The sequence below is a fragment of the Paracoccus sp. TRP genome, assembly GCF_000185925.1.
Taxonomy (GTDB): Bacteria; Pseudomonadota; Alphaproteobacteria; order Rhodobacterales; family Rhodobacteraceae; genus Paracoccus; species Paracoccus kondratievae.
The window spans coordinates 1-49,776 of sequence record NZ_AEPN01000015.1 but is presented as its reverse complement, the minus strand read 5'-3'; the positions used below and the strand labels follow the sequence as shown (position 1 = coordinate 49,776).

Genomic DNA, 49,776 nt, shown 5'->3' with positions numbered 1-49,776 from the left:
GGGTGGGGAAAAGGCGCGGCTGCTGCTGGGGCGGGTCATGGCGCATCCTTCGAACCTGCTGGTTCTGGACGAACCGACGAACGACCTGGATGTCGAGACGCTGGACCTCTTGCAGGACCTGCTGGGCGAATATGACGGCACGGTTCTGCTTGTCAGCCACGACCGCGATTTTATCGACCGAGTTGCCACGACCACCGTGGCGATGGAGGGAGATGGCCGTGCGGTGATCTATCCCGGCGGCTGGTCGGACTATCGTGCGCAGCGTCCCGAAAGTGAGACGCCCACGCCCCAGCCCAGGAAAACCGCCCCGGCACCTGCAGCCGAAAAGCCCGCAACCAAACCCGCAGCGAAACGCTCGGGGCTGAGCTTTAGCGAAAAAAAGCGGCTAGAGGCCCTGCCAGCCATCATCGAACGGCTTGAGGCCGAGATCGGCAAGCTTGGCGAGTTCCTTGCCCAGCCCGATCTGTTCCAGACCGCGCCTGAGAAATTCGCCAAAGCAAGCGAAGGTCTGGCCGAGCGCCAACAGGCGCTGGCCAAGGCCGAAGAGGAGTGGCTGGCGCTCGCAGAACGCGATCAGGAATAGCCGCCCGGCCCGGAAAATAATGCATAGCCCCTTGCAACCTGCTGCAAGGGGGCCCATGTTAAAAGGGCTAGGTTATTTCTTCCGCATTCCTGTCTCCTTTCCGGCTTCAGACTGTGTTTCGATCTGACTGAGCCGGGTCGCCGCATGTCGCGGGCGACATTAATATTCAGGAGACATCACGATGGCCAATGGCACCGTGAAATGGTTCAACAGCACCAAAGGTTTCGGCTTTATCGCCCCGGCAGATGGCGGCAAGGACGTGTTCCTGCACATCTCGGCGCTCGAACGTGCAAACATCCATCACATCGATGATGGTCAGGCTGTGACCTTCGACATCGAAACCGGCCGCGATGGCCGTCAGTCGGCGCGCAACCTCGCGCTGGCCTGATCGTGGCCTATGGTCCGGCCCGTTTCGGGCCGGACCAATCATAAGGAGGCCCACATGTCAGGCAAGACCGACAGTAAAACCGACAGGTTGAATCGAATCTTTCGCGCTCCGGCACCTTTGACCGCGCTGGATCGTACCACCGCAGAAGCCAAGCTGATCATCGAAGAGCAGACCCAGCGTCGGCAGGAGTTGACCGCCACGCTACGAGCCGCCAGATTAGCCAAGGAAGCCGCTGAAGCCGCCAAAGGCACGCTGGCCTCCAAAGCCCGTAAAAAGAAATAGGCGCTTTGCGCCGATTTCAGAACCGGGTCGCAAGCACACATTTTGCCTAAGCTGGCACCCGTGTGCCCATGCAGTCGCTTTGCCATAATGCCCCGAAGTGTCGGGACAAAAGGGAAAGGACTGCCCGTCATTCAACAAAGAAAAGAGAAAAAGAATGGCCAAGACACAGAGCAGACGCGCGCCGCGCAGAAAGGTCGCGCAAAAACAACGAGACAGACGCCGTCTGGCAATCATGTTCGACAGCAAACAGGGGGTAATCCCGGTCATCGCCGCTGATGATGACGGTGAGGACAAAAGGTCCGCGCAGCTTTAAATCGCGCGTGCAGGGGGCAACCGCCCTTTCCGTTAAGCCGCAGCCGCCCTCCGACTGGGGGCGGCTTTTTGATGGGCAAAACAGCTGTGACGCCCATATCGGCAAAAGTCGTACTCACCAAGTGAACCGATCTTCCTAGCCGCAAACTATCAAATAAGGGCCGCGATCTGCGAGGGTTAATGCGACAGCAGAACAGGCGGGGCCGAAGCGACGAGCGAATGCCTCGCAGATCGCTGTGCTCGGATTGCTACCTCCAGTTCCAAATGAAACAGGCCGCCCCGGACGGAGCGGCCTTTTCCTTGCCGGATCGGCGAGGCGGGTGATTACATCATCCCGTCCATGCCGCCCATGCCGCCCATGGCCGGAGCCGCAGACTTCGGCTCGGGCTTCTCGGCAATCATCGCTTCGGTGGTGATCAGCAGACCAGCGACCGAGGCGGCGTCTTCCAGCGCGGTACGAACGACTTTCGCCGGGTCGATAACGCCGAACTTGAACATGTCGCCATATTCTTCGGTCTGAGCGTTAAAGCCAAAGCTCTTGTCGTTCGAGTCGCGCACTTTGCCGGCAACCACAGCACCGTCGACGCCAGCATTTTCGGCGATCTGGCGCAGCGGCGCTTCCAGGGCGCGGCGGATGATGGTGATACCGGCGTTCTGATCGGCGTTCGCACCGGTCAGACCCTCCAGCGACTTGGCACCCTGAACCAGAGCAACGCCGCCACCGACAACGATGCCTTCCTGAACCGCAGCGCGGGTCGCGTTCAGTGCGTCATCGACGCGGTCCTTACGCTCTTTGACCTCGACCTCGGTCAAGCCGCCGACTTTGATGACAGCAACGCCGCCGGCCAGTTTGGCCACGCGCTCTTGCAGTTTTTCGCGGTCGTAGTCCGAGGTGGTTTCTTCGATCTGCTGACGGATCTGGCTGACGCGGGCTTCGATCTCGCTCTTGTCACCAGCGCCATCAACGATGGTGGTGTTGTCTTTGTTGATCGAGATCTTTTTCGCACGGCCCAGCATGTCGATGGTGACATTCTCAAGCTTCATGCCCAGGTCTTCCGAGATCACCTGACCGCCGGTCAGGATCGCGATGTCCTGCAGCATGGCCTTGCGGCGATCACCAAAGCCCGGAGCCTTGACGGCAGCGATTTTCAGACCGCCGCGCAGCTTGTTGACGACCAGGGTGGCCAGAGCCTCGCCCTCGACGTCTTCGGCCACGATCAGCAGCGGCTTTTGGGTCTGGATGACCGATTCGAGCAGCGGGACCATCGGCTGCAGCGACGAGAGTTTTTTCTCGTGCAGCAGGATGTAGGCGTCTTCCAGCTCTGCAACCATCTTGTCGGCGTTGGTCACGAAATAGGGCGACAGGTAGCCGCGGTCGAACTGCATGCCTTCGACGACGTCAACCTCGGTTTCCATGCCTTTGTTTTCTTCGACGGTGATCACACCCTCGTTGCCAACGCGCTGCATGGCTTCGGCGATTTGCTGGCCGATGGTGGCTTCACCGTTGGCCGAGATGGTGCCGACCTGGGCGACTTCGGACGAATCGTTGACCGGACGGGCAGCGGCTTTGATGGATTCGACGACTTTGGCGGTGGCCAGATCAATACCGCGCTTCAGATCCATCGGGTTCATGCCGGCGGCAACCGCCTTCATGCCTTCACGGACGATGGCCTGGGCCAGAACGGTCGCGGTGGTGGTGCCGTCACCCGCTTCGTCATTGGTGCGCGAAGCGACTTCGCGGACCATTTGCGCGCCCATATTTTCGAACTTGTCAGCCAGTTCGATTTCCTTGGCGACCGAAACACCGTCCTTGGTGATGCGCGGGGCGCCGAAGGATTTGTCGATCACGACATTGCGGCCTTTGGGGCCCAGCGTCACCTTGACGGCATCGGCGAGGATGTTCACGCCTTTCAGCATGCGGTCGCGGGCGTCGGTGTTGAATTTGACTTCTTTCGCAGCCATTTGAGGTGCTCCTTGAATGGGTTAGCGTAAATGGACGATCAGCCGATGATGCCCAGGATGTCGCTTTCCTTCATGATCAGCAGCTCTTCGCCATCGATCGTAACTTCGGTGCCCGACCATTTGCCGAAGAGGACACGATCACCAGCCTTGACCGCAGGGGTGATCAGCTCGCCCGAATCTTTGCGCGCGCCCTCGCCAACGGCGATGACCTCACCTTCGGCCGGTTTCTCTTTTGCGCTGTCGGGGATGATCAGGCCGCCTTTGGTCTTTTCGTCTGACTGGACGCGACGGACCAGAACGCGGTCGTGCAGCGGTTTGAAAGCCATTGTAGAACACTCCGGTGTTTCAGGTTGCAGTGTTGCGGCTGTTGGCACTCGCTTATGGTGAGTGCCAATGCCGCCCATCTAGGCTGGCAATCCAGAGCTGTCAACGGTCTGCCATCGGAAAATTTTACTTGGAAATCCGCTTGACGGAGTTTCCGCCCCGTGGCTACGCCCAAGGAAAAGCAGTTCGGGCGGATAAGATGGTGGAACGGCGTCTCAAGGCCCTTGTCATCGCCGAAGCGGCCAACCCCGAATGGGTTTCGGTGCCGCTGGTCGGCTGGTCTTTGGCCAATGCGCTGCGCCGCGTCGCCGATGTCCATATCGTCACTCAGGTCCGCAACCGAGAGGCCATCCTGCGCGCCGGCCTGATCGAGGGGCGGGATTTTACCGCCATCGACAGCGAGAAACTGGCCGCGCCGATGTGGCGGCTGGCCGAACGGCTAAGCATGGGCAAGGGCGTCGGCTGGACGATAAAGACCGCCATCTCGACCCTTGGCTATGGCTATTTTGAACGGCTGGTCTGGCGCGCTTTTGGCCCACAGATCCGCGCCGGCGCATATGACATCGTGCACCGCGTGACGCCGCTGACGCCGACGGCAAACAGTCTGCTTGCCCCGCGTTGCCGTCAGGCTGGCGTGCCCTTTGTCCTTGGCCCGCTGAACGGCGGCGTGCCATGGCCCAAAGGTTTCGACAGCGAAAGACGACGCGAGAAAGAATGGCTCTCTTACGTTCGGGGTGCTTATCGGGCGTTGCCGGGCAGGGGGGCGATGCTGCGCGATGCCTCGGCGATCATCTGCGGCTCGCTTCACACCCGCAACGAGATTCCTGCACGCCATCACAGCAAAGCAGTCTGGCTGCCCGAAAACGCCATCGACCCGACGCGTTTCAGCCTGACTGCCCCGCAACCGGGTACCCTGCCGCTGCGGGGTTGCTTCATTGGCCGGCTCGTGCCCTACAAGGGCGCGGATATGGCGATCGAGGCAGCATTGCCTCTGCTGCGGGCCGGAAAGCTGGTGCTCGACATCGTTGGCGACGGGCCGCAGGCCGGTGCGCTGCGCGATCTTGTCGCGCGCGAAGGCGCAGGGCAGGCGGTCCGCTTTCACGGCTGGCTGGCGCATGAAGAGGTTCAGGGCGTCGCAGCCCGGGCGCAATTGCTGGTCTTTCCCTCAGTGCGCGAATTCGGGGGCGGCGTCGTCCTTGAGGCGATGGCGCTTGGCGTCGTTCCCGTGGTGGCCGATTACGCCGGGCCGGGTGAGCTTGTCGATGATGCGACCGGCTTGCGCATCCCCATGGGAAGCCGGGCCGAGCTGGTCGCAGAATTACGCCGGCAGTTGCAGGCCATTGCTGCTGATCCTTCGGTCCTGCCCGGCATGGCCGCAAGGGCGCAGGCACGGGTAATGCGCGACTTTACATGGGACGCCAAGGCCGCGCAGGTCGAACGGATCTGGCGCGCTGTTCTGGCCGGAACGCCGCTGCCACAGGAACTGCCACCGCCCGGCCGGACTGGCATCGCATCTGCACCCATGCCATGCTGATCCCCAGACGATACGGGAACCGAACGCATGCGCCTGAAGCCGACCTTGACCGCCCTTTTTGTCGCCGCAACACTGGCCCTGCCGGCAGCGGCACAGGAATGCGTCGGGCAAAACCTCTTTGACCAGTTGCCGCCCGAGCGGATGGCCGAGATGCAGGCGGCGGTCGAGGGGGTACCCTATGCGCATGGTCTGTTCTGGCGCGCGGAAAAAGGTGATCAGCGCATCACCCTGATCGGCACCTATCACTTTCCCGATCCGCGCCACGACCTGATCTTGCGGCACTTCACCCCCGAGATCGGGGCCGCAGCCAAACTGCTGGTCGAGGCCGGTCCCGAGGAAGAGGCCCTGCTGACCAAGGCCCTCTCGTCGGATGTGGCGCTGCTTGTCAACGCCGAAGGGCCGACCCTGCCCGAGCGGCTGAGCGAGGATGAGTGGCAGGCACTGTCCTCGGCGCTGGAAAAGCGGGGCGTACCGCCCGTCAACGCCAGCCGGATGCGGCCCTGGTATGTCGCGGTCATGCTTGGGGTGTCGCCCTGCATGCAACGGATGATGCAAGACGGCGACGGTCTGGACGGGCTGGACCGGCTGCTGATCCGAAAGGCCGAGGCGGCCGATGTCCCGGTGCAGGCGCTGGAACCCTGGAACGCCCTGTTCACCGTGTTCGAGGGCATGACCCCGCGCGAGGAAGAGGACATGATCCGCGCTGGTATGCCCGCCGCCGAACATGCCGACGACTATACCGTGACCATGACCGAGACCTATTTTGCAGAGAACGGCTGGCTGATTCTGGAGTTCTCGCGCTTTAACGCCTATTACAACTCGGGCCTGTCCCGGGCCGAGGTGGACGCCCAGACAGAGATGGCGCAGGACAGGATGTTGAACCAGCGCAACGCCCGCTGGATTGAACCGCTTGAAAAGGCCGCGGCGGCAGCCGCCGAACAGGGCAAGGGCGTCGTCGCCGGTTTCGGCGCCCTGCATCTGCCCGGCGAAAAGGGCGTGCTGCGCCTGCTGGAAAGCCGTGGCTGGAAAATCAGCCCGATCAGGGTGGAGGGGATTGGCGATGGCGGATGAGCTTTGGCGCGAAGAGCGCGAATTCTGGCTGGCGGGCGTGGCCGAGGCGGGGCGCAAGCTTGACACCTCTTGCCTGATGGCATTTCCCCGGACCGGCATCCTTGACCGCACGGCGGCGATTGCCGCGTTGCAGGCCGCGCCGCGCTGGCAGGAGATCACGATGACCGAACGGGCCAGTATCGAGACCGATGATGTCTGCGTGCTTGCCTATCACGCTACCGCCCGCCGCGCGGGGGCAGACACATATCGCGCCTTCTGCACCACCACCTGGATCCAGCGCGCTGGCGACTGGCGCATCCTGCAACACCAGCAAACGCCGGTGTGATGCTGCAGGACCTGCGCCGTCACCGGCGTTTTCTGTTCAGCTTTGCGCTGGGGCTGGCAGCAGGTCTGGGGTTGTACCAGTTACAGATCGTCGACCGGCTGCTGATCTTTTCGGTCCTGTTTTGCACGACTTATCTGGTGCTGACCGGGTTGCTGATGCGTGGCATCGACGCGCGGGCCATGCGCCATCAGGCCGATAGTGATGATGAAGGTATGGTGCTGATCGTTCCGCTGGCAATCGGGACAGTGGCGATCAGCCTGGTCGCGATCCTGATGACCATCCGTGCTCCCCACGCGGGGCTCGCACTGCGTCCGGCACTGGCGCTTGCCTCGGTTCCGCTGGGCTGGCTGATGGTCCATACGGTCATGGGCTTTCACTATGCCCGGCTTTGGTATGGGCGCGGCCCCCACGGGACCGAGGCGCGCGATCTTGGTTTTCCCGGCCTTGCGCCACAGGGCGACGCGGATATCTGGGACTTTCTTTATTACAGCTTTACCCTGGGGATGGCAGCGCAGACCGCGGATGTAACGGCGCTAAGCACCCGAATGCGACGGGTGACGCTGTTTCACTCGGTCTTTTCGTTCTTTTACAATACGGTGCTGCTGGCGCTGGCGGTCAATGCTGCGGTTGTGCCGGGTTGATAGACATTACCGGCCCGCGCCCCTATAACCCCGGCGAATTTTCCGCCCAATTTGCAGGGGACCCCCATGATCAAGGTTTTCGGCCACAAAGCTCCCGACACCGACTCGACCGGCTCGCCCATCATCTGGGCGTGGTATCTGAACGAAGTGCGCAAAACCCCGGCCAAGCCGGTGTTGCAGGGCGAGCCGAACACCGAGGCCGCCTGGATGCTGTCGAAATGGAATCTTGATAAGCCCGAGATCATCCCGGACGTCGCGGCTGGCGATCAATGCGTGATCGTGGACACCAACAACCCCGCCGAACTGCCCGATTCGCTGGCCGAGGCCGATGTGATCGAAATCATCGACCACCACCTGCTGGCCGGCGGCATCCGCACCCGCCTGCCGATCAATATCACCATCCGTCCGCTGGCCTGCACCGCGACTATCATGCATGACCTGATCGGCGACGAGGATCTGGCCCGTGCACCGCGTGCAATCAAAGGCGCGATGCTGACCTGCATCCTGTCGGACACGCTTGAATTCCGCAGCCCGACCACCACGCCGCACGACCGTTTTGTGGCCGAGAAACTGGCCAAGGACCTTGGTATCCCGATCCCCGAATATGCGGCCGAGATGTTTGCAGCCAAGTCGGATGTGTCGGCCTTTACCGACGAGGCGCTGCTGCGCATGGACAGCAAGGAATATGAACTGGGTGGCAGGCAGCTGCGCGTTTCGGTGCTGGAAACCACTGCGCCCCAGGTGCTGCTGGACCGCAAGGCCGCGCTGATGGCCGCCATGCCCAACGTTGCCGCCGCGGATGGTGCGGATGAGGTGCTGCTTTTCGTCGTCGATATCCTGAACGAAGAGGCGACGCTGCTGGTCCCGAACGATTTTGTCAGACGGGTCGCTGAAAAAAGCTTTGGCGCCACCGTGACCGGCGATACCGTCGTGCTGCCCGGCGTCATGTCGCGCAAAAAACAGATCATTCCGGCTCTGGCCGTCTGACCCCAAAAGGCCGTTTTCATGACCCAGATCATCCGCGCGCTCGACGAGATCGCACTGAATTACGATGTCCTGTTCTGCGATCTTTGGGGGTGCCTGCACAACGGCGTTGAGGCCTATCCGGCCGCCGTCGCCGCCTTGCAGGGCTTTCGCGCCAGGGGCGGGCGGGTGGTCCTGATGACCAATGCGCCGCGGCCGCGCAAATACGTGGCCGAGCAGCTGGACGGTATGGGCGTGCCCCGCGATGCATGGGACATGATCGTCACCTCGGGCGATGCGGCACAGGATGCGATGTTTGCCGGCGCTGTCGGCCGCCGCGTCTGGGCCATCTCTCAGCCCAAGGACGAGGGGTTTTTCACCGATATCCCCGAGGAATGGCGCGACGCCCCTCCGATCCAGAGGGTCGAGCTGGACAAGGCCGAAGGCATCGTCTGCTGCGGCCTTTTTGATGATCTGACTGAGGTACCTGACGATTATCGCGCCCGGCTGATGCTGGCGCGCGAACGCGGGCTCAAGCTGCTTTGCGCCAACCCTGATGTGGTGGTCGATCTGGGCGAAAAGCGGCTTTACTGCGCCGGTGCACTGGCCGAGCTTTACGAAGATCTGGGCGGCACCTCGCTGTATTTCGGCAAGCCGCATCCACCGATCTACGACCTTGCTCGGCGCAGGCTCGGACTGGACGACAGGGCCAGGATCCTTGTGATCGGGGACGGAATCGCGACCGATATCTCGGGCGCCGTGGGTGAGGGGCTGGATGCGCTGTTCGTGACCGGCGGCCTTGCTTTTGATCAGTTTGGCCCCGATGTCGAAAACCCCGAGCCTGCGCGGCTGCAGGAATGGCTGGCCCTGCGCGCGCAGGATCCGACCTATAGCATCGGCAGGCTGCGCTGAGCGGGTAATAATCGGTCCTCTTTTTGTGGTCGAGCGTTATTTTCTTGCGCGCCCGGTGCGTTGCTGCTATGCAGCATACAGCCACTCATCGGGAGCATTGAATGATGCTGGACAACCTTCCGCGCGGCACGATCGTCATCGAGGATCTTGAAGTCGGGATGATGCGCTACCTGCAGAAGGTAGTCACCGACGAGGATATCGAGATGTTCGCCCAGATCTCGACCGACCGAAATCCGGTGCATCTGGACGATTCCTATGCCCGGGACACGATCTTTCAGGGCCGCATCGCACACGGGATGCTGACTGCTGGCCTGATCTCGGCCGTGATTGGTGAGCAATTGCCCGGTCATGGCACGGTCTATCTGGGCCAGACGCTTAAGTTCATGGCGCCGGTCCGACCGGGTGATCTGGTCCGCGCCGAGGTGTCGGTTGAGGCAATCGATCACGCAAAGCGCCGCGTGACCCTTGCAACCCGCTGCCTTGTCGGTGATACGGTCGTCCTGAAAGGCGAGGCGGTCGTTCTGGCGCCAAGCCGCAAATTCGACTGAGACAGGGCCGGTCGCCGGCCCGGCGGGGGCCTGATTGCGCATCCATAACGACTGGAAAGCTCTGCCGCTCGATGCCCGCGGGGCGACTGTCGCCATGGGCAATTTCGACGGCGTTCATCTGGGGCATCGCTCGGTTATCGACGCGGCTCGTGCCGCCTGCGATGCGCCCCTGGGCATCATCACCTTTGAGCCGCATCCGCGCGAATTCTTCTTTCCCGACGCCGCGCCATTCCGGCTGATGAACGCGGAATCGCGGGCGAACCGGCTGGCGCGGCTGGGGGTCGAACATCTGTATCAGCTGCCCTTTGACGCCGTTCTGGCCGGTCTGTCGCCCGAGGCTTTTGCGCGTGAGGTACTGGTACAGGGCCTTGGCGTGCGCCATGTCACCGTCGGTGAGGATTTCTGCTTTGGCCGCCAACGTTCGGGCAACGCCCAGACCCTGACACAACTGGGGCAAGAGCTTGGTTTTGGGGTCACCGTGGCGCCGCTGATCGGCAATGGCGAGGTCGAATACAGCTCGACCGAGATCCGCAAGGCGCTGGCCGCCGGCCGCACCCGCGATGCCGAGCGTATGCTTGGCCATTGGCACCGTATCGACGGCGAGGTGCTGCATGGCGACAAGCGCGGCCGTGACCTTGGCTATCCGACCGCCAATATGGCGGTGGACGGGCTGCACCTGCCTGCACTTGGCATTTACGCTGTGCTGGTCGATGTGCTGACCGGGGCTGATCGCGGCAGTTACAAAGGCGTGGCAAGCCTTGGCGTGCGGCCCATGTTTGGTCAAAACCGGCCCAATCTGGAAGTTCATCTTTTTGATTTCGCGGCTGATCTTTATGGTCAGCACCTGTCGGTCGCGCTGGTTGAATATCTGCGCCCCGAGGCAAAGTTTGACAGTCTTGAGGCGCTGATCGCGCAAATGGACCGCGACAGTGCCCAGGCGCGCGAGATCCTGGCGACGCGCTGATGCGCCCGCGGTTCTGGGAGCAGCCCCTTGATTCCCTCGATTCCGAGGAGTGGGAGGCGCTGTGCGACGGGTGCGGCAAATGCTGCCTTAACAAGATCGAATATGAGGACACGGGCGAACTGGCGTTCACTCGCGTCGCCTGCCGGCTGCTGGATGGCGAGACCTGCCGCTGCATGAGCTATCCGAACCGCCATGACTATGTGCCCGATTGCGTGGTCCTGACCCCCAAGAAGCTGGCCGAGATCGCCTGGTGGCTGCCCGCGACCTGTGCCTATCGGCTGCGGGCCGAGGGCAAGCCGCTTTACGACTGGCACTATCTTATCTCGGGCGATCCCGAATCGGTCCATCTTGCCGGGGCATCGGTGCGCGGCTGGACGGTCAGCGAATTGACGGTGACCGAAGACGACTGGGACGAACATATCATCGAGGATCTGGCATGAATTTTGCCTCGGACAATGCGGGCGGCGTCCATCCCCGCATCATGGCGGCGCTGGCTGCTGCAAACGAAGGCCATGTGCCATCCTACGGTCAGGACAGCGTGACGCTGGCGGCTCAGGATCGGCTACGCGGGCTTTTTGACGCCCCCGACGCGGCGGTTCATTTCGTGACCACAGGCACGGCTGCCAATGCGCTGGCGCTGTCGATGCTGTCGCCGGGCTGGGGCAAGATCTTTTGCCATCCCGATGCCCATGTGCAGACCAGCGAAACCGGCGCGCCCGAGTTCTTTACCGCGGGTGCCAAGCTGGTGCCTGTTCCGGGGACGGGCGGCAAGATGACGCCCGAGTCGCTTTCCGAAGCGCTGCATGTTCATGGTCGCGATGCCGTTCATGCCGGAGAGAACGCGGCGCTGACCCTGACCAACGCCACCGAATGGGGAACGGTCTATTCCCCGGCCGAGGTCGAGGCGCTGACCGCCGTCGCCCACGCCAAAGGTCTGGGCGTGCATATGGACGGGGCGCGGTTTGCCAATGCATTGGCCGCGCTTGATGTTTCGCCCGCTGATCTGACCTGGAGGGCAGGGGTCGATATCCTCTCACTCGGTGGTACCAAGAACGGCTGTATGGCAGTCGAGGCGGTGCTGATCTTTGATCCCGCCCGGTCCGAAGAGTTCGAATTTCGCCGCAAACGTGCCGGGGCGCTGATCTCGAAGCACCGTTATCTGGGGGCGCAGATGCTCGCCTGGCTGGAGGGCGATCTGTGGCTGGATCTGGCCCGTCACGCCAATGCCATGGCCAGTGAGCTGGCTCTGGGGCTGGCGCGTCTGCCCGGTGTCAGCATCGACCAGCGCGTCGAAAGCAACGCCGTCTTTGCCACCATTCCGGCAGAGCTGCATGACCGCGCCCGCGCCAGCGGGATTGCATATCACCTGTGGCCGCACACCCAGAGCGCCCTGGCCGATGAGCCGGTCTCGATCCGTCTGGTCTGTGGCTGGGATACGCGCCCCGAGGACGTCAGTGCCGCCCTGCAGGTGCTGGCCTAGGAAAGCGCAGCGCTAAGCAGCGCCAGCGCATGGCGGACCGTGGCGGCGCGTACGGCATCGCGGCCGCGCGGGCCAAATTCGACCGTTTCGGTCCGCACGCCCTGTGCATCGGCGATGCCAAAGCAGACCCGGCCCTCGGGCTTATGCTCGGACCCTCCCGGCCCGGCAATCCCGGTGACGGCGACCGCAACCCCGGCCTGAGAGCGGGCCAGCGCGCCCGCCGCCATCTCGGCCGCGATTTCTTCGCTGACCGCTCCATGGACGGTAAGCGTCTCGGGGCGGATGCCCAGCATCTCGATCTTGGCGGCGTTGGAATAGGTCACAAAGCCCCGATCCACCGCATCCGACGACCCCGGCACATCGGTCAGCCGCCCGGCGATCAGCCCGCCGGTGCAGCTTTCGGCAGTGGCGATCATCACCCCTCGCCGGCGGGCAAGCTCAAGAACATCGGCAGGATCGACAGGGGCAGGGTCGGTCACAACATCGGCTCCAGCACCGCATGATAAATCCCGGCAAGGATGACCGAAACCAGCCCGGCAAACAACCCGGCCCACAGGTCATCCAGCATTACCCCGACGGTGCCGCCACGCCGGTCGGCACGTCCGACCAGCCACGGTTTCCATATGTCAAAAAGGCGAAACAGCAGGAAGGGCACGACAAACCCCGGCCATGCATCAAGGATCGAAACCCCGTGCCGCGCAAGCGGGATCACTGTAAAGCACATCGCCAGCCATTGGCCGGCAACCTCGTCAATCACCACCTCCGACGGGTCGCCGTCGGCGCTTTGCGCAAGGACGGCGGGCAAGGCCCAAAAGCCCAGCAGGGTTGCAAGAGCAAAGCCCGCCGGGATCAGCATCGGGTGGATCAGCTCATAAGCCGCGACGCCCAGCACCACTGCCGCGGCGGAACCCCAGGTGCCGGGCGCGGGGCGCAGATGGCCGATGCCAAAGAAAGTTGCGATCAGATGCTTCATGGCGCGCCCTTGATCAGCGTGGCGGTGGCAATGGCGGCGATGCCTTCCTCGCGCCCGGTAAAGCCCAGCCGCTCCGAGGTGGTGGCCTTGACGCTGACCCGATGGGCCTCGATTCCGATGATCTCGGACAGGCGCAGCATCATCGCCCCGGCGTGAGGGCCGACCTTGGGCCGTTCGCAGATCAGCGTCACGTCGACGTTAGAAATCTCATAGCCCATCTGGCGCGCCAGCATTGCGGCATGGCGCAGAAAGATATGGCTCTCAGCCCCTTTCCATTGCGGGTCCGAGGGCGGGAAATGCCGCCCGATATCGCCTTGGGCCAATGCGCCATAGATCGCGTCGGTCAGCGCATGCATCCCCACATCGGCATCCGAATGGCCAAGCAACGCTTTGTCATGCGGGATTTTCACCCCGCACAGCCAGACGTGATCGCCCCCGGTAAAGGCATGTACGTCGAACCCGTTGCCAAGGCGAATGTCCATTCCGTCCCCCAAGATACGTTCGGCCCGGGCAAAATCCTCGGGCCAGGTGAGTTTCAGATTATCGTCATCGCCCGGCGTCACGGTAACAGGCAGACCGGCGCGGATCGCCAGTTCCACATCATCCGCCGCACCTTCGGGATGGGCGCGATGGGCAGCAAGAATTGCATCAAGCGCGAAACCCTGCGGGGTCTGGGCGCGAAACAACCCCTCGCGGCTGGCGGTGCCGGTGACATGGCCTTTCTCAGCGCGCCACAGCGCATCGGTGACGGGCAGGGCCGGGGCGGCAGCCGGGGCGCCAGATTCAAGCGCAGCGACCACCGCCTTGATCACCGGGGCTGAGACAAGCGGCCGGGCGCCGTCATGGATCAGCACATGGGTCACGCCGCTGCCCTCAAGGCTTTCCAGTGCGGCGCGCACGCTTTCGGATCGGGTGGCACCGCCCGCGACCAGCACCACTGGTCCGGCAAGCTCGGCCACACCGTGCGCCATATCCTCGGGCGCAAGGGTCACGACGATGCGCGAAAAGCCGGAAAAGGCGGCGATGCTGCGCGCGATGACGCTTTGTCCGGCAAGGCGGCGCCATTGCTTGGGCGGACCGTCCCCGGCGCGGGTGCCGCGGCCAGCGGCGGTGATGATGGCGGCATATGTGGCGGGTATCGTCATGTTGGCCAGCTTTAGGTCAGCCGCCCGCGCGAGGCAATCGCCGACCGTCGGGCTTTTCGTTGCGCCTTTTGGGGTGCAGCAAGTGTGGCCCACGCCCAGAGTTCTGCGTATAAGGACGCCAAGCGTGAACCTCTGCCAAGGACAATTGCCGATGACCGATCCCTCGATTGCCGATCTTTCCAAGGATGCTGCCGCCCGGGCCGCCGTGGCACTGGTCGAGCCGGGGATGCGGCTTGGGCTTGGGACCGGCTCGCCCGCCGCAGTCTTTGTGCGCCGGTTGGCCGAACGGGTAAAAGCCGAGGGGTTTTCGCTGCGATGCGCCGCCACCTCGAAAGCGACGGCCGAGCAGGCGACCAGCCTTGGCCTGCAAGTCGAAGAGCTGGATGAGATCGGCTGGCTTGATCTGACCATCGACGGGGCGGATGAGGTTGATCCCGATCTGAACCTGATCAAGGGCGGCGGTGCTGCGCATCTGCGCGAAAAGATCGTCGCCACCGCGTCCAACCGCATGGTGGTGATCGCTGACCAGAACAAGGTTGTCGAGCAACTGGGCCAGTTTCATCTTCCGGTCGAGGTGATTCCCTTTGGCTGGCAGGCGACGCGCACCCTGATCCAGCGTGCGCTTGAACGGCTTTCGCTTTGGCCGCGCCCGATCCTGTTGCGCAAACGCGGTGAAGAACCTTTGCGCACGGATGAGGGCAATCTGATCCTTGACCTCGCGCTTGAGGCCATTCCCGACCCTGAGGCACTGGCGGCCGAACTTTCGGCAATTGCCGGAGTGGTTGAACACGGGCTTTTCCTGAATATCTGCCAACTGGCGATCATCGGCCGGCCTGATGGTTCGGTGGTCACACTGCGGCGTGAGGACAAGGAATGAAATTCGATTACGACCTTTTCGTTATCGGCGGCGGCTCGGGCGGGGTGCGCGCAGCGCGCATCGCGGCGGGCGAATACGGTGCCCGGGTGGGGCTGGCTGAAGAAAGCCGTATGGGCGGTACCTGCGTCATTCGCGGCTGTGTGCCGAAAAAGCTGATGATCTTTGCCTCGCAAGCCGGCGCCGCAGCGACAGAATCGCGCGGCTATGGCTGGCAGGGTGCTGGCGAGGGCAGCTTTGACTGGACCAGCTTTCACGGCAAGCTTGAACGCGAACTGGACCGGCTGGAGGGCGCATATTCCTCGGGCCTGTCGAATGCGGGGGTCGAGGTTCATATGCAGCGCGCAAGGCTGCATGATGCGCATACGGTCGAACTGGCGGACGGTCAGCGCCTGACCGCCAAACATATCCTTATTGCCGTAGGCGGCCGGCCGCAGCGTCCTGATATTCCGGGCAAAGAGCTGGGGCTGATCTCGGACGATCTGTTCACGCTCGATCGGCTTCCGGGTCGGGTGCTGGTGGTGGGGGGCGGTTTTATCGCCTGCGAATTCGCCACCATCCTGCAGGGTCTTGGCAGCGCGACTGTCCTTGCCTATCGCGGCGATGCGGTCCTGCGCGGCTTTGACGATGAGATGCGCCGCCATGTCACCGAACAGCTGCGTACCGTCGGCATCGACGTGCGGCTGAACACCAATCCGGCGCGACTGGATCGCGAAGGTGCGGCCGTCCGCGTCGGTTTCGAGGACGGCAGCAGCGAGGTCTTTGACGCAGTGATGTTTGCGACCGGTCGCGCACCCTATACCAAGGGGCTTGGGCTCGAAGAGGCTGGCGTCCGCCTTGGTCGCAAAGGCGAAATCGTTGTGGACGAGTGGTCGCAAAGCTCGGTCCCCTCGATCTATGCCGTGGGCGATGTGACCGACCGCGTGAATCTGACCCCGGTGGCGATCCGCGAAGGACACAGCTTTGCTGATACGGTCTTTGGTGCGCGTCCCCGCAAGGTCGATCACCGGCTGGTAGCCAGCGCCGTCTATACCCGCCCGCATGAGCTGGCGACCATAGGTGTGACCGAGGAAGAGGCCGCGGCCATCGGCCCCGCTGACATCTATGTCGCTAGCTTCCGGCCAATGCGTTCACTGTTTGCGGGGTCGGATGCGCGGGCGGTGATGAAGCTGATCGTCGATGCCGAAACCGACCGGGTGCTTGGCTGTCACATCTTTGGCCCCGAGGCAGGCGAGATGATCCAGATGGTTGCGGTGCCGATGGGCATGGGCGCGACCAAGGCCGACTTTGACGCAGCCATCGCCGTGCACCCGACACTTGCCGAAGAGCTTGTGACCATGCGCAAACCCTCGCGCCGGGTCGGGGTGGAAAAGACTGACAAACCTGCCGCATCGGCTTGATTTTTCGGCCCAAGGCACCAGTTTCAACCAGACAGACATAGAACGAGGCACGAGACGCATGGCACCACAAGGCCCCTGGGGCGGCGGCGGAGATGACGGCAAGGGCGGCAAAGAGCCGCCGCAAGGGGGCGGTCAGCGCCCCTGGGGCAGCGCAGGGGGCGGCAGGGACAACCGGCCGCAAGGCCCTCAACGCGGCGACCAGATTCCCGAAATCGAAGAGCTGGTGCGCAAGGGTCAGGACCGGCTGCGCGTGCTGATGGGCGGCAAAGGCGGCTCGGGTGGCAATCGCGGCGGCGGACCGCGCCGCCCGCAAGGCCCCCAGTTCCAGATGAGCCGCGGTGCCTGGGGCCTGGCGGCGCTTGCAGTGGTCGCGGTCTGGGTCTTTACCAGCTTTTACACCGTCAAGCCCGAGGAACGCGCAGTCGAGCTGCTGTTCGGCAAGCCGGTCGGCACGGGTGAGCCGGGCCTGAACTTTGCGCCCTGGCCCTTTGTCACCGCCGAGGTCGTGCAGGTCTCGGGTGAGCGGACGACCGAAATCGGCACCGGCCGGGCAGGTCCGATGGATTCGGGGCTGATGCTGACTCGCGACCAGAACATCGTGGATATGGCATATCAGGTGGTCTGGAACATCTCGGACCCCGAGAAATTCCTTTTCAACCTCGCCGACCCCGAAGACACGATCCGCGCCGTCTCGGAATCGGCGATGCGCGACATCGTGGCACGGTCGGAACTGGCGCCGATCCTGAACCGCGACCGGGGTGCCATTGCCGACGACCTGAAACTTGCGGTGCAGAACACGCTGAACGACTATGAGGCGGGGATCAACGTGCTGCGCGTCAACCTTGACCGCGCCGACCCGCCGCGCGAGGTCATCGACAGTTTCCGCGAAGTGCAGGCCGCCCAGCAGGAACGCGACCGGCTTGAGAAAGAGGCCGATGCCTATGCCAACCGCGTGCTTGCAAGCGCCCGGGGTGAGGCTGCCGCCGTGATTGAACGTGCCGAGGCCTATCGCGCCGAGGCAGTGAACACAGCCGAGGGTGAGGCCGCGCGCTTTAACTCGGTCTATGCAGAATATGTGAAGGCGCCTGAAGTTACGCGCCGCCGGATGTATCTGGAAACCATGGAGAAAATCCTTGGCGGCGTGAATAAGGTCATTCTGGATGGCGAAGGCGGGCAGGGCGTCGTGCCCTATCTGCCGCTGGATCAGCTGCGCAGCAGGGCGCCCGGCTCTGCCAATACCAATACCGGCGGAGGGAACCAGTAATGAATCGCGCCATTTCGCTTTTGGCTCTGCCGTTTCTGGTCGTGGTGGCTGTTCTGGTCGTCGCTGCGCTTTATATCGTCGATGTGCGTGAAAAGGCGCTGGTCCTGCGCTTTGGCGAGGTGGTCGAGGTGCGCGAAGAGCCCGGTCTGGGCATCAAGGTGCCTTTCCTCGACAATGTGGTGAAATACGACGCCCGCATCCTTGGCCTGCCGACCCCGCCGATGGAGGTGACGCCTCTTGATGACCGCCGTCTGGTCGTCGACGCCTTTGCACGCTGGCAGATTACCGATGTCGTGCAGTTCCGCCGCGCGGTAGGCGCAGGCGGTATCGAGTTCGCTCAGCGCCGGCTTGAACCGATCGTGACCAATGCCATCCGTCAGGTGCTGGGTTCGGTCCCCTCAACCACTGTTCTGTCTGATGACCGGACCCCGCTGATGAACCGCATCCGCGACCTTGCGCGCGAAGATGCCAAAGATCTGGGCATCCGGGTCATTGACGTGCGTCTGACCCGCACCGATCTGCCCGAGCAGAACCTGACCGCCACCTATGCCCGGATGCGGGCCGAGCGTGAGCGTGAAGCGGCTGATGAGATCGCCCGTGGTGGTGAGGCCGCGCAGCGCGTCCGCGCCGCTGCCGACCGTACCGTGGTCGAGCTGACCTCCGAGGCGCGCAAGCGGGCCGAGGTGATCCGGGGTGAGGCCGATGCCCGTCGTAACGCGATTTATGCCGATGCTTTCGGCCGCGACCCTGAATTCTTTGCCTTCACCCGCTCGATGACCTCTTACGAGCGTGCGCTGAAGGGCGAGAACAGCTCGCTGGTTATCAAACCCGAGGGCGAGTTCTTTGACTATCTGCGTTCGGATGGTGCAGAGAACGCCCGCCCGGTGCCGCTGCCTCCCCCGGCTGCTGCTGCCACCGAGGCGGCGGATGAGGGCGATGTTCAGGGGGCTTTGCAGCCGGGTGAAACCCCTGCGCCGGTCCAGACGAACCGCGACGGCCAGCCCCTTGGGGCCAATGCGGGGGTGACGCTGACGCCCTTGCCGGAAACGCTGGCCAGCCCGCCGCAAGAAGAACCGGTGGTCACGCCCACCGAATGATCCGGGAAGGATCTGAATAGCAAAAGGGCGGGACAAGATGTCCCGCCCTTTTCTCATGCCTGTTTTCCGTTTCACTCGATGCGGGCGGCCTGCCGCTGTTCCTCTTCGGCCAGTTCGCGCTGCCATTCCCGCCAGATTGATACCAGCAGCGCCATCAGCACCGGGCCGACAAACAAACCCACGATACCCATGGTCTTGACCCCGCCGATCAGGCCGAAAAACGTCGGCAGGAAGGGCAGCTTGACCGGTCCTCCGACCAAGACCGGGCGGATGGTCTTATCGACTACGAAAAGCTCGCAAGTGCCCCATAAAAACAGCGCCGCCCCCGCTACGGGCGAGCCGCTGGCAGCAAGATAGGCCGAGACAAGGGTAAAGCACAGCGGTGCGCCACCCGGGATCAGCGCCATAAAGCCGGTGATGACGCCAAATGTCACGGGTGAGGGGACACCAGCCAGCCAATAGGCCAGCCCCAGCACCACACCTTCGCCAATCGCAATCAGGGTCATGCCGGTCACTGTCGAGCTGATGGTTGCAGGCACAACGCGCGACAGCCGCTCCCACCGGTCGGGCAGGATGCGCCGGCCGACCTGGTCGATCTGGGCGACAATCCGATCTCCGTCGCGGTAAAGCACGAACAGCGTAATCAGCATGAAAAGCAGCGTCAGGGCCAGATGAAAGGCCAGCGTTCCGGCTGTCACCGCACCGCGATAGATAGCCCCGATATTCGAGCCGCTGACCAGCTGCACGATCTCGCTGATGCCGCCCGGGCGGCCGACATAGTTCTGCCAGTTCTCGTCCAGCCAGTCTCCGATCTGGGGCAGCTCAACCATCCATGCCGGGGTTGGTGCGCCAGAACTGTTGATCATAATCGCCCAGTTGATCCAGTCGCGCAGCTCCCGAAAGGCATAGATCAGCGCCATGGCGATGGGAATCAGCAGAAAGCAGACCAGTACCAGCACCAGAAGCGTCGCCGCTCCGGTCCGGCCGAGATTGAGCTGAAATGCCGCGCGGTCGCGCAGGGGCCAACTTGCCAGCGCGATGACCGAGGCGGCCAACACAGGCACCAGAAAGCCGTGAAAGAAATAGACCGAAGCCGCCACGATAGCGAGCAGCAGCCAACGCGCAGCCGATATATTGGTCAGCAGGGGGGGGCGGTGCAGGCGCAGCCCGACCTGTTTCTGGCCTTGCCGCAACGCGGCGGTGGGGTTCGGTGCTGTCGCGCTTGTCGGTTTCGGCATTTCGCCTGTCGTCATGGTCCCGATCCTGCCTGCGTGCGGGTAAGCCCGCCATGTCGCAACAGGATAACATCTGGCCCCGGGCTGCAAGTCGGAATGCCACCCCGCCACGCGGGCAAGTCCTTGATCCCGGCTCACGATCCTGTGTGCTGGCCTGCGCGCGGGCGATCCGGACGATGCGTGACAGCCCCTCCCGACCCGGCTAACCTGTCGCGCACCAGGGGGTGTCCCGGCAAGGGGCTGAGAGGCTGCTGGCGCATATACTGCGCGGCGCGGCGACCCTTTGAACCTGATCCGGATCATGCCGGCGAAGGGATGGGAAGGGACCAGCCCGTCATCTGCCCGCCCTTTGCCGGCCCCACTGCGAGGCCGTCCGACTATCCGGTCTTGCCCCCGCCAAAGAGGATGCGATGACCGAAACCTTTTTTGAAACCTTGCGCCAGGAAACCGTTGCCCAATGGGATGCCGCCGTGAATCACCGCTTTGTGCGCGAGCTTTGCACGGGCGAGATCAGCGATGCGGTCATGGCGCGCTATCTGGTGCAGGATCACCGCTTTCTGGATGCTTTTCTGACGCTTCTTGGGGCGGCAATCGCCTCGGCAGACCGGTTCGAATCGCGCCTGCGCTTTGGCCGCTTTGCCGGCATGGTCTCAGGGGATGAAAATGATTATTTCCTGCGCGCCTTTGATGCGCTGGGGGTCAGCGCCGAGGCTCGTGCGCAGATCCCCGACAGCGCGCCAACCACGGGTTTTCAGGCCCTGATGCGCGAGGCTGCTGCGACGCGCAGCTATCCAGCGGTGCTGGCAGTGCTGAATGTGGCCGAAGGTCTATATCTTGACTGGGCAAGCCGTGCGCCCCAACCGCTGCCCCCGAATTTTGTCCATGCCGAGTGGATTACCCTGCACGATAATCCCTTTTTCCGCGATTTTGTCGCGTTCCTGAAAAAGGAACTTAATCGCGTCGGCTCACAGGGGGCGGATCAGGCACGGGACTTTTTCCGCCGGGCCGTTCAGCTGGAGCTGGAGTTTTTCGATGATAGTTACACTGGTTAGCGATTAATTCTCGACAATTTCGAGATGCAGTGGACCATTTGGCGGACCGCATTCCCGGTAGTCGAGAATGATGCGCAGCAGCCCGGCAGGCGCTATCCTCTCGGAGGTGTGGCGCAATTCAGGCGGGCTCCACCAGCGGAACTCACGAAAGGTGGCGGCCTCGGGCGCGTTAAGTACCCGGGGCACAAATTCCGGGGTCTCGATCAGAAAGTAGTCCTCGGACTGCCGCCAGCGGTGCTGGTGCAGGGTCATCATGACCTGCCGTTTCCAGACCAAAGGGCCAAGGGCGGGCAGGGTAAAGCCCAACTCTTCGGCCAGTTCGCGGCGCAGGGTTTCTTCGGGCGTCTCACCCGGCTCAACGCCGCCGCCGGGAGTGATCCACCAATCGCCGCCGCCGTAATCGACACGCATCAGCAACACCCGGTCCCCGGGTGTCAGCAGAATGGCCCGCATGGCCTGTCGGTCGATGATCCTCATGCAGTCTGGGCCTTGGACAACAGGCAAAAGAAAAGGCCCCGATCCGGCACATGGCCGGGACCGGGGCCCCAATATGGTCAGCGACGCTTACTCGTCGTCATTGTCCGGCACATCGGCGATGTCATCCAGCGACACGTCGCCGTCGTCATCGTCATCATCCAGCAGATCGTCATCCAGATCGCCGGCATCGGCGTCATCGTCCAGATCGTCGTCAACAACCAGATCCGTTTGATCGTCATCGCGCGAGGCGGTCTTTTCCGCGATCAGCGAGCGTGTGCGGCCGTTGCTCAGGCTTTCCACCGTGAACTCGGCCCCGCAGGCGGGGCAGGTCATCGGATCGTTAGTCAGATCGTAAAAGCGCGTGGCGCAATGGGGGCAAAGGCGTTTCGTGCCCCATTCCTCTTTGGGCATGGTGTTCTCTTTCTGCCGCGTTCAGCTAAATCCGCTGTCCCCTGCCACAGCCGGAACAGGCTGTCAAAGCCTTTTCCCCCTTGCAGGGCAGAGGTGGTGCAGGGGAAACATGGGGCCAGAGGCAATGCTTGGCAAGATGCGATAAATCATGGACAGGATTCTGGTCGGAGGCGACATTCCCGTGACGTTGCGCCGTTCGGCCCGGGCGCGACGCATGACGCTGCGCGTTACACGGGCGGGGGGCGAGGTGGTCCTGACCCTGCCCAGCCGCGCCAGCCTAGCTGCAGGCCGTGCCTTTGCCGAATCGCGAGCCGAGTGGCTGCGCAATACGCGCGCAGGGATGCCGCCCCTGCAGCTGGCCGAACCCGGCGCGCTATTGCCTGTCGAGGGGCGGTTGCGGCGCATCGTCCCGGCAGCGACGCGGCGGATCGAGCTGGCCGGGGACGCAATCCTTGTCCCCGAACACCGCCCGGCCGGAGTGGTGGTTGAGGCATTTCTGAAACATCTGGCACAGGCGCGGCTGGCACCCGCCTGCGACCGTCATGCTGCGGCATTGGGACGCGGCTTTCAGGCGCTGGTCCTGCGTGACACCCGCTCGCGCTGGGGCAGCTGCACCCATGACGGCAGGCTGATGTTTTCATGGCGCCTTGCCATGGCCCCACCCGAAGTACTGGACTATGTCGCAGCGCATGAGGTCGCGCATCTGGCGCATATGGACCACTCGCCAGCCTTCTGGGCCGCGACCGCCCGCCTGCGGCCTGATTACGCCCGGCAACGCGCCTGGCTGCGCGCCCATGGCCATGAGTTGCAGGCATGGCGTTTTCGTGGCTGAAAGGGTCGCTCCTTTGCCTTGACGGCGGCCCCGTTTGTGATCACATGCGGGCATGAGTCCTTCGCGTTCCTCGGAAACCTCGGCCCATGAGCGGCTGTATCGTAACCTGCGTCAGCGCATCATGCTGGGCGAACTGCCGCCCGGTCAGGCGCTGACCCTGCGCGGCATCGCCGCCGAGCATCGCGTCTCGATGACACCCGCGCGCGAGGCGGTGCGGCGGCTGGTAGCCGAAGGGGCACTGTCGCTATCGTCATCGGGACGTATCGCCACGCCGGAACTGTCGGTCGAGCGGATCGAAGAGCTGGCGGCGCTGCGCGGCCTGATCGAGCCAGAACTGGCCTCACGCGCGCTGCCGCGCGCCCATCAGGCGCTGATCGAGCGTATGGCAGTCATCAACGCCGCTATTGGCGAGGCCGCAGAAAGCCATGACGCCATCGGCTATATCCGCACCAATCTTGAATTTCATCGCCTGCTTTACCTGCGTGCGCAGGCCCCGGCGATGCTTGCCATCGTCGAGACGGTCTGGCTGCAACTGGGACCGACGATGCGGGCGCTATATGGCCGGGTCAAACGCAATGAGCCGCCGCGCCATCACCGCATGATCCTCGCCTCACTGCGCGCGGGCGATGAACCGGGTCTGCGGCTGGCCGTGCGCGCCGATGTGACACACGGGCTACGCCATCTGGGCACGACCTGAGGCCATGCCGGACGAAGGGGGGTAAGCCCGGCGCATAGGCCGGGCCCCCTCAGACCTCTTCGATTCGCAACTCGACCGGCTCGCCTGCGATCACGCCGGTGCGGGGCAGGGCCTCGATTGCGTGGTCGATAGCCTCGGGCGTGGTCTTGTGGGTGACGATCAGCACCGGCGCGATGCCTTCATGACCCGAGTGGCCATATTGCCGCATCCGGTCGATCGAGATACCGGAATCGCCCAGGACCGCGGCAACCTTGGCCAGCGCTCCGGGTTTGTCGGTCAGTTGCAGGCGGATGTAATAAGCCGCCGGCACCGCCGTCCGGGCCGGTTGCGGAACCGACAGCCTGGCTGCGGGCTGGCCAAAGCTGGGAATACGCACGCCGCGCGCGATTTCGACCACATCCGAGATGACAGCACTGGCGGTCGGACCTTCGCCCGCACCTGCGCCGCGCAGTACGATCTGACCGACCGAGTCGCCTTCGATCACCACCATGTTGGTACCGCCCTGCAATTGCCCCAGCGGGCTGTCAGCAGGGACCAGACAAGGCGACATGCGCTGTTCAAGCCCGCGCCCGGTCATCTGCGCCACACCCAGCAGTTTAATGCGATAGCCCATATCGGCGGCGCGGCGGATGTCGTCGATGCTGACGCGCTCAATCCCCTCGATCTCGACTGCGTCAAAACTTGGGCGGGTGCCAAAGGCAATGGCGGCAAGGATCGCAAGCTTGTGGCTGGCGTCGATCCCGCCCACGTCAAGCGTCGGGTCGGCCTCTAGGTAGCCAAGCTGGCGTGCCTCTTCAAAGACGGTCTCATAGGGCAGGCCGGCGCTTTCCATCCGGGTCAGGATGTAGTTGCAGGTGCCGTTCATGACCCCCATGACGCGGCGGATCTCATTGCCTGCCATCGATTCAGTCATCGCCTTGATGACGGGGATGCCGCCTGCCACCGCTGCCTCGAACCGCAGGACGCGGCCATTCGTCTCGGCCAGCCCGGCCAGCTCCTGGCCGTGGATCGCAAGCAGCGCCTTGTTTGCGGTGACCACGTCCTTGCCGGACTTCAGCGCCGCCAGCACCGCTTCGCGGGCAATGCCTTCTTCGCCCCCGATCAGTTCGACGAAGATATCGACATCCTCGCGCAGCGCCAACGCGCGGGCATCATCTTCCCACGCGTAAGAGGACAGATCGACGTCGCGGTTTTTCATCCGGTCGCGGGCGCTGACAGCAGTAATGGTGATGGGTCGGCCAGCGCGAAGCCCAAGCAGCTCGGCATGTTTCTGGATGATCTTGACGGTGCCGGTGCCGACCGTCCCGAGACCTGCGATGCCGAGACGAAGCGGAGAGGCGTTTTGCCCCAAATTCTGGGCGGACATGCGAAACTCTTATCTATGGACCAAGAGGTGTTAGCGGATGAAACACGGGCTTGCAACGCGCTTGGCTAGGCCTCGTCGTCGCCGGCCCAATAGCCCTGGACACCCGTTGCCCGCATGACGCGCAGCACGCGGGCACCGATCTCGACCGTGTTTTCGCGGATGCGGTTCAGATCATCGACGCTAAGGGGGTCGCGTTGCACATCGCCCTTTGTGTTGACAAAGGCGGGATGCCAGCGCCCCCTTTCCTCGGTCGGTCGCCACGAGGCATGACAGAGCAGGTTGCGATGCAGCCGGATCTCGCCCAGATGGTCGGTGATCCGGTTACGGTCACGCAGCCCGGGATGGCGGCGCATCGCGGCATCAAGCTGCTCGATCAACGTGCCCATGGAATCATCGGCAAGATTGCTCATCCGGCTAAGCCAGGTCTGCAGCTCTTCTTCGGTCAGATCGTCTGCCAGACGGGCGCGATCAAGCGCATAGATGGTGCGCTTGATGATCTCTTCCAACCAGCCAAAACTTGCCACACATTGACCAAGTGCCGCAGAAAAATCCGAGGGCAGCGTGTAATGCGTCTCGGGCGGGGCTCCTATTCGCGCCATAATTTACTGACCCATGAAACAGGAAGAAGGTAATGGCGCAGGTGGCGCGACAGGCTTTCACGCCGACGCCCGTCAAAGGTGGCACGCAAGTGGTCCAGAGGTGCGCGATGGCTGTCCTTGTCGCTCCAGCGGCCAAGGATCGCGTCAGGCGGATTCAGGTCGCCAGGAAAGATCACGATGCGGGTTCCGTCCGGGATGCGCGCCTCGCGCAGATAGTTCAGCGGGAAATTCGGCACGCAATGCATGCGGAAATGCGCAAGCCACCCCCTGGGCCAGAATTTCACCCCGCCCGGAGCGTTGCGGGTCACAAAGCGCTGCTCATATTTGAACTTGTCGGCCGCCGCCTGCGGGTCGGCACGAAAGATGTCCTGCAAAGGTTTCAGCTTTCCAACCCGCATCCGATAAACCGAGGTCTGACCCATTTTCTCCAGCGGAGTATTCGGATTGAGCCCCAAAACCGTGTCATCCGGGTCGCCATAGGCAAAGAAATCATCAAGATTGCCGGTGATGATGACATCCAGATCCAGAAACAGCACCACACCTGTCACATCGCCCAGATCGCCCCATAGCCGCGACTTGGGCCATTTGCCTTTTGTGTTGACCGGAGCCTGATATTCGAACTCGGGCAGGGGACGCGCAGCGATATCAGGATGCAGGCCGCTGCCATCATCGGTAAAGCAATACAGCCGAAAGGGCGGGGTGATATTGCGTGCAACCATACCGTAAAGGCGGTTGACAAATTCCGGGCCGAATTTCGTACCCCATTTGATGCAGATAATCTGCTTGACCGTGCCGTTGCGCCCGTCGTTCATCCTGCCCCCGAGTCTTCGGGCTGCGAGTGTTCCACAGGCCCCGCCGACAGGCAAGGCAGGGTCATAGGATCTTCTGCAACAGGACCAGATCCAGCCAGCGGCCGAATTTTCGCCCGACCTGCGGCAGAACCCCGACCTGCCGGTAACCGACGGCGCGATGAAAGCCCAACCCGACCTCATTTTCGCCCGAGACGGCGGCGATCATGCTATGAGCACCGCCATTACGGGCGTGATCCTCGACCGCAGTCATCAACGCCCGGGCCAGGCCGCGGCCACGCGCAGCCGGGGCCAGAATGATACTGTGTTCCATGCAATGGGCATAGCCGTTACCACCCCGGAACTGGTCATAGGTCGCCAGGCCCAGAACCTCACCCCCCTCATCGGCGACAAGGAATTCGCGCCCCGCCGCGCGTCGGCCCGAAATCATCCGTGCCAGCCCGCCGGGCGTCTTTTCCTCGCTGGAAAAGGTGATCGTCGTTTCGCGGATCAACGGGTTCCAAAAGGCAAGAAGGGCCGGGATATCCTCATTCGTCGCGGGGCGCAGCGCCATGACCTGATCCTTTCCATCCTCTGCCTGCCGGGCGGCGGGGCGCAGGCACACCCCGCCGCCGTCTGCTGTTATGCCGCCCGCGCCTCGCGGATCAGTGTCAGGATATCGCGCGCGGCAGCCGGGATATTGGTGCCGGGGCCAAAGATTGCCTTGACGCCCGCCTTTTTCAGATAGTCGTAATCCTGTTGCGGGATCACCCCGCCGCAGATCACGATAATATCTCCGGCCCCCTGATCCTTCAGCGCCGCGATCAGCTTCGGGGCCAGCGTCTTGTGCCCGGCTGCCTGACTGGAGATGCCGACCACATGCACGTCATTGTCGATCGCGTCCTGAGCAGCCTCTTCGGGCGTCTGGAAAAGCGGCCCCACATCGACGTCAAAACCGATATCGGCAAAAGCAGTGGCGATCACCTTGGCGCCGCGATCATGGCCATCCTGACCCATCTTGACCACCAGCATGCGCGGGCGGCGGCCCTCTTCCTCGGCGAATTTCTCGACGTCGCGCTGGATCTGCGCGAACTCGTCGTCGCCCTCATAGGCGGCGCCATAGACGCCGGCCAATGTCTTGACCTCGGCCCGGTGGCGGCCAAACACCTTTTCCATCGCCATGCTGATCTCTCCCACGCTGGCCCGGGCGCGTGCGGCCTCGACCGCTGCCTCAAGCAGGTTGCCGCCCTGTTCCGCCCGCCGCGTCAACTCGTCCAAAGCCGCCTGACAGGCCGTTTCGTCCCGCGTCGTACGGATGCGGTTCAGGCGGGCGATCTGTGCCTCGCGCACCTTGATGTTGTCGATGTCGAGAATGTCGATCGGGTCCTCTTTCGTCAGCCGGTATTTATTCACGCCGACGATCACTTCTTCGCCCCGGTCGATCATTGCCTGACGGCGGGCGGCTGTTTCCTCGATCCGCAGCTTGGGCATCCCCGAGGCGACGGCTTTGGTCATGCCGCCCATGGCCTCGACCTCTTCGATCAGCGCCCAGGCCTTTTCTGCAAGCTCAGCGGTCAGACTTTCAACATAATAGCTGCCTGCAAGGGGGTCGACGACATGGGTGATGCCGGTTTCCTCTTGCAGGATCAGCTGGGTGTTACGGGCGATGCGGGCGCTGAATTCGGTCGGCAGCGCGATGGCCTCGTCCAGCGCGTTGGTGTGCAGCGATTGCGTGCCGCCAAGCGCCGCCGCCAGCGCCTCATAGGCGGTGCGTACGACGTTGTTATAGGGGTCCTGCTCTTGCAGGCTGACGCCCGAGGTCTGGCAATGGGTGCGCAACATCAGGCTGGAGGGTTTCTTGGGATCGAACTCTTTCATGATGCGGTGCCAGAGCAGGCGCGCGGCGCGCAGCTTGGCCGCCTCCATGAAGAAGTTCATGCCGATGGCGAAAAAGAACGACAGCCGCCCGGCGAACTGGTCCACATCCATGCCCCGTTTAAGGGCGGCGCGGACGTATTCGCGTCCGTCGGCCAGCGTATAGGCCAGCTCTTGCACAAGGTTCGCGCCCGCCTCCTGCATGTGATAGCCCGAGATCGAGATCGAGTTGAAACGCGGCATCTCGTTCGAGGTATATTCGATGATATCCGCAATGATCCGCATCGAAGGCTCGGGCGGATAGATATAGGTGTTGCGGACCATGAACTCTTTGAGGATGTCGTTCTGGATCGTCCCCGAAAGGACGGCGCGGGAATGGCCCTGTTCCTCACCCGTGACGATGAAATTCGCCAGAACCGGGATCACCGCACCGTTCATGGTCATCGAGACCGAGACCTTGTCTAGCGGGATGCCGTCGAACAGGATCTTCATATCCTCGACGCTGTCGATGGCAACGCCCGCCTTGCCCACATCTCCTTCGACCCGGGGGTGATCGCTGTCATAGCCGCGATGGGTGGCAAGGTCGAAAGCGACCGAGACCCCTTGCTGACCGGCCGCCAGCGCCTTGCGGTAAAAGGCGTTCGATTCCTCGGCAGTCGAAAACCCCGCATATTGCCGGATCGTCCAGGGGCGGCCCGCATACATCGTTGCGCGCGGGCCACGCAAAAAGGGCTCGATCCCCGGCAGGGTGCCCAGATGATCGACACCCTTCAGATCCTCGTCAGTGTACAGCGGTTTGACCGCAATCCCCTCAAGCGTGTGCCAGGTCAGGCCGTCGGGATCGGCGCCTTTCAGCTCTTTGCTGGCCAGCCTGCGCCATTCTTCCAGTGAAGCTTTCGTGCTTTCGCTCATTTTGCATCCTTTCCCACGGCGCCCGGGCTCTTATATGAAGGAAGAGAAGAGGGCGTGATGAAACTGAAACGGTTGATTTTTCTGGCGATGGTGCCGCTGGTTGCGGCGATGGGGTCCCGGCCCGATGGCGAGGCTGACGGGCATCGGCCGTATGTTCGCGGCGAGGTACCAGCGGCGCGCAACGACGGCAATGACGGCACACCGGCCGCGTCAAACACCGCCGAGCTGAGGGTTCTTTCCGCGAGTGAGGCCGAACCTTCGGAGTTTCTGTGGCAGGCGCGCGCAGTGGTGATCTTTGCTGACACGCCAGCCGATCCCGCCTTTGTCGAACAGCTCGCCGCCCTGCGCCGTGACCCTGCACCGCTGATCGCCCGAGATGTGGTGGTGATCACCGATGCAGATCCTTCGGCGGCAAGCCCGTGGCGGCGACAATTGCGGCCCGAGGGGTTTTCGCTGGTGCTGATGGACAAGGACGGGCAGGTCAAACAGCGCAAGCCCGTTCCTTGGTCGGTACGCGAAATCACCCGTGCCATCGACAAATTCCCCCTGCGCCTGCAAGAGATCGGCCGGGCAGGGCTGCCGTAAACCACCACATCAGCCGTGCCACCGTCGGGCAGATGGTAGCTATGGGTCGGGCTGAGGGCTTGCGCTGCAACCGGCATTTCTTACGCTCCTTTAACCGGGCGCAACGGATGCGCCCGGCGGTGCTGCGTCACTCGAACTCGATGATCACGTCATCGACCTTAAGGCTTTCGCCCGGCTTGGCGTTGACGGATTTCACCACCGCCTTTTTCTCGGCGCGCAGGATGTTTTCCATCTTCATCGCCTCGACGGTCGCCAGCGCCTGACCTTCCTGCACCTCGTCCCCGGCCTCGACATTGATGCGCACGACCAGACCCGGCATCGGGCAAAGCAGGAATTTCGAGGTATCGGGCGGCAGTTTCTCGGGCATCAGCCGCGCCAGCTCCGCAGCGCGCGGACGACGCACATAGGTCTTGAGGTCCGCGCCGCGCACCCGCAAGCGGAAGCCCGAGGGCAGGCGGTCCACCTTCATTACCAAGGGCGTACCATCGACCGACAGTCGCGCCAGCGACTGACCAGGCAGCCAGTCGCTTTCGACGCGAAGCTTGCTGCCGTCGATTTCGACCGTCGAGCCCTGGCGGTCGGCGGTAATGCGCACCGGGATTTCTTTGCCCGCGACAAAGACAACCCAATGTTCACCGACATGGCGTTCGTGATTATCGAGCCGGCCCGAGATGCGCGCGCGCCTGATTTCAGCCACGCGATGCATGGCGGCAGCCGATGCGGCGACGCGGATGATTTCGGTATCGGGCAGGGTCGCGCCCAGAAAGCCCTCGGGATATTCCTGTGCGATAAAGGCGGTCGAGATATCGCCCGAGACGAATTTCGGGTGATCCATCACCGCCGAAAGGAAGGGCAGGTTGTGGCCGATGCCCTCGACCTCGAATTCATCCAGGGCCAGCCGCATCTGCTCGATCGCCTCTGCCCGGGTCGGCGCCCAGGTGCAAAGCTTGGCGATCATCGGGTCATAGTACATGCTGATCTCGCCGCCCTCATAGACGCCGGTATCGTTACGCACCCCGGCAGCGGCGGCAGGCGGCTGGTCGCCCGGATGGGCGGGCACCCATTTCCCTGCCTCATGCATCGGGCCTGCCGCCGTCTCGCGCGGGGGGCGATAGCGCGTCAGCCGCCCGATCGAGGGCAGAAAGTTGCGATAGGGGTCCTCGGCATAAAGGCGGCTTTCGATGGCCCAGCCGTTGATCTTGAGATCTTCTTGCCGGAAGGGCAGCGGCTCGCCCGCCGCGACGCGGATCATCTGTTCGACCAGATCAATGCCGGTGATCAGTTCTGTCACCGGGTGTTCGACCTGCAGCCGGGTGTTCATCTCAAGGAAGTAGAAGTTCTTTTGGCCATCGACGATAAATTCGACCGTGCCCGCCGATGCATAGCCAACGGCTTTGGCCAGCGCCACAGCCTGTTCGCCCATGGCCTTGCGCGTGGCCTCGTCAAGAAAGGGCGAGGGCGCCTCCTCGATCACCTTCTGATTGCGGCGCTGGATCGAGCATTCACGTTCATGCACATAGACGCAATTGCCATGCTGATCGGCCAGAACCTGAATCTCGATATGCCGGGGCTGGGTAACGAATTTCTCGATAAAGATGCGGTCGTCGCCAAAGCTTGCCGCAGCTTCGTTACGCGAGCTTTCAAAGCCTTCGCGCGCCTCTTGCTCGTTCCAGGCGATCCGCATGCCCTTGCCGCCGCCACCGGCGCTGGCCTTGATCATCACCGGAAAGCCAATTTCTTTCGAGATCTTCACCGCCTCGTCAGCATCGGCGATCAGGCCCATATAGCCCGGAACCGTGCTGACGCCGGCCTCTTGCGCAAGCTTCTTCGAGGTGATCTTGTCCCCCATCGCCTCGATCGCGGGCGAGGGCGGGCCGATAAAGGCAACGCCTTCCTTTTCCAGCGCCTCGGCGAATTTCATGTTCTCGGACAGAAAACCGTAGCCGGGATGCACAGCCTCGGCCCCGGTCTGGCGGATCGCCTCCATGATCCTGTCAATGACGATATAGGACTGGTTGGCCGGGGAGGGGCCGATGTGGACCGCCTCATCCGCCATTTTGACATGCAGCGCATTGCGGTCTGCGTCGGAATAGACGGCGACGGTCTGGATGCCCATCTTTTTGGCGGTCTTGATGACCCGGCAGGCGATCTCGCCCCGGTTGGCGATCAGGATTTTCTTGAACATGCTTCCTTCCCTTGGGGCAGATCCCGGACATGAGAAAACCGCCCCGGCAAAACGCCGGGACGGCTTGAAAAAGGCAACAAATTGTGGATGCGCGGCTGGTTAGCGGCGCGAAGGCTCACACAGCCGGACGTCGTCGCACAGCGCACCGGCGGCAGCGCCGATGGCAGCGCCCTTGGCGACGTTATGGCCGCCGACATAAGCTGCGGTCGCGCCAACGCCGGCGCCGATGAGGCCGCGATCCATGTCGGTCGGATTGATGCCCTGGGTGCAGCCGGCAAGACCGGTGAGGCCCAGCCCCAGCACCAATACGAGTTTCTTAGACATCTCGTTTGCTCCGGGATGAGGGCGGCGGCGCAGGGCTGGTACCCCGCACCCCCGGCCCGGTTAAGTTCAGTAGTTGCGCTGGCAAACGCCGGCGTCGTCGCACAGCGCCCCGCCCGCAGCCCCGATAAGCGCGCCGGTCGCCACGTCACCGTCGACGATCTTGGCGACCGCCGCACCGGCCAGAGCACCGCCGGCAGCGCGCTGCGCGTCGGGCGACAGGCCGGTGGCGGTGCCGTAACCCTGGTCGCAGGCAGCGAGACCGGCGACCAGAAGAACCGCGCCGGAAAGACGGAGGAGGACGGAAGTTTGCATAGCTTTTTGCCTGTATTATGGACCCGTATACGGGCCGTTGATGATAGAGGTGCGCACAATATTACATGCGCCCCGCCGGGAAAAAACTGACAACGCTGTGAAAATGGGGCGCTACGCAACAATCCGCCCATCCTCCGGCCTGTCATCGGCGGTCGTCCTCGTCGTCCGGATCGCCTTCTTCCTCCCAGTCCTCATCCCAATCGCCGTCATCCTCCCAGTCGAATTCGGGGGCATCCTTGGCGAAAAGTTCGGGGAAAGCGGCCTCGGCGCGCTTCAGATCGACGCGCAAAAGCTGTCCGTAGTCAGTCGGGTCCAGTTTTCCGACGGCAACAACTTCGCGGCCGATGAGCCAGGACAGGCGTCCGGCATCAAGGTTACCGCGTTCGAACGGCTCTTCGCCGAAATGTTCGATCAATGCGGCGAGGAAAGCAGTATCTGCACGGCGGTCGGCCGGTTTGCGGTCGCGATAGCGTTCGCGCCGGACCAGCGGCGTTGCGCCTTTCTTGTTGGCGCGGCGGATAGTGAATTGAAAGTCAGAGCCCGGTAGGCGGCCCGGAAAGCCGCGATGCTTCAGCATGTCTTGCCCCCTGCGAGGTTTGCATAAGCGCGCGGGGGCAGGTCGGGGCGCGGATGGCGCGGGCCGCCTTGCAGCCCGCGCGCGGCCAATGGATTAGTTGGCGCCGTATTTGCCCTGGAACACCGGCTCGGGCTGGATGACCGGCGTGGTGACTTCGGGCTCTTTCTTGGCGCAGGCCGCGGCGAGGCCAACGAGGACCAGGGCCAGTGCAAGCTTCTTCGACATGTTGTCGTGCTCCTGTAATACGGGACGCTGGGGTCCCGACTGCTCGGTTGAGATTCGGCCGCCCAATGCGACCGTGTCGCTATGATAGCCAGCCACGTTGACGCCTGACAGCAGCGGTGCTTGCCCTTAGGCGCGGGTCGCATGGCCTGTGGCAGGCTTGCATCAGCAAGGAACGGAAAACACATCACCACGGCTCCCATTCGCAGGTGTCCTGGTCGGGGGGCAGGCGAAACGCCTCAAAGATCTGCACCGCCTCGGGATCGAAAGTACCAAAGGGGATTTCGCGGTCGGCAAGGCTGATGACGATCTGACCCGGGCGTGGCGCAGGGCTGGCGATGCGTGGCAGGACCCAGTTTTCGCACAGCCATACGATATCGTCATGAACAGGGTCCTGGGCCAGAACGTCGGGGGCAGCGGGCACCGGCTCGTCAAGCATGGCGTCTGCCTCCTGCTCTTCGGCCATGTCGGGGGCATCGGCCTCGGCCATGTCCTCAAGCGTCGCCGGGTCAATCAGCCCGTCGTCCGAACCATTCTCACTGACCGTGCCGCTTTCGGTGTCGATGTCGATCGGGCCGCGCGGCTCTTCTTCGAAATCCGAGGCAGGGCCGCTGGTCGCGGGCACCCGGGCGGCCAGATCAGGCATGACAAAGCGAAAGCGGTAGGTCAGGCCGAACCCCCCGGCATTGTCTTGTCGCGTCTCGACCCAACGCACCATCGCACCCGAGGGCAGGGTGATCGAGGGCTCTTTCGCACCGGCTTCGGCGATGGCAGCATGCGCCGCCCCGGCCAGAACGGCCGGAGGCGTCAGCAGCAAGCCGATCACCGCTAGTCTTGCCATGGTTCCTCCCCTGGGCCTGCGCAGTCAGAGCGGAATGTTGTCGTGTTTTTTCCACGGGTTCGCCAGCTTTTTGCCCCGCAGTGAGGCAAAGGCGCGGGCGACGCGGCGGCGGGTCGAATGGGGCTGGATCACCTCGTCGATGAAGCCCTTTTCGGCGGCGACAAACGGGTTTGCAAAGCTGTCTTCGTAATCCCTGGTCCGCTGCGCGATCTTTTCGGAATCGCCAAGCTCGCTGCGGTAAAGGATCTCGACCGCGCCCTTGGCGCCCATCACTGCGATCTCGGCCGTGGGCCATGCATAGTTGAAATCGCCGCGCAGGTGTTTCGAGGCCATAACGTCATAGGCCCCGCCATATGCCTTGCGGGTAATGACCGTGACCTTGGGTACTGTCGCCTCGCCATAGGCAAACAGCAGCTTGGCCCCGTGCTTGATGACGCCGCCATATTCCTGTCCCGTACCCGGCAAAAAGCCCGGCACATCGACAAAGGTCAGGATCGGGATTTCGAAAGCGTCGCAGAAGCGCACAAAGCGCGCGGCCTTGCGACTGGAATCGATGTCAAGGCAACCCGCCAGCACCATCGGCTGGTTGGCAACGACGCCCACCGTCTGCCCCTCGATGCGGATAAAGCCAATGATGATGTTGGCGGCATAGTCCTTTTGGACCTCGTAGAAATCGCCCTCATCCGCAATCTTCAGGATCAGCTCTTTCATGTCATAGGGCTGGTTGGGGTTATCGGGGACCAGCGTATCAAGGCTGGCCTCGACGCGGTGCGGATCGTCAAAGAAGGGGCGTGTCGGCGCCTTTTCGCGGTTGTTGAGCGGCAGGAAATCGAACAGCCTCCGGATCTCGGACATGGCCTCGACATCGTTTTCAAACGCACCGTCGGCGACCGAGCTTTTCCTGGTATGGGTCGAGGCTCCGCCCAGCTGCTCTGCCGTCACCACCTCATTCGTCACCGTTTTGACCACATCGGGGCCGGTCACGAACATGTAGCTGGTGTCCTTTACCATGAAGATAAAGTCGGTCATCGCAGGCGAATAGACCGCGCCGCCAGCACAGGGGCCCATGATGACCGAGATCTGCGGCACCACGCCCGAGGCCATGATATTGCGCTGAAACACCTCGGCATAACCCGCAAGCGAGGCGACGCCCTCCTGAATACGCGCACCGCCCGAGTCGTTCAGCCCGATGACAGGGGCGCCGTTCTGCATCGCCATATCCATGATCTTGCAGATCTTCTGGGCATGGGTTTCCGACAGCGAGCCGCCAAAGACGGTGAAGTCCTGCGAAAAGACATAGACCATACGGCCGTTGATCGTACCCCAGCCCGTGACAACCCCGTCACCATAGGGGCGGTCCGCCTCCATGCCGAAATCGGTCGAACGGTGGCGGACGAACATGTCGAACTCCTCAAACGAGCCCTCGTCCAGCAAAAGCTCAAGCCGTTCGCGCGCGGTCAGCTTGCCACGGGCGTGCTGGGCGTCGATGCGCCGCTGCCCACCGCCCAGCCGCGCATCGCGGCGGCGCGATTCCAGTTCGCCGAGGATGTCCTTCATGAGCCGTCTCCCTTGGGTTTGGGGCAACCTACCGGCTTGGCGCCATTGCGGGAAGCGGAAAGGCGAAAATTTGCAAAATATGTAAGCAAATGTCGCTGCAAACAGCAAATTTGTTAAAGCCCTTGACCTCGACAGGGCGAAAAGCCATGCCGCTTTCATGGGACTCGTCATTGATCTTTCGGCCATTGTGGCCAACTGGAAGACGCTTGCGGCCAAAGCTGAGGGCGCGCGGGCAGCTGCGGTCGTCAAGGCCGATGCTTACGGGTTGGGCGCCGAACGCGTGGCGCCGGCCCTTTATGCAGCCGGAGCGCGGGATTTCTTTGTCGCCCTTGCCTCCGAAGGGCGGGTGCTGCGCCCTCTTTTGCCCGAGGATGCACGAATCTTTGTCCTCTCGGGCCATATGGAGGGGGCGGATCTGAACGGGTTGATCCCGTTGCTGAACAGTCCCGAACAGTTCTTTCGCGACCGGGCGTTGCGCCCGAAAGGGGCGTTTGGCATCCAGCTTGACAGCGGCATGAACCGGCTGGGCTTTGAGCCCGGCGAATGGGCCGCGATCCGCGCCGAGGCGCTGGCCGCCAGCCCTGCGCTGATCATGTCGCATCTGGCCTGTGCCGATGAGCCCGATCACCCGGCGAATACGCAGCAGCTCGCCGCCTTTCGTGCCATGACTGACGGGACGGGCGTGCCGCGTTCGCTTTCGGCGACGGGGGGCATATTGCTTGGGCCGGATTATCATTTCGACCTCGTGCGCCCGGGTATCGGCCTTTACGGGGGCGAGCCCTTTGGCGAGGCGCGACCGGCGGTTACACTGGCCCTGCCGGTGATCCAGACGCGCGAGGTGCAGCCCGGGGAATCCGTAGGTTATGGCTATAGCTGGACCGCAACCCGCCCCTCACGGGTGGCGACGGTGGCGGCGGGCTATGCCGACGGGCTGGCGCGGGCGCTGGCACGTGAAGGCAGGTTGCAGCTTTGGGCCGCGGATCGCGCAGTGCCTGTGATCGGTCGCATCTCGATGGACCTCATCACCGTCGATGTGACCGGGCTGGCCGAAGTTCCGCCGGCGCTGGAAATCCTGAACGCGCGGCAAGGCGTCGATGATCTGGCCGCACTGTCCGGCACCATCGGCTATGAGATACTGACCTCTCTCGGCCGGCGCTACGAGCGGACCTGGCTTTGAACCCGATCCGGCTGACCGGCAGGGCGGCGATCAGCCTGACCCGGATGACGGGCAGGGTTGCGATCTTTGCCGCCCGCGGGCTGGCGCGGGTCGGGCAACATCCCTCGGAACTGGTGCGGCAGATCATGCAGATCGGCTGGCTGTCGCTGCCGGTCGTCGGGCTGACGGCATTGTTCACTGGCGCTGCCTTGGCACTGCAGATCCATTCGGGGGGTGAGCGTTTTCAAGCCGGCGACGTCGTCCCTGCCATCGTCGCCATCGGTATGGCGCGCGAACTGGGGCCGGTCCTCGGCGGACTGATGGTCGCGGCCCGCGTCGCCAGCGCCATTGCAGCCGAACTTGGCACCATGCGTGTGACCGAACAGATAGACGCACTGGTCACACTATCGACCGATCCGGTCGGCTGGCTCGTCTCACCCCGGTTATGGGCGGCGATCCTGTGCCTGCCGCTGCTGGTCGGGGTAGGCGATATCATCGGCATCATGGGCGGCTGGCTGATCGGGGTGAATGCGCTTGGCTTTAACTCGGCGATCTATCTGGCCAACTCATGGGCCTATCTGGAGGGCTGGGACGTGGTCTCGGGGCTGCTTAAAGGCGCGGCCTTTGGCTTGATTGTCGCGCTTTCAGGCTGCTGGTTCGGCATGACTGCCAGCGGTGGCGCCTCGGGTGTCGGGCGGGCGACGACCAATGCCGTGGTCGCAGCCTCAGTCGGCATCCTTGCCGCCAATTTCGCGCTGACAGGGCTGTTCTTCTGATGCTGGCGGTGCGGGGCTTAAGCAAAGCCTTTGGGCAAAAGCAGGTGCTCGACAGCGTCGATCTGGATCTGGCCGAGGGTGAGAGCCTGGTCGTGATCGGCGGCTCTGGCACCGGAAAGTCGGTGCTTTTGCGCTGTATCCTTGGGCTTGAGGTACCAGACGCGGGTGAAATCCTGTGGCGGGGTCGGCCGCTTGCGCAGCACCGCGCAGACTTCATGGACGATTTTGGCATGCTGTTTCAGAACGCCGCGCTGTTTGACAGCCTGCCGGTCTGGCGCAACGTCGCCTTTCGCCAGCTGCGCCACATGCCGAAGGCGCGCGCGCGCGCCATCGCTATCGAAAAGCTCGCCCGGGTCGGACTGGGCCCCGAGGTTGCCGATCTTTACCCGGCCGAGCTTTCGGGCGGCATGCGCAAGCGTGCGGGGCTGGCCCGCGCCATCGCCGCCGATCCCAGGGTGATCTTTTTTGATGAGCCGACGACCGGGCTCGACCCGATCCGGGCTGCGGCGATCAATGCGCTGATCCGCGGCATCGTCGATGAAACCGGCGCCACGGCGATCACCATCACCCATGACATGTCCTCGGTCCGCGCTATCGCCGACAGAGTCGCGTTGCTTGACCGTGGGCGCTTGCGCTGGCAAGGACCGGTCAGTGAAATTGACCGGGCCGGGGACGACTATCTGCGCGACTTTATCGCAGGCCGCGCCCGACCCATGGCGCGCGTACCGGCGTCGTAATGCCAAATTTTCTGCCGAAGCTTGTGTAAATGCGCCACAAAGCCGCCGTCCCCCTTGTGCGAATCCCGCACAGTTGCAACCATATATACCTGAGAACCCCACCTCGGAGACGAATTTGGGTCTGACCCCTACGCATCCCGCGACCGCGACTCCCGGCGAAACCCTGCTGGAATTCCACGACAACAGGCTGCTGATTGACCTTTGCGGCCCGCATGACCGCCACCTCGCACGGATCGAAGAGGCACTGAAGGTGCATATCCTGCGCCGCGGCAACCTCTTGTCCGTGGTCGGCCCGGCCGATGCGCAGGCCGAGGCGGCGCAGGTTCTTGGCGCGCTTTATGCCCGGCTGGAACAGGGTCGTCCGGTCGAAATGGCCGAGGTCGAGGCCGCGTTGCGCATGGGCAGCGAGACAATGGCCGAAAGCCCGACCCCGGCCGAACAGCTGGAAATGTTCCAGACCGGCCCGATCGAGCTGCGTACCCGCAAAAAGACCGTCGAGCCGCGCACCGACGCGCAAAAAGACTATGTCCGGGCGCTGTTTGCCAATGAGCTGGCCTTTGGCATCGGTCCCGCAGGGACAGGCAAGACCTATCTGGCCGTCGCCGTGGGGGTCACCATGCTGATCGGCGGCCATGTTGATCGTATCATCCTGTCGCGCCCCGCTGTCGAGGCGGGGGAGCGGCTGGGCTTTCTGCCCGGCGACATGAAGGAAAAGGTCGATCCTTACATGCAGCCGCTTTATGATGCGCTGAACGATTTTCTGCCCGCCAAGCAGGTGCAGAAGCTGATGGAGGAAAAGCGTATCGAAATCGCGCCTCTGGCCTTTATGCGCGGGCGCACGCTGACCAACAGCTTTGTCGTGCTGGACGAGGCGCAGAACGCCACGACCATGCAGATGAAGATGTTCCTGACCCGTCTGGGCGAGGGTTCGCGTATGGTCATCACCGGCGACCGCACCCAGATCGACCTGCCACGCGGCGTGCACTCCGGTCTGGTCGATGCCGAAAGGATCCTGAAGGATATCAAGGGGATCAGCTTTAGCTACTTTACCGCCAAGGACGTGGTGCGCCATTCGCTCGTTGCCCGGATCATCGAGGCCTATGATGCCGAGGCCGAGGCCGCCCAGGCGCGAGGCGAGCTTTTTGACGAGCGCGGCCAGCGCATCCCGCGCCGCGAGCCGCGCATTGCGGGCGAAGGCGCAGTAAGGGGGACCCGCGATGGCTGAGACCGACATCGGAGAGTTGCCCGAAATCGTCGATATCGTTATCGAAGATGACCGTTGGGAGGATGCGGGCCTGCCCGCCATGGCCGAACGCGCCGCCCGCGCGGTGGGTGAGTGGCTTGAGCTTGGCGAATTCCAGATCGTGGTCATGGGCTGCGACGACGCCCGCATCGCCGCGCTGAACGCCGAGTTCCGTGGCAAGCCCAAGCCCACGAATGTGCTGAGCTGGCCCGCGATCGAATTCGAACCTCGTGCCCCCGGCACCCGCCCCGAACTGCCCGAGGCCGAAGAGCTGGGCGATATCGCCATCTCTTATGATACCTGCCTGCGCGAAGCCAAAGCGCAGGGCAAACCCTTTGAGCATCACGCAACGCATCTACTTGTCCATGCTATCCTGCATCTTGCAGGATATGACCATATTGATGACGAAGATGCCGAAACCATGGAGGATGCCGAGCGTTCCATACTGGGCAAGCTTGGAATCCCCGACCCTTATCTGGAACCTGAGACATGAGTAACGACCGAAGTCCCGACACGCCCGTTTCCAATGCCCCCGCCACCTGGCCAGAGGGTAGCGGAGGGGACGGGCGTGAGCAGCCGCAGTCACGCGGCTTTTTGGGACGTATTCTTGGTGCCTTCGGTGGCAGCGAACCCGAAACCGAAGGCGCCGATCAACACGAAAATGGGCAGGCCCCTGCCTTGGCTGGCGGACCGGCAGTAGCCAACCTGCGGCGGATGCGGGTCGATGACGTGGCGGTCCCCAAAGCCGAAATCGCCGCCGCTCCGGTGACTGCCACCCTGCCGGAACTGGTCGAAATGTTCCGCGAGCACGGTTTTTCCCGCATCCCGGTCTTTCGCGGTACACTTGATAGCCCATTGGGGCTGATCCACCTCAAAGACCTTGCCCTGAAATACGGTTTTGGTGCCAAGGTCCCGGTCAAATTCGCGCTGCGCCCCATGCTGCGGCCGCTGCTTTACGTGCCTCCTTCGATGCCGATTGGCGTGTTGTTGCAGCAGATGCAGCAAAAACGCATCCATATGGCACTGGTCATCGACGAATACGGCGGAGTTGACGGGCTGGTCACCATCGAAGACCTGATCGAGCAGGTCGTCGGCGAGATCGAGGATGAGCATGACGAGATCGAGGGCGGGCTGGTCATCCTTGAAAAGCCCGGCCAATGGCTGATCCAGGCCCGGACCGCGCTGGAGGATGTCGAAGCGCAGACCGGACTGCGCCTTGCTACCGACGAGGAAGAGGATGAGATCGACACCCTTGGCGGGCTGATCTTCATGCTGACCGGCCGCGTACCGGTTCGCGGTGAGGTGATCCCCCATGAAAGCGGGGCCGAATTCGAGATCATCGAGGCCGATCCGCGCCGGGTCAAGCGGGTGCGGCTGCGCCTGCCGCAAGACAATGCGCAACCCGCCGAGGCCGAGGGCAGCACCCCCGCCGAAGAGGTCTGATCCGCCCTAGAGCCGCGAAAAAGCCGGGGCGTGGGTGATGCGGCTGCCTTTGGGCAGCTGCCCGCCCAGCACCTGCAAATGAGGTCCGGCATAGGGCGAATCGAGGTCAGCCGGGACAAAGCCAAAGCGGCCATAATAGGCCGGGTCCCCCAACACCACGATTGCATGATCCGCATAGGCGGCAATAGCTGCGCGGATCAGCGCGCTGCCGATACCGCGCGATTGTACAGCCGGATGAATGGCCAGGGGTGCCAGCGCAAGCGCCGGGGCTTCGGCAGCAATCGGCGACAAGGCGATATGACCGATGATCGTGCCCTCGGCCTCGGCCACCAGTGACAGGGCCAGATCGCCATAGGCACGCAGTTCGTCGACCAGCCGTCCTTCGTCCGGTCCGCCAAAGGCGCGGTCGAGCAGCGCGGTGATTGCCATGTGATCGTGCCGCATCTCGGGCCGGATGCGGGGCAGGGGCGCGGTGCGGGTGAAATCACGCTTGATGCCCTGGCTTTCACGGCCCCAACGGCTGTCGCGCAGCCGGGTGCGATGCGCCTCGAATGCCTCGTCGTCGGCATAAAGCTCATTCAGCTCCCAGATCAGCGGATCTTCGGCCTGATTGAGGTCAAAGCGCAGATTGCCCGGCTCGGCCCGGCTCAGCTCGGTATGTTCGGTCAGCAGGTCCAGCGCCAGCAGCATCTGCGCGGTGTCAGCGCAGATCAACCGCCCGGTCAGCGCGACCAGAGGCCGGTCAAGGGTGATTTCCTCGCCTGCCGGGCTGGTCGGCGGGGCGTGATGGTGATGATGTCCGCATGCGCAATTCATGGCCATGGTCCTTACCGTCTGATGGTCACCGCAACGATGTATTGACCAGAGGCAGAGCAGTCAGGCGCGAAAACCGCGCCCGTCCGTGGTCGGGATCGTCAGCAGCCCCATGGGGCGGTATCGGACGAACCTTGTCAATTTGGCAGGCGTATTTTTCTGACTGGCCGTCACATTTTTCGGGCAGTTGACCCGACCGCCGGATATAAAGGGACCGGCCACGGGATCGTGACCGGCCTTGCTGCGCAACGGTTTTCCGGCTTACGCCGCCAGCATACCGTGAGGGTCCAGGACAAATTTCTTTGCCACGCCCTGATCAAAGCTTTCGTAGCCCTGCACGGCCTGATCCAGCGGGATGATCGTCGCGTTGACGATATCCGCGATGGGAAGGCGGTCATGCAAAATCGCCTGCATCAGCTGACGGTTATATTTCAGCACCGGGGTCTGACCGGTGTGAAAGCTTTGCGCCTTGGCCCAGCCCAGACCAAAGCGCAGCGACAGGCTGCCGAATTTGGCGGCCTCATCGGCCGCGCCCGGGTCCTCGGTCACATAAAGACCGGGGATGCCGATCTGACCGGCGGCACGGGTGATCTCCATCATCTGGTTCAGAACGATGGCGGGCTGTTCGCCCCCCGAATGGCCCCGCGCCTCAAAGCCCACGGCGTCGATGGCGGCATCGACTTCGGGGCTGCCGGTGATCTCGGCGATCATCTCGGGCAGGTTGTCGCCTTTGGAAAGGTCGACCGGCTCGAACCCGACTTTGCGGGCATGTTCCAGCCGTTCCTTGTTGAAATCGCCGATCATCACCACCGCAGCGCCAAGAATGCGGGCCGAGGCGGCCGCAGCGAGGCCCACAGGACCCGCGCCAGCGACATAGACGATCGAGCCGACACCAACACCGGCCTTGACGGCACCATGAAAACCGGTCGGCAGGATGTCCGACAGCATGGTCAGGTCGCGGATCTTTTCCAGCGCCCGGTCACGATCAGGAATCTTCAGCAGGTTGAAATCGGCATAGGGCACCATGACATAGCGCGCCTGACCGCCGATCCAGCCACCCATGTCCACATAGCCATAGGCGCCGCCGGCACGCGACGGGTTCACAGACAGGCACACCCCGGTGTCGCCTTCGCGGCAGCAGCGGCAGCGTCCGCAGGCGACGTTGAAGGGAACAGAGACGATGTCTCCGACCTCCAGCATCTCGACATCGGCGCCTTTCTCGATGACCTCTCCGGTAATCTCATGGCCAAGAACCAGCCCCGCCTCGGCAGTGGTGCGGCCGCGCACCATATGCTGATCCGAACCACAGATATTGGTCGAGATCACCTTCAGGATCACCCCGTGTTCGATCTTGCGCCCGTCAGGCGACTGGAACTTCGGATCCGCAATGGCCTGAACCTCGACCTTCCCGGGGCCGATATAGACGACACCTTTGTTGCTGGACATGCGATCAGATCTCCCTCGATTGTCGGGGTAAGGGCCTCCTCGCCCAAGCCCCGCGCGAGCCACCTGCGACATGCAGGCGCAAATCCAGCCTAACGCGGGGTCAAATACGCAAGATGCTCCGATTGCGACGGTTTCAATGACGAAAGAGACATATGCGACCTGCCGGACTCGCCCGGGAAGGGAATCGGGGTTAGCATCCAGGCAGGGATGGCAAAGGGGGCCTTGCGATGCAACTTGACCCGATGGCGGATCTGGGAACGCATGAAGTACTGAACCAGCCCGACCCTGTGGGCGATGTCGACCTGTGGCGCAAAGATCCGGTACTGCGCACCGTCCTTGCAGCCCGTGGCGTGCCCGAGAAGGCGCTGGCCCCTTATGGTGCCGAACTTGGCCGCGCCGATACGCGTGAGGCGGCGCGTGACGCCAACCGCTACCCGCCCGAGCTGCGCCTGTTTGACAGTGGTGGCAGACGGCTGGACGAGTTGCGCTTTCACCCTGCCTATCACCGCTTTATGCAGCTTTCGGTCGCGGCGGGCTATCACTCAGTCGCGTGGGAGGGTGGGCCGGCAGGGCATTTGACCCATGCCGCCATGGTCTATCTGGCCAGTCAGATCGAGCCCGGTCATTGCTGCCCCTTGACCATGACCTATGCCGCCGTGCCGGTCATCTTGGGCGCGGCAGATCTGCCGGGCGACTGGCACGCCGCGCTGATGTCGCGGCGCCATGACCCGACGGTCGCGCCCCTTGCGGCCAAGACGGGTGCGACGCTGGGCATGGCCATGACCGAGAAACAGGGTGGTTCGGATGTGCGGGCCAATACCACCCGGGCCGAGCGCGACGGAACGGTCTGGCGGCTGACCGGCCATAAATGGTTCTGCTCGGCCCCCATGTCGGACGGGTTTCTGACGCTTGCCCGGACCGGCCGCGGACTGACCTGTTTTCTGGTGCCGCGCTGGCTTGAGGACGCGCGCAACCCCATCCGCATCCAGCGCCTTAAGGACAAGCTTGGCAACCGCTCGAACGGCTCGGCCGAGATTGAGTATCAGCGCGCGCTCGCCTGGCAAATCGGCGAAGAGGGCGACGGCATCCGCACCATCGTCGAGATGGTGCATCACACCCGGCTTGACACCGCGATCGCACCAGCCGGGCTGATGCGCGCGGCCCTGCACGAAGCACATCACTGGGCTGTCCATCGCCGCGCCTTTCAAAAGCGGCTGATCGACCAGCCGCTGATGCGCGCGGTGCTGGCCGATCTGACGCTTGACTGGCTGGGCAGCCTGATGCTGGGGATGCATGTCGCTGCAAGTTTCGATGGCAGCAGCGCCGAGGATCGCGCCTTTGCCCGCATCGGGGTCGCTTTGGCGAAATACCTTTCGAACAAACTGTGCCCACAGGTGGTGGTCGAAGCGATGGAGGTGATGGGCGGCATGGGCTATGTCGAGGATACGCCCTTGCCGCTGCTTTACCGCGAGGCGCCGCTCAACGGCATTTGGGAAGGGTCGGGCAATGTGATCTGCCTGGATGCACTGCGCACGCTGGCGCGCGAGCCGTTGGCGGCCGAGATGCTGGCGGCGCGGCTGGAGGGGGCGGCGGGCCGGGACCGCGCCTACGACTCAGCCCTTGCCGCCCATCGCAACCGCTGGAGCGACGGCGTGACCGAGGCCGAGGCACGGCAGTTCGTCGAGGGCAGCGCGCTACTGCTGACCGCCGCCGTTCTGCTGACCGAGGGCGATCCGGCATTGGCCGAGGCCTTTGTGCAGACACGGCTGAACGGAAACCGCGCCCGTACCCCCGGCACTATCCCGGCCGCCTTTGCCGAGACGGTGCTGGCGCGCGACCTGTTCCCGCAGGAAACCTGAGTGCCACGTCAGGGCGCCTTAGCGCCAGAACCGCCGGGCATCGACAAAGGCTTCGTGCGCCTCGGCTACAGCCTTGATCAGCGCCCGGCGTTCCTTGTCGCTGCCGGTCAGCCGGATCAGCGCCGGATCATCGGCAAGCCCGATCCGCGCAAGGGTTGCTGACGCCGTGGCAAGATCGTTCAGCGCGCCCAACTGGTCCTGCAACTCGGCCAAAGCAGCCACAAAACGGGCCGCCCGCCGCCGTCGCTTATCGCGGAAAAGCGGGACAAAGAATTCGGCCCCGTAGCGCAGTTTCTTGGCATCCTTGCGGATTTCATGCAGGGCTGCATCGCCAAGTTCGGACAGATCGGCCCCGTCTTTTTTGACCTTGCGGCGATAACGGTCGAGTGCCGCCCCGGCAAACTCTCGTATCGGGGTCTGGCGAACCTCAGCCGCAGAGGGCAGGGTGCACCACGGCCCCAGCGCCGCATATTCCACCAGATCAGGCATCAAAATCCGCGCCCGGCGTGACGCAAGCATCGCCTCTGCCCGATCATAAGCGGTGCGGCGCGCGGGCTGAAGCCTTTGGCGCTGATCTTCGGTCGTGCAGCGCGCTTGCAGGACATCAATATCCCGCGCCTCACCCAAAACCGCCGCCAGCCACTGGCTTTCCTCGCTCAGCCGGGTCAGCTGATCATCGCCAAGCATCGGCCTGAACAATGAGAAAGCCGAGCGAAGACGACGCAGCGCCACACGGGCCTGATGCAGTGCCTCGGGGTTTGCGGGGCTGATCAGCGGTTCATTAAGCCGGAACTGGCGCAGACAGGCGGCGACGATCAGACGGAAACTGTCGGCGGCGGTCATGTCGTCATTCAACGCCACCTGCCCGGCCTTGTGTGTGAGGGGCAAGGGATCAATCAGGCGAAAACCCCGCTCGGCCTCACTCACAACGCCAAGGCGCAGCGGAGCCAGTTCGTCCAGCCTGCGGGCAAGGGAATAAAGCGCCGATGCCGGACCATGGCCGATCGTCAGCACCAATTCGCAAATGGGCGCACGACGGTCCCCGGCCATGATTTCACCGCGCTCAAGGGTCAGCACGACCTCGGCACCATCCGATTGCAGCTGCCATTCCTGACGGGCAAGTTCCAGCTGAAACGCGGGTGTGAGATGATGCGCCCGGCTGCCCAATACCGCGCGCAGAGGCGTGGAATCGTCAATAACCGGTCCTTCCCCTTTGATCCGGTGCCGCCATTCAGGCAGGGCGAACAGGCCCGCGGGCGCGGCGCTCGCCTCGACGATCTGAACCCACGCCCCCTCCGCCTCACGGATCTGCAGGGTAAAACCGGCCGCAGAAAGATCGCGCGAAGGGGTATCAAAATAGATGGCCCGGACTGTGACAGGCCGCGCCTGCGCCGACAGAAGGTCTGACGCGATCAGCACCTCAGCAGCCTCTGGCGTAAGCTCAAGGCGCAGGGTCCCGGTCGAGATGATGGCACAGTTCTGCAGCCCGACCTCGGCCTTCAGAGACGAAAGATAGCCGGCCCCTGCCAGATCAGGCCCGACCAGAACGGTGGTTGCATCGCTGCGTTTACCCTGCGCCATATCAGTCCTGTCTGTCCGCCCCATCCGCAACCTATGCGCGCGGTTGGTGTCGGAAATATGTCACCGCCCCTTCACGGATTTGCGAGGGCAGGAGGCTCAGCTTTCCCTCACCGGATCGACCGTGTGCAGGATCTTGCGAATGAAATACCGCATTGCCTGCCGTGCGGCCTCCAGCGGCTCGTGATCCTCGGGCGACCAGCGCGACAGATCGCCAAGCGCCATTTTGCGTGCAACGCCATAGGCAAAGGTGTGGGCGACCGCGATGACCATTTTCGGATCGTCATCTTCAGCCAAACGCCCTTCGTCACGGGCTCGCAGCAGCAGCTTCAACATCAGTTCGTGCAACGATTCCTCATAGCGCATCAGGCGATGGTTGCTTTCAAACTGCCCCGCGGGCATCGCGCCGATGATGTATGATTCGCGCGGGTGGCGATAGGCCCACTCCAGATACGCATCCGCCAGCGCCGCGAATTGTGCCAGAACATCGCCGCCTTCTACCTGCACGACCGAGCGCACGCATTGGTCCAAAAGCAACAGCATGGCGTTTTCGCCCAGGGCATCGGCCAGCCGCGCATCGTCGGGAAACAGCGCCGACAGCGCCTCGATGCCGATTCCGATCCGCTCTGCCACCTCGGTCAGACCGGGAAGCCTACCGTTTTCATTGGCAAGAACCGTCGCCACCTCGATAACCCGGGCATATAAATTGCTGCCCGGCTGAGAGAGATCTGACATGTCGTTCCGCTGCGTCATTTCCCGTATCCCCGATAGGATCAACCAGGAAGTGTATCCGGAAGCCGCAGCCCAAAGGCAAGGAAAGATTTTGCGGCCTATACAAGCGTATAGCCCAAGTGTATAAAGCAGCCAGCAACGCTCCAAATGTGAGAAATCAGCGCCTGACAGCAGTCCGGGCACATAAATCGGGCCACAGACCGGACGGTGAAGCAACCGTGGCCTATGTTGTATAACCCCCTTTTATCTGCTACCCACTCACGCTTTCCGCTCACCCGAGTATAGCGGAATCGAAAATATAAAACCACAGATACATAAAAAGCCGTTCAATAAACTCAGCGACCAGCTCTCCGGCTGCGCAGATAAAACGCCTCTGTCCGACAAATAGCGAACAATCGATCAGAAGGTCTGATGTGACATGCCCTACTCCCTATCGCTCACCTCTTTCTGGAACCTTGCGCAGGGTCCGACAACTGACCAACCGGGCAGTGACTTCACTCTGGCCACCAGCTATGATCCGAGGCTGAACGATACCCGGATCATCTTTCCGACCCCGGATCAGACGCTGGACGACATCGCTGGTGGAAGCGACACCCCGCCGGGCCCGACCTCGGACCACCAGTACGAAAACTCTGCCGGACAGCCGATCAGCCTGGACGAGGTGCAGACCGCCACCGTCATACAGGCCGGCATCACTTACGAAAACGTCAGGATCCTGATTGGTCCCAAGACCGATGCAGACTGGAGCGTGACAGGAGGTGGCGATGTTTCCGCCCTGAACGCTGCCGGCTTCCAGATTCTTGCCGTCTGGGCCGAGCTGACCCCCGGAAACTGGCAGATCATCGGCTATACTTCGAGGGGCATGTCGATCGAAGATGCCACCAGGCTGGTCCCCGGTGCCGACGCCTCGTCCTCGCTTGATGCCGATGATGGCCTTGCCGCAACCGCCTTTCAGCAAGCTTCCAACGGCATCGTCGAAGGTACCGACGATGATGATAGCATTGATGAAAATTACACTGGCGACCCTGAAGGCGACATGGTGGACGGGGGCAACACCCCCCCTCCGCATGGTCCGTACGATGATGTCATCTACGGCTTTGGCGGCAACGACACCATTCATGGCGGTGACGGAAACGACACCATCGACGGTGGTGACGGCAATGACATCATTTTTGGCGGCCGGGACGATGACTCAATCCTTGGCGGCATGGGCGACGACTCCATTTATGGCAATGAGGGCAACGACTACATTGATGGCGGTCTGGGCAGCGACACCATCGATGGCGGTGAGGGCAACGACATCATTCTTGGCGGTGATGGTCCCGACTCCCTCATTGGCGGCCTGGGCAACGACGTCATAATCGCCGGCTCGGGGAACGATACCATCGACGGCGGGGACGGCAACGACACCATTCATGGCGAAGAGGGCGACGACACCATTTATGGCGGTGACGGCAACGACTTCATCAACGCCGGAAAAGGCAACGACTTCGTCGAGGGCGGTGCGGGCGACGACTTCATTCTGGGCGGTGAGGACAACGACACCATCGATGGCGGTGATGGCGAGGACCTCATTTTTGGCGATGAAGGCGACGACTCCATTTTTGGCGGGGCGGGCAACGACATCCTGCAAGGCGGTTTGGGCAATGACACCATTTATGGCGGTGAGGACGACGACTACCTTTTTGGCGAAGATGGGGATGACTCCCTCGTCGGCGGAACGGGCAACGACACCATTTATGGCGGTGACGGCAACGACTTCATCGACGCCGGAAAAGGCAACGACTTCGTTGAGGGCGGTAGTGGCAACGACTCTATTTATGCCGATTATAATGACGCGGGAAACGCCACCCTCTATGGGGGAGAGGGCGACGACTTCCTCCAGGGTGGAGATGGTGACCACCTGTATGGCGAGGCCGGAAACGACACTCTGATTAACGTCAGAGGAAACGCCACTCTGGACGGCGGCGAAGGGAACGACAGCCTGATCGTATACGGCGGGAATGCCACGCTCACCGGCGGCGACGGTTTTGATCGGTTCTCCTTTGTTGATCTTTCCGGAGATCTCGGATCCGTCCTGATCACCGATTTCAACACCGGCACC

The 49,776-nt window shown here is 63.0% G+C and carries 52 protein-coding genes, 1 pseudogene and 1 riboswitch; of the genes and pseudogenes, 29 read left to right on the top strand and 24 right to left on the bottom strand.

The window, feature by feature from the left end; translation table 11 throughout:
- The 3 genes and pseudogenes from PARACOCCUSGL_RS0110720 to PARACOCCUSGL_RS0110710 all read left to right on the top strand — a co-directional run.
- A pseudogene (locus tag PARACOCCUSGL_RS0110720) lies at positions 1-583 on the top strand (ABC transporter ATP-binding protein); the annotation flags it as partial.
- 181 nt (positions 584-764) lie between these two features.
- Positions 765-971, top strand: a complete 207-nt coding sequence (locus tag PARACOCCUSGL_RS0110715) for a cold-shock protein (protein ID WP_010396232.1) — start codon at positions 765-767, stop codon at positions 969-971.
- Between the two features lie 54 nt (positions 972-1,025).
- On the top strand, positions 1,026-1,253 hold the full coding sequence (locus tag PARACOCCUSGL_RS0110710; RefSeq protein WP_010396230.1) for a hypothetical protein: 228 nt from the start codon (positions 1,026-1,028) through the stop codon (positions 1,251-1,253).
- A gap of 636 nt (positions 1,254-1,889) precedes the next feature.
- On the opposite strand, the gene groL is transcribed toward PARACOCCUSGL_RS0110710, so the two are convergent.
- Both groL and groES read right to left on the bottom strand, forming a co-directional pair.
- The gene (gene groL / locus PARACOCCUSGL_RS0110700) at positions 1,890-3,527 is read right to left on the bottom strand and encodes a chaperonin GroEL (protein ID WP_010396224.1); all 1,638 of its coding nucleotides are present in this window, start codon (positions 3,525-3,527) and stop codon (positions 1,890-1,892) included.
- A 38-nt stretch (positions 3,528-3,565) separates the two neighbouring features.
- The gene (gene groES, locus PARACOCCUSGL_RS0110695) at positions 3,566-3,853 is read right to left on the bottom strand and encodes a co-chaperone GroES (protein WP_010396222.1); all 288 of its coding nucleotides are present in this window, start codon (positions 3,851-3,853) and stop codon (positions 3,566-3,568) included.
- A gap of 197 nt (positions 3,854-4,050) precedes the next feature.
- On the opposite strand from groES, the gene PARACOCCUSGL_RS0110690 reads away from it, so the two are divergent.
- The 10 genes from PARACOCCUSGL_RS0110690 (at position 4,051) to PARACOCCUSGL_RS0110645 (ending at position 12,289) form a co-directional block, all read left to right on the top strand.
- Positions 4,051-5,385 (top strand): glycosyltransferase family 4 protein, encoded by a 1,335-nt coding sequence (locus PARACOCCUSGL_RS0110690; RefSeq protein ID WP_010396219.1) that lies wholly within the window; start codon positions 4,051-4,053, stop codon positions 5,383-5,385.
- Positions 5,386-5,412: 27 nt separating this feature from the next.
- Positions 5,413-6,456: a TraB/GumN family protein gene (locus PARACOCCUSGL_RS0110685; protein WP_010396217.1), complete on the top strand. Its 1,044-nt coding sequence runs from the start codon at positions 5,413-5,415 to the stop codon at positions 6,454-6,456.
- Positions 6,446-6,781: a DUF4440 domain-containing protein gene (locus tag PARACOCCUSGL_RS0110680; protein WP_010396215.1), complete on the top strand. Its 336-nt coding sequence runs from the start codon at positions 6,446-6,448 to the stop codon at positions 6,779-6,781. The genes PARACOCCUSGL_RS0110685 and PARACOCCUSGL_RS0110680 overlap by 11 nt, the downstream gene beginning before the upstream one ends.
- Positions 6,781-7,422, top strand: a complete 642-nt coding sequence (locus PARACOCCUSGL_RS0110675) for a DUF1345 domain-containing protein (RefSeq protein ID WP_010396214.1) — start codon at positions 6,781-6,783, stop codon at positions 7,420-7,422. Before PARACOCCUSGL_RS0110680 ends, PARACOCCUSGL_RS0110675 begins: the two co-directional genes overlap by 1 nt.
- Positions 7,423-7,488: 66 nt before the next feature.
- The gene (locus PARACOCCUSGL_RS0110670) at positions 7,489-8,409 is read left to right on the top strand and encodes a manganese-dependent inorganic pyrophosphatase (protein ID WP_010396210.1); all 921 of its coding nucleotides are present in this window, start codon (positions 7,489-7,491) and stop codon (positions 8,407-8,409) included.
- An 18-nt stretch (positions 8,410-8,427) separates the two neighbouring features.
- Positions 8,428-9,297 (top strand): TIGR01459 family HAD-type hydrolase, encoded by an 870-nt coding sequence (locus PARACOCCUSGL_RS0110665; RefSeq protein ID WP_010396209.1) that lies wholly within the window; start codon positions 8,428-8,430, stop codon positions 9,295-9,297.
- 104 nt (positions 9,298-9,401) lie between these two features.
- Positions 9,402-9,845: a MaoC family dehydratase gene (locus tag PARACOCCUSGL_RS0110660; protein WP_010396206.1), complete on the top strand. Its 444-nt coding sequence runs from the start codon at positions 9,402-9,404 to the stop codon at positions 9,843-9,845.
- Between the two features lie 34 nt (positions 9,846-9,879).
- Positions 9,880-10,809 carry a bifunctional riboflavin kinase/FAD synthetase gene (locus PARACOCCUSGL_RS0110655; RefSeq protein ID WP_010396204.1) on the top strand — a complete coding sequence of 310 codons (930 nt, stop codon included), beginning with the start codon at positions 9,880-9,882 and terminating at the stop codon, positions 10,807-10,809.
- Entirely contained in the window at positions 10,809-11,249 is a 441-nt protein-coding gene (locus PARACOCCUSGL_RS0110650; protein WP_010396202.1) for a YcgN family cysteine cluster protein, read from the top strand. The genes PARACOCCUSGL_RS0110655 and PARACOCCUSGL_RS0110650 overlap by 1 nt, the downstream gene beginning before the upstream one ends.
- Positions 11,246-12,289 (top strand): low specificity L-threonine aldolase, encoded by a 1,044-nt coding sequence (locus tag PARACOCCUSGL_RS0110645; protein WP_010396200.1) that lies wholly within the window; start codon positions 11,246-11,248, stop codon positions 12,287-12,289. Before PARACOCCUSGL_RS0110650 ends, PARACOCCUSGL_RS0110645 begins: the two co-directional genes overlap by 4 nt.
- Here PARACOCCUSGL_RS0110645 and PARACOCCUSGL_RS0110640 read toward each other — a convergent pair.
- Genes PARACOCCUSGL_RS0110640 through PARACOCCUSGL_RS0110630 form a run of 3 tightly spaced genes read right to left on the bottom strand, consistent with a single transcriptional unit; the run spans position 12,286 to position 14,407 of the window.
- Positions 12,286-12,768 (bottom strand): CinA family protein, encoded by a 483-nt coding sequence (locus PARACOCCUSGL_RS0110640; protein WP_010396198.1) that lies wholly within the window; start codon positions 12,766-12,768, stop codon positions 12,286-12,288. The two genes, PARACOCCUSGL_RS0110645 and PARACOCCUSGL_RS0110640, sit on opposite strands and share 4 nt — an antisense overlap.
- Positions 12,765-13,262 carry a phosphatidylglycerophosphatase A gene (locus PARACOCCUSGL_RS0110635; RefSeq protein ID WP_010396197.1) on the bottom strand — a complete coding sequence of 166 codons (498 nt, stop codon included), beginning with the start codon at positions 13,260-13,262 and terminating at the stop codon, positions 12,765-12,767. Before PARACOCCUSGL_RS0110635 ends, PARACOCCUSGL_RS0110640 begins: the two co-directional genes overlap by 4 nt.
- The gene (locus PARACOCCUSGL_RS0110630) at positions 13,259-14,407 is read right to left on the bottom strand and encodes a bifunctional 2-C-methyl-D-erythritol 4-phosphate cytidylyltransferase/2-C-methyl-D-erythritol 2,4-cyclodiphosphate synthase (protein ID WP_029372029.1); all 1,149 of its coding nucleotides are present in this window, start codon (positions 14,405-14,407) and stop codon (positions 13,259-13,261) included. The genes PARACOCCUSGL_RS0110635 and PARACOCCUSGL_RS0110630 overlap by 4 nt, the downstream gene beginning before the upstream one ends.
- Positions 14,408-14,558: 151 nt before the next feature.
- Between PARACOCCUSGL_RS0110630 and rpiA the strand changes: the two genes are divergently transcribed.
- Genes rpiA through hflC form a run of 4 tightly spaced genes read left to right on the top strand, consistent with a single transcriptional unit; the run spans position 14,559 to position 19,042 of the window.
- Complete coding sequence (rpiA, locus tag PARACOCCUSGL_RS0110625) at positions 14,559-15,284, top strand: ribose-5-phosphate isomerase RpiA (protein ID WP_010396193.1); 726 nt, start codon at positions 14,559-14,561, stop codon at positions 15,282-15,284.
- Positions 15,281-16,681 carry a glutathione-disulfide reductase gene (gene gorA, locus PARACOCCUSGL_RS0110620; protein WP_010396192.1) on the top strand — a complete coding sequence of 467 codons (1,401 nt, stop codon included), beginning with the start codon at positions 15,281-15,283 and terminating at the stop codon, positions 16,679-16,681. Before rpiA ends, gorA begins: the two co-directional genes overlap by 4 nt.
- A 58-nt stretch (positions 16,682-16,739) precedes the next feature.
- On the top strand, positions 16,740-17,945 hold the full coding sequence (hflK, locus tag PARACOCCUSGL_RS0110615) for an FtsH protease activity modulator HflK (RefSeq protein ID WP_010396191.1): 1,206 nt from the start codon (positions 16,740-16,742) through the stop codon (positions 17,943-17,945).
- Complete coding sequence (hflC, locus tag PARACOCCUSGL_RS0110610) at positions 17,945-19,042, top strand: protease modulator HflC (RefSeq protein WP_010396190.1); 1,098 nt, start codon at positions 17,945-17,947, stop codon at positions 19,040-19,042. The genes hflK and hflC overlap by 1 nt, the downstream gene beginning before the upstream one ends.
- A gap of 71 nt (positions 19,043-19,113) precedes the next feature.
- Here the strand turns inward: hflC and PARACOCCUSGL_RS0110605 are convergent, their stop codons facing one another.
- The gene (locus PARACOCCUSGL_RS0110605; protein WP_010396189.1) at positions 19,114-20,295 is read right to left on the bottom strand and encodes an AI-2E family transporter; all 1,182 of its coding nucleotides are present in this window, start codon (positions 20,293-20,295) and stop codon (positions 19,114-19,116) included.
- Between the two features lie 192 nt (positions 20,296-20,487).
- Positions 20,488-20,610, top strand: a riboswitch (TPP riboswitch).
- 77 nt (positions 20,611-20,687) lie between these two features.
- On the opposite strand from PARACOCCUSGL_RS0110605, the gene PARACOCCUSGL_RS0110600 reads away from it, so the two are divergent.
- Entirely contained in the window at positions 20,688-21,329 is a 642-nt protein-coding gene (locus tag PARACOCCUSGL_RS0110600) for a TenA family protein (RefSeq protein ID WP_010396187.1), read from the top strand.
- Between the two features lie 3 nt (positions 21,330-21,332).
- On the opposite strand, the gene PARACOCCUSGL_RS0110595 is transcribed toward PARACOCCUSGL_RS0110600, so the two are convergent.
- Positions 21,333-21,806 carry an NUDIX hydrolase gene (locus PARACOCCUSGL_RS0110595; RefSeq protein WP_029372024.1) on the bottom strand — a complete coding sequence of 158 codons (474 nt, stop codon included), beginning with the start codon at positions 21,804-21,806 and terminating at the stop codon, positions 21,333-21,335.
- A gap of 87 nt (positions 21,807-21,893) precedes the next feature.
- Entirely contained in the window at positions 21,894-22,217 is a 324-nt protein-coding gene (locus PARACOCCUSGL_RS0110590) for an FYDLN acid domain-containing protein (RefSeq protein WP_010396181.1), read from the bottom strand.
- Between the two features lie 148 nt (positions 22,218-22,365).
- Between PARACOCCUSGL_RS0110590 and PARACOCCUSGL_RS0110585 the strand changes: the two genes are divergently transcribed.
- Together PARACOCCUSGL_RS0110585 and PARACOCCUSGL_RS0110580 are read left to right on the top strand one after the other, a co-directional pair.
- Complete coding sequence (locus PARACOCCUSGL_RS0110585) at positions 22,366-23,049, top strand: M48 family metallopeptidase (RefSeq protein WP_010396178.1); 684 nt, start codon at positions 22,366-22,368, stop codon at positions 23,047-23,049.
- A 52-nt stretch (positions 23,050-23,101) separates the two neighbouring features.
- Entirely contained in the window at positions 23,102-23,746 is a 645-nt protein-coding gene (locus tag PARACOCCUSGL_RS0110580) for a GntR family transcriptional regulator (protein ID WP_010396176.1), read from the top strand.
- A gap of 49 nt (positions 23,747-23,795) precedes the next feature.
- Here the strand turns inward: PARACOCCUSGL_RS0110580 and PARACOCCUSGL_RS0110575 are convergent, their stop codons facing one another.
- The 5 genes from PARACOCCUSGL_RS0110575 to scpA form a co-directional block, all read right to left on the bottom strand.
- Positions 23,796-25,112: a homoserine dehydrogenase gene (locus tag PARACOCCUSGL_RS0110575; RefSeq protein WP_010396174.1), complete on the bottom strand. Its 1,317-nt coding sequence runs from the start codon at positions 25,110-25,112 to the stop codon at positions 23,796-23,798.
- A 65-nt stretch (positions 25,113-25,177) separates the two neighbouring features.
- Positions 25,178-25,711 (bottom strand): hypothetical protein, encoded by a 534-nt coding sequence (locus PARACOCCUSGL_RS0110570; protein WP_010396172.1) that lies wholly within the window; start codon positions 25,709-25,711, stop codon positions 25,178-25,180.
- On the bottom strand, positions 25,699-26,523 hold the full coding sequence (locus PARACOCCUSGL_RS0110565) for a hypothetical protein (RefSeq protein WP_010396170.1): 825 nt from the start codon (positions 26,521-26,523) through the stop codon (positions 25,699-25,701). The genes PARACOCCUSGL_RS0110570 and PARACOCCUSGL_RS0110565 overlap by 13 nt, the downstream gene beginning before the upstream one ends.
- Positions 26,524-26,584: 61 nt before the next feature.
- Positions 26,585-27,073 (bottom strand): GNAT family N-acetyltransferase, encoded by a 489-nt coding sequence (locus tag PARACOCCUSGL_RS0110560; protein WP_029372022.1) that lies wholly within the window; start codon positions 27,071-27,073, stop codon positions 26,585-26,587.
- A 68-nt stretch (positions 27,074-27,141) separates the two neighbouring features.
- Complete coding sequence (gene scpA / locus PARACOCCUSGL_RS0110555; protein WP_010396166.1) at positions 27,142-29,286, bottom strand: methylmalonyl-CoA mutase; 2,145 nt, start codon at positions 29,284-29,286, stop codon at positions 27,142-27,144.
- A 57-nt stretch (positions 29,287-29,343) separates the two neighbouring features.
- Here scpA and PARACOCCUSGL_RS0110550 point away from each other — a divergent pair, with 57 nt between their 5' ends.
- On the top strand, positions 29,344-29,871 hold the full coding sequence (locus PARACOCCUSGL_RS0110550) for a DUF4174 domain-containing protein (RefSeq protein WP_010396164.1): 528 nt from the start codon (positions 29,344-29,346) through the stop codon (positions 29,869-29,871).
- 127 nt (positions 29,872-29,998) lie between these two features.
- Here the strand turns inward: PARACOCCUSGL_RS0110550 and PARACOCCUSGL_RS0110545 are convergent, their stop codons facing one another.
- The 7 genes from PARACOCCUSGL_RS0110545 to PARACOCCUSGL_RS0110515 all read right to left on the bottom strand — a co-directional run bounded on the left by PARACOCCUSGL_RS0110545 (position 29,999) and on the right by PARACOCCUSGL_RS0110515 (position 35,889).
- Positions 29,999-32,056 (bottom strand): acetyl/propionyl/methylcrotonyl-CoA carboxylase subunit alpha, encoded by a 2,058-nt coding sequence (locus PARACOCCUSGL_RS0110545; protein ID WP_010396162.1) that lies wholly within the window; start codon positions 32,054-32,056, stop codon positions 29,999-30,001.
- Between the two features lie 99 nt (positions 32,057-32,155).
- Positions 32,156-32,380: a hypothetical protein gene (locus PARACOCCUSGL_RS0110540; protein WP_029372019.1), complete on the bottom strand. Its 225-nt coding sequence runs from the start codon at positions 32,378-32,380 to the stop codon at positions 32,156-32,158.
- Between the two features lie 66 nt (positions 32,381-32,446).
- Positions 32,447-32,692 carry a hypothetical protein gene (locus tag PARACOCCUSGL_RS0110535; protein ID WP_010396156.1) on the bottom strand — a complete coding sequence of 82 codons (246 nt, stop codon included), beginning with the start codon at positions 32,690-32,692 and terminating at the stop codon, positions 32,447-32,449.
- Positions 32,693-32,834: 142 nt separating this feature from the next.
- Entirely contained in the window at positions 32,835-33,269 is a 435-nt protein-coding gene (locus PARACOCCUSGL_RS0110530) for a hypothetical protein (RefSeq protein ID WP_010396154.1), read from the bottom strand.
- A gap of 93 nt (positions 33,270-33,362) precedes the next feature.
- Complete coding sequence (locus tag PARACOCCUSGL_RS22590; RefSeq protein WP_010396153.1) at positions 33,363-33,494, bottom strand: hypothetical protein; 132 nt, start codon at positions 33,492-33,494, stop codon at positions 33,363-33,365.
- 184 nt (positions 33,495-33,678) lie between these two features.
- Positions 33,679-34,332, bottom strand: coding sequence for a DUF6497 family protein (locus tag PARACOCCUSGL_RS0110520; protein WP_010396150.1), 654 nt, complete (start codon positions 34,330-34,332; stop codon positions 33,679-33,681).
- Positions 34,333-34,356: 24 nt separating this feature from the next.
- Positions 34,357-35,889, bottom strand: coding sequence for an acyl-CoA carboxylase subunit beta (locus PARACOCCUSGL_RS0110515; protein ID WP_010396147.1), 1,533 nt, complete (start codon positions 35,887-35,889; stop codon positions 34,357-34,359).
- A 157-nt stretch (positions 35,890-36,046) separates the two neighbouring features.
- On the opposite strand from PARACOCCUSGL_RS0110515, the gene alr reads away from it, so the two are divergent.
- From alr to PARACOCCUSGL_RS0110480, 6 genes are all read left to right on the top strand, one after another.
- A complete protein-coding gene (gene alr / locus PARACOCCUSGL_RS0110505; protein ID WP_010396141.1) occupies positions 36,047-37,066 on the top strand; it encodes an alanine racemase in 1,020 nt (339 codons plus the stop codon).
- The gene (locus PARACOCCUSGL_RS0110500) at positions 37,063-37,821 is read left to right on the top strand and encodes an ABC transporter permease (protein WP_010396139.1); all 759 of its coding nucleotides are present in this window, start codon (positions 37,063-37,065) and stop codon (positions 37,819-37,821) included. Before alr ends, PARACOCCUSGL_RS0110500 begins: the two co-directional genes overlap by 4 nt.
- The gene (locus PARACOCCUSGL_RS0110495; RefSeq protein WP_010396137.1) at positions 37,821-38,558 is read left to right on the top strand and encodes an ABC transporter ATP-binding protein; all 738 of its coding nucleotides are present in this window, start codon (positions 37,821-37,823) and stop codon (positions 38,556-38,558) included. Before PARACOCCUSGL_RS0110500 ends, PARACOCCUSGL_RS0110495 begins: the two co-directional genes overlap by 1 nt.
- Positions 38,559-38,673: 115 nt before the next feature.
- Positions 38,674-39,783: a PhoH family protein gene (locus tag PARACOCCUSGL_RS0110490; protein WP_010396135.1), complete on the top strand. Its 1,110-nt coding sequence runs from the start codon at positions 38,674-38,676 to the stop codon at positions 39,781-39,783.
- On the top strand, positions 39,776-40,294 hold the full coding sequence (gene ybeY / locus PARACOCCUSGL_RS0110485; protein ID WP_010396132.1) for an rRNA maturation RNase YbeY: 519 nt from the start codon (positions 39,776-39,778) through the stop codon (positions 40,292-40,294). The genes PARACOCCUSGL_RS0110490 and ybeY overlap by 8 nt, the downstream gene beginning before the upstream one ends.
- Positions 40,291-41,244: a CBS domain-containing protein gene (locus tag PARACOCCUSGL_RS0110480; protein ID WP_040601976.1), complete on the top strand. Its 954-nt coding sequence runs from the start codon at positions 40,291-40,293 to the stop codon at positions 41,242-41,244. Before ybeY ends, PARACOCCUSGL_RS0110480 begins: the two co-directional genes overlap by 4 nt.
- Before the next feature lie 6 nt (positions 41,245-41,250).
- Here PARACOCCUSGL_RS0110480 and PARACOCCUSGL_RS0110475 read toward each other — a convergent pair whose 3' ends face one another.
- Both PARACOCCUSGL_RS0110475 and fdhA read right to left on the bottom strand, forming a co-directional pair.
- Complete coding sequence (locus PARACOCCUSGL_RS0110475; protein ID WP_010396126.1) at positions 41,251-42,060, bottom strand: GNAT family N-acetyltransferase; 810 nt, start codon at positions 42,058-42,060, stop codon at positions 41,251-41,253.
- Between the two features lie 258 nt (positions 42,061-42,318).
- Positions 42,319-43,503, bottom strand: a complete 1,185-nt coding sequence (gene fdhA / locus PARACOCCUSGL_RS0110470) for a formaldehyde dehydrogenase, glutathione-independent (RefSeq protein WP_010396125.1) — start codon at positions 43,501-43,503, stop codon at positions 42,319-42,321.
- 227 nt (positions 43,504-43,730) lie between these two features.
- Here fdhA and PARACOCCUSGL_RS0110465 point away from each other — a divergent pair, with 227 nt between their 5' ends.
- Complete coding sequence (locus tag PARACOCCUSGL_RS0110465; protein WP_010396123.1) at positions 43,731-45,362, top strand: acyl-CoA dehydrogenase family protein; 1,632 nt, start codon at positions 43,731-43,733, stop codon at positions 45,360-45,362.
- A gap of 18 nt (positions 45,363-45,380) precedes the next feature.
- On the opposite strand, the gene PARACOCCUSGL_RS0110460 is transcribed toward PARACOCCUSGL_RS0110465, so the two are convergent.
- Entirely contained in the window at positions 45,381-46,943 is a 1,563-nt protein-coding gene (locus tag PARACOCCUSGL_RS0110460; RefSeq protein ID WP_010396121.1) for a CHAD domain-containing protein, read from the bottom strand.
- Between the two features lie 96 nt (positions 46,944-47,039).
- Positions 47,040-47,693 carry a hypothetical protein gene (locus PARACOCCUSGL_RS0110455; protein WP_010396119.1) on the bottom strand — a complete coding sequence of 218 codons (654 nt, stop codon included), beginning with the start codon at positions 47,691-47,693 and terminating at the stop codon, positions 47,040-47,042.
- A 397-nt stretch (positions 47,694-48,090) separates the two neighbouring features.
- On the opposite strand from PARACOCCUSGL_RS0110455, the gene PARACOCCUSGL_RS20505 reads away from it, so the two are divergent.
- Positions 48,091-49,776, top strand: a 1,686-nt coding sequence (locus PARACOCCUSGL_RS20505; protein WP_010396116.1) for a calcium-binding protein, incomplete at its 3' end; no start/stop codon positions are given.

What these genes read in the sequence shown, in the direction of transcription:
- PARACOCCUSGL_RS0110715 (WP_010396232.1), top strand. Translation starts at nt 765, where the DNA reads ATGGCCAATGGCACCGTGAAATGGTTCAACAGCACCAAAGGTTTCGGC.
- PARACOCCUSGL_RS0110710 (WP_010396230.1), top strand. Translation starts at nt 1,026, where the DNA reads ATGTCAGGCAAGACCGACAGTAAAACCGACAGGTTGAATCGAATCTTT.
- groL (WP_010396224.1), bottom strand. Translation starts at nt 3,527, where the DNA reads ATGGCTGCGAAAGAAGTCAAATTCAACACCGACGCCCGCGACCGCATG.
- groES (WP_010396222.1), bottom strand. Translation starts at nt 3,853, where the DNA reads ATGGCTTTCAAACCGCTGCACGACCGCGTTCTGGTCCGTCGCGTCCAG.
- PARACOCCUSGL_RS0110690 (WP_010396219.1), top strand. Translation starts at nt 4,051, where the DNA reads ATGGTGGAACGGCGTCTCAAGGCCCTTGTCATCGCCGAAGCGGCCAAC.
- PARACOCCUSGL_RS0110685 (WP_010396217.1), top strand. Translation starts at nt 5,413, where the DNA reads ATGCGCCTGAAGCCGACCTTGACCGCCCTTTTTGTCGCCGCAACACTG.
- PARACOCCUSGL_RS0110680 (WP_010396215.1), top strand. Translation starts at nt 6,446, where the DNA reads ATGGCGGATGAGCTTTGGCGCGAAGAGCGCGAATTCTGGCTGGCGGGC.
- PARACOCCUSGL_RS0110675 (WP_010396214.1), top strand. Translation starts at nt 6,781, where the DNA reads ATGCTGCAGGACCTGCGCCGTCACCGGCGTTTTCTGTTCAGCTTTGCG.
- PARACOCCUSGL_RS0110670 (WP_010396210.1), top strand. Translation starts at nt 7,489, where the DNA reads ATGATCAAGGTTTTCGGCCACAAAGCTCCCGACACCGACTCGACCGGC.
- PARACOCCUSGL_RS0110665 (WP_010396209.1), top strand. Translation starts at nt 8,428, where the DNA reads ATGACCCAGATCATCCGCGCGCTCGACGAGATCGCACTGAATTACGAT.
- PARACOCCUSGL_RS0110660 (WP_010396206.1), top strand. Translation starts at nt 9,402, where the DNA reads ATGCTGGACAACCTTCCGCGCGGCACGATCGTCATCGAGGATCTTGAA.
- PARACOCCUSGL_RS0110650 (WP_010396202.1), top strand. Translation starts at nt 10,809, where the DNA reads ATGCGCCCGCGGTTCTGGGAGCAGCCCCTTGATTCCCTCGATTCCGAG.
- PARACOCCUSGL_RS0110645 (WP_010396200.1), top strand. Translation starts at nt 11,246, where the DNA reads ATGAATTTTGCCTCGGACAATGCGGGCGGCGTCCATCCCCGCATCATG.
- PARACOCCUSGL_RS0110635 (WP_010396197.1), bottom strand. Translation starts at nt 13,262, where the DNA reads ATGAAGCATCTGATCGCAACTTTCTTTGGCATCGGCCATCTGCGCCCC.
- PARACOCCUSGL_RS0110630 (WP_029372029.1), bottom strand. Translation starts at nt 14,407, where the DNA reads ATGACGATACCCGCCACATATGCCGCCATCATCACCGCCGCTGGCCGC.
- rpiA (WP_010396193.1), top strand. Translation starts at nt 14,559, where the DNA reads ATGACCGATCCCTCGATTGCCGATCTTTCCAAGGATGCTGCCGCCCGG.
- gorA (WP_010396192.1), top strand. Translation starts at nt 15,281, where the DNA reads ATGAAATTCGATTACGACCTTTTCGTTATCGGCGGCGGCTCGGGCGGG.
- hflK (WP_010396191.1), top strand. Translation starts at nt 16,740, where the DNA reads ATGGCACCACAAGGCCCCTGGGGCGGCGGCGGAGATGACGGCAAGGGC.
- hflC (WP_010396190.1), top strand. Translation starts at nt 17,945, where the DNA reads ATGAATCGCGCCATTTCGCTTTTGGCTCTGCCGTTTCTGGTCGTGGTG.
- PARACOCCUSGL_RS0110605 (WP_010396189.1), bottom strand. Translation starts at nt 20,295, where the DNA reads ATGACGACAGGCGAAATGCCGAAACCGACAAGCGCGACAGCACCGAAC.
- PARACOCCUSGL_RS0110600 (WP_010396187.1), top strand. Translation starts at nt 20,688, where the DNA reads ATGACCGAAACCTTTTTTGAAACCTTGCGCCAGGAAACCGTTGCCCAA.
- PARACOCCUSGL_RS0110595 (WP_029372024.1), bottom strand. Translation starts at nt 21,806, where the DNA reads ATGAGGATCATCGACCGACAGGCCATGCGGGCCATTCTGCTGACACCC.
- PARACOCCUSGL_RS0110590 (WP_010396181.1), bottom strand. Translation starts at nt 22,217, where the DNA reads ATGCCCAAAGAGGAATGGGGCACGAAACGCCTTTGCCCCCATTGCGCC.
- PARACOCCUSGL_RS0110585 (WP_010396178.1), top strand. Translation starts at nt 22,366, where the DNA reads ATGGACAGGATTCTGGTCGGAGGCGACATTCCCGTGACGTTGCGCCGT.
- PARACOCCUSGL_RS0110580 (WP_010396176.1), top strand. Translation starts at nt 23,102, where the DNA reads ATGAGTCCTTCGCGTTCCTCGGAAACCTCGGCCCATGAGCGGCTGTAT.
- PARACOCCUSGL_RS0110575 (WP_010396174.1), bottom strand. Translation starts at nt 25,112, where the DNA reads ATGTCCGCCCAGAATTTGGGGCAAAACGCCTCTCCGCTTCGTCTCGGC.
- PARACOCCUSGL_RS0110570 (WP_010396172.1), bottom strand. Translation starts at nt 25,711, where the DNA reads ATGGCGCGAATAGGAGCCCCGCCCGAGACGCATTACACGCTGCCCTCG.
- PARACOCCUSGL_RS0110565 (WP_010396170.1), bottom strand. Translation starts at nt 26,523, where the DNA reads ATGAACGACGGGCGCAACGGCACGGTCAAGCAGATTATCTGCATCAAA.
- PARACOCCUSGL_RS0110560 (WP_029372022.1), bottom strand. Translation starts at nt 27,073, where the DNA reads ATGGCGCTGCGCCCCGCGACGAATGAGGATATCCCGGCCCTTCTTGCC.
- scpA (WP_010396166.1), bottom strand. Translation starts at nt 29,286, where the DNA reads ATGAGCGAAAGCACGAAAGCTTCACTGGAAGAATGGCGCAGGCTGGCC.
- PARACOCCUSGL_RS0110550 (WP_010396164.1), top strand. Translation starts at nt 29,344, where the DNA reads ATGAAACTGAAACGGTTGATTTTTCTGGCGATGGTGCCGCTGGTTGCG.
- PARACOCCUSGL_RS0110545 (WP_010396162.1), bottom strand. Translation starts at nt 32,056, where the DNA reads ATGTTCAAGAAAATCCTGATCGCCAACCGGGGCGAGATCGCCTGCCGG.
- PARACOCCUSGL_RS0110540 (WP_029372019.1), bottom strand. Translation starts at nt 32,380, where the DNA reads ATGTCTAAGAAACTCGTATTGGTGCTGGGGCTGGGCCTCACCGGTCTT.
- PARACOCCUSGL_RS0110535 (WP_010396156.1), bottom strand. Translation starts at nt 32,692, where the DNA reads ATGCAAACTTCCGTCCTCCTCCGTCTTTCCGGCGCGGTTCTTCTGGTC.
- PARACOCCUSGL_RS0110530 (WP_010396154.1), bottom strand. Translation starts at nt 33,269, where the DNA reads ATGCTGAAGCATCGCGGCTTTCCGGGCCGCCTACCGGGCTCTGACTTT.
- PARACOCCUSGL_RS22590 (WP_010396153.1), bottom strand. Translation starts at nt 33,494, where the DNA reads ATGTCGAAGAAGCTTGCACTGGCCCTGGTCCTCGTTGGCCTCGCCGCG.
- PARACOCCUSGL_RS0110520 (WP_010396150.1), bottom strand. Translation starts at nt 34,332, where the DNA reads ATGGCAAGACTAGCGGTGATCGGCTTGCTGCTGACGCCTCCGGCCGTT.
- PARACOCCUSGL_RS0110515 (WP_010396147.1), bottom strand. Translation starts at nt 35,889, where the DNA reads ATGAAGGACATCCTCGGCGAACTGGAATCGCGCCGCCGCGATGCGCGG.
- alr (WP_010396141.1), top strand. Translation starts at nt 36,047, where the DNA reads ATGGGACTCGTCATTGATCTTTCGGCCATTGTGGCCAACTGGAAGACG.
- PARACOCCUSGL_RS0110495 (WP_010396137.1), top strand. Translation starts at nt 37,821, where the DNA reads ATGCTGGCGGTGCGGGGCTTAAGCAAAGCCTTTGGGCAAAAGCAGGTG.
- ybeY (WP_010396132.1), top strand. Translation starts at nt 39,776, where the DNA reads ATGGCTGAGACCGACATCGGAGAGTTGCCCGAAATCGTCGATATCGTT.
- PARACOCCUSGL_RS0110480 (WP_040601976.1), top strand. Translation starts at nt 40,291, where the DNA reads ATGAGTAACGACCGAAGTCCCGACACGCCCGTTTCCAATGCCCCCGCC.
- PARACOCCUSGL_RS0110475 (WP_010396126.1), bottom strand. Translation starts at nt 42,060, where the DNA reads ATGAATTGCGCATGCGGACATCATCACCATCACGCCCCGCCGACCAGC.
- fdhA (WP_010396125.1), bottom strand. Translation starts at nt 43,503, where the DNA reads ATGTCCAGCAACAAAGGTGTCGTCTATATCGGCCCCGGGAAGGTCGAG.
- PARACOCCUSGL_RS0110465 (WP_010396123.1), top strand. Translation starts at nt 43,731, where the DNA reads ATGCAACTTGACCCGATGGCGGATCTGGGAACGCATGAAGTACTGAAC.
- PARACOCCUSGL_RS0110460 (WP_010396121.1), bottom strand. Translation starts at nt 46,943, where the DNA reads ATGGCGCAGGGTAAACGCAGCGATGCAACCACCGTTCTGGTCGGGCCT.
- PARACOCCUSGL_RS0110455 (WP_010396119.1), bottom strand. Translation starts at nt 47,693, where the DNA reads ATGACGCAGCGGAACGACATGTCAGATCTCTCTCAGCCGGGCAGCAAT.